We start from the raw sequence: 56,110 nt of genomic DNA on the forward strand, positions 1-56,110 counted from the left end.
CACGAGTCAAATGACTCGTGTTTTTTCGTGTTTTATTTTATAATCCATAGTAATAAAAAATGTGTTTAAAGTATTCATATTTTGTTTAAATACAAGGGAATGTGGCTAGGATAGTGAATAAGCAAAAGAGTTGCAAATTTTATTAATACGTATATAATTAAAGTCAAAGATAGTCAAAGTCAATAAAGGTGGCGGATAAATGAGAAATATATCTGATATCATTGAGCAATATCTAAAGCAAGTTATTGACTTAAGTAATAATAATGTGATTGAAATCAAGAGAAATGAGATTGCGGATCGATTCGAGTGCGTACCATCTCAAATCAATTATGTAATCAATACCCGTTTTACGTTAGAAAGAGGATTTGTAGTAGAAAGTAAACGTGGTGGAGGAGGTTACATTCGCATTATAAAAGTCAAACTGCATGATGATATAGACATTATTGATCAAATGCTTCATATGATTGATCATAGCGTTGCGCAAGGGAATGCAGAAAGTATGATTATACGTTTAATAGAAGAGGGAATCATAACAAATCGTGAAGCGAAACTGATGTTAAGTGTAATAGACCGTTCTGTATTATCAATGGATGTTCCTTCTCGAGATGAACTTAGGGCTCGAATATTATGCGCAATGTTAAGAACACTGAAATATAAATAAATATAACTTTTGTAAAAGATTGATAACTAAGATAAAGCAGTTAAATATTGTAGAAGTTTTGAAAAAGAACATGCACTTTTATTTAAATGGATTCAGGAAAGCGAACAATCTAGTAATGTATGAAAAGTATCATGAGATAGAGCGTTCCTGTTGTAAAGGTGGGGATAGTGATGACTTGTCAAAACTGTAACATAAGACCAGCAACTTTACATTATACAAAAGTAATTAACGAGAAGAAGGCGGAAGTTCATCTTTGTGAGCAATGTGCAGAGCAAAGTGGCTATACGTCTTTCTTTCAATCATCGCAGTCTAACTTTTCATTTCATGATTTATTTGCTGGTTTATTACACGGTGAATCAACAATGTTTGAAGAAGGAAAAAATGGATTTTCAAATGCAGATATAGTAAGGTGTCCAGATTGTAAGATGACATATGAACAATTTACAAAAGTCGGACGTTTTGGCTGTTCTTCTTGTTACGATACATTTAAGGAGCATTTAAAGCCATTATTAAAACGCCTTCACGGTGGGCATACAGAACATTGTGGAAAAATTCCGGAACGTATAGAAGGAAATATCCACTTAAAGAAAGAATTAGATGAACTAAAACTTATTCTGAAACAATACGTACAGAAAGAGGAATTTGAGAAAGCTGCAGAGGTAAGGGATAAAATCCGAGGTCTTGAAATACAGCTTAGTGAGCATAGGGAGGGGGAATAATTCTATGTCACTGGACAAAATTATGAACGAAGCAATTAGTCCATGGATGAAGGGGGATGGCCCTGATTCTGATATTGTTTTAAGTAGTCGAATTCGTTTGGCTCGTAATTTTAAACAATATCAATTTTCCACTATGCAAAACGAAGAAGAAGCTAAACAGATTCATGAATTATTCAAAAAGAAATTTATAAATAAAGCAGTAGGGTCCTTTGGGGAGTTTGGACTATTAAAGATGAATGAATTAACCCCTCTTCAAAGGAGAGTTTTAGTCGAAAAGCATTTAATTAGTCCAAATCTTGCAGGGACAGAATATGGAGCATGTCTACTATCAGAAAGTGAACATATTAGTGTTATGCTTAATGAAGAAGACCATATTCGGATTCAGTGCCTATTTTCAGGATTACAGTTATCAGAGGCGCTTCAAAGCGCCAATCAAATAGATAATTGGATTGAGAAAGAAGTTGAATACGCTTTTGATGAGTCACTTGGATATATTACAAGTTGTCCTACTAATGTTGGCACAGGGTTAAGAGCTTCTGTGATGATTCATTTACCGGGACTGGTTTTAACAAAAAGAATTAGCCGTATTATACAAGTAATTCAAAAATTAGGGTTAGTAGTAAGAGGAATATACGGTGAAGGTAGCGAAGCGTTAGGTAATATATTTCAAGTTTCAAATCAAATGACGCTAGGAAAGTCTGAAGAAGATATTATTGCAGATTTAAAGAGTGTCATTCAACAAATTATACAGCAAGAAAAAATAGCTAGAGAATTAATTGTACAAAATTCAAGTATTGAACTTGAAGATAAGGTTTATCGTTCTTACGGCATACTAGCAAACAGTCGTTTAATTCAATCTGCAGAAGCAGCCAATTGCTTATCGGATGTACGACTTGGTATTGATCTAGGATATATAAAAGGTATATCGAGAAATATTTTGACTGAGCTAATGGTTCTTACGCAACCAGGTATTTTACAACAATACGCAGGTGGACCTTTAGGGCCAGAAGAAAGAGATTATCGAAGAGCAACCTTAATCCGTGAGCGATTACGTATTGAAAAAAACTAAGCGCAAGTAGGAGGCGATTTCTATGATGTTTGGAAGATTTACAGAAAGAGCACAGAAAGTATTAGCTTTATCTCAAGAGGAAGCAATTCGTATTGGGCATAATAATATTGGAACAGAACATATTTTACTTGGGCTTGTACGCGAAGGTGAAGGAATTGCAGCAAAAGCATTAATTGCTCTTGGATTAAGTCCAGAGAAAGTTCAAAAAGAAGTAGAGGCGTTAATTGGGCGTGGAACAGAAGCTTCTCAAACTGTACATTATACACCTCGTGCTAAAAAGGTTATTGAATTATCTATGGATGAAGCGCGTAAGCTAGGCCATTCTTACGTTGGAACAGAACACATTTTACTCGGTTTAATCCGTGAAGGTGAAGGTGTAGCCGCACGTGTTTTAAATAATTTAGGTGTAAGTCTAAATAAAGCAAGACAACAAGTCTTACAACTTCTTGGAAGTAATGAAGCTAGTTCAGGTCATCAAGGTGGTTCAGCATCAAATGCAAATACACCGACACTTGATAGTTTAGCAAGGGACTTAACAGTTGTTGCGCGTGAAAATCGCTTAGACCCTGTTATTGGACGTGGTAAAGAAATTCAACGTGTAATTGAGGTATTAAGCCGTAGAACGAAAAACAACCCAGTATTAATTGGTGAGCCTGGTGTAGGTAAAACGGCAATTGCAGAAGGATTAGCACAGCAAATTGTAAATAATGAAGTTCCTGAAACTTTAAGAGATAAGCGTGTTATGACACTAGATATGGGTACAGTGGTAGCTGGAACGAAATATCGCGGTGAATTTGAAGATCGTTTAAAGAAAGTGATGGATGAAATTCGCCAAGCAGGCAATATTATTCTATTTATTGATGAGCTTCATACATTAATTGGTGCAGGTGGAGCAGAAGGTGCAATCGATGCATCGAATATTTTAAAACCATCTTTAGCACGAGGAGAGTTACAATGTATTGGGGCAACAACTTTAGATGAGTATCGTAAATATATTGAAAAAGACGCGGCTTTAGAAAGACGTTTTCAACCAATTCATGTTGATGAGCCAAGTTTAGAAGAATCGATTCAAATCTTGAAAGGTTTACGTGATCGTTATGAGGCGCATCACCGTGTATCTATTACAGATGACGCTATTGATGCAGCTGTAAAACTTTCAGATCGTTATATTACAGATCGCTTTTTACCAGATAAAGCAATTGATTTAATTGATGAAGCTGCTTCAAAAGTTCGCTTACGTTCTTATACAACACCACCAAACTTAAAAGAGCTTGAAGTGAAGCTTGAGGAGATTCGAAAAGAAAAAGATGCAGCTGTACAAAGTCAAGAATTTGAAAAGGCTGCATCCTTACGTGATATGGAGCAACGCTTACGTGAGAAGTTAGAAGATACAAAACGTCAATGGAAAGAGCAACAAGGAAAAGAAAATTCAGAGGTTACGGTAGAAGATATTGCAAATGTCGTTTCTACATGGACGCGTATCCCAGTTTCTAAACTTGCACAAACAGAGACTGATAAATTATTAAATTTAGAATCCATTCTCCATGATCGTTTGATTGGTCAAGATGAAGCAGTAGTAGCTGTAGCAAAAGCTGTTCGTCGTGCAAGAGCAGGATTAAAAGATCCGAAGCGCCCAATTGGTTCATTTATTTTCTTAGGGCCAACAGGTGTAGGTAAAACAGAACTTGCAAGAGCACTAGCAGAATCTATGTTCGGTGATGAAGATGCAATGATTCGCATCGATATGTCAGAATACATGGAGAAGCATTCTACTTCCCGTTTAGTTGGTTCTCCTCCAGGATATGTTGGATATGAAGAAGGTGGACAATTAACAGAGAAAGTTCGTCGCAAGCCATATTCAGTTGTCTTATTAGATGAGGTAGAGAAAGCTCATCCAGATGTGTTTAATATTTTACTACAAGTATTAGAAGATGGTCGTTTAACAGATTCTAAAGGACGTACAGTTGATTTCCGTAATACGATTGTTATTATGACGTCTAACGTTGGTGCCGAGGCGTTAAAACGTAACAAACATCTTGGATTTAATGTACAAGATGAAAGCCGTGATTATTCGGATATGAAAGGTAAAGTAATGGATGAGCTGAAAAAGGCATTTCGTCCAGAATTCTTAAACCGTATTGATGAAATTATCGTATTCCATATGCTTGAGAAAAAACATATTCAAGAGATTGTAACTCTTATGGTAAATCAGTTAGTTAATCGCTTAAAAGAACAAGAAATCGAATTGCACTTAACGGAAGGGGCAATTTCAGCTATTGCAGATAAAGGATTTGATCGTGAGTATGGCGCTCGTCCACTTCGCAGAGCAATTCAGAAACATGTAGAAGATAGACTATCAGAAGAACTTTTAAAAGGTGCTATTGAGAAAGGACAAAAAGTTATCTTTGATGTAGAAGGAGAATCATTTGTCATTCATAGTGCGGAAAAGGTAAAATAAGTATAGACAAACAAAGAGGGCTACGCGATAGCCCTCTTTCTTGTACGAGAAGGATAAACGTTTATAGACGAAAGTGAAGTGAACTATAAAAAGGTATGGCTAAAAAGAAAACGAAATTTATATGTCAAGAATGTGGTTATCAGTCACCAAAATATATGGGTAAATGTCCTGGATGTGGTCAATGGAATACACTTGTTGAAGAAATGGAGCCAGTTGTATCATCTAGGCGCCTTAATTACGCGAATGCAATTCAAACGGAAGTAACAAAACCAAGACGTCTTACCGAAGTAGAAACAAAGTCTGAGGCACGTATTGAAACGGAATTTCAAGAGTTTAATCGTGTGCTTGGTGGTGGAATTGTAGATGGGTCCTTAGTGCTTATTGGTGGAGACCCTGGGATTGGAAAATCAACATTACTATTACAGATTTCATCACAATTAGCAGATTCTTCATATGATGTATTATACATATCGGGTGAGGAGTCGGCAAAACAGATTAAACTTCGTGCAGATCGTTTGCATGTAAAGGGTAGCAATCTATTTGTTGTAGCAGAGACAGACCTGCAGCGTATTGCAGCACATATTGAAGAGATGAATCCAGCTTTTGTTGTTATTGATTCTATTCAAACGATACATTTACCTGAAGTGACGTCAGCACCAGGAAGTGTGGCACAAGTACGTGAATGTACAGCGGAATTAATGAAACTTGCAAAAACAAAAGGAATCCCTATTTTCATTGTCGGGCATGTGACAAAAGAAGGAGCAATTGCAGGACCTCGTATGTTAGAACATATGGTCGATGCAGTTCTTTATTTTGAAGGAGATCGACACCATACGTATCGTATTTTACGGGCTGTGAAGAACCGTTTTGGTTCCACGAATGAAATGGGTATCTTTGAAATGAAAGAGCTTGGTCTTGCGGAAGTTTTAAATCCTTCTGAAATCTTCCTTGAGGAAAGGCCGGTTGGTGTTGCAGGATCAACAGTAGTTGCTTCAATGGAAGGAACAAGACCGGTTTTAGTAGAAATACAAGCATTAATCTCCCCTACTAGTTTTGGAAATCCTCGAAGAATGGCGACGGGAATTGATCATAACCGTGTTTCGCTTATTATGGCAGTATTAGAAAAAAGAACAGGTTTACTATTGCAAAATCAAGATGCATATTTAAAAGTAGCTGGTGGTTTGAAATTAGACGAACCGGCAATTGATTTAGCAGTGGCTTTAAGTATAGCCTCAAGTTTTAGGGATAAATCTACGGCACCAACTGATGCAGTAATAGGAGAAGTAGGATTAACTGGAGAAATAAGAAGAGTATCAAGAATCGAACAACGTGTACAAGAAGCGGCTAAATTAGGATTTCAACGTGTTATTATTCCTAGAAAAAACTTAGGAGGATGGACAATTCCGGATGGGATTGAGGTTGTAGGTGTTTCTAATTTAGGAGAAGCGCTTCGTTTGACATTAGGAGGCTAGGCTATGGAAGAAAATAAGCAACGTGTCAAAAGTATGATTAATATTTTACAGCTCGTGGCCCCAGGAACACCACTGCGTGAAGGGATAGATAATGTACTTCGCGCACAAACAGGGGGGCTAATTGTTCTTGGATATAATGAGCAGATTAAAAGTATTGTGGATGGTGGTTTTCACATTAATTGTGCATTCTCTCCTGCTAGTTTATATGAATTAGCAAAAATGGACGGGGCACTTATTTTAAATGAAACGGGAAGTAAAATTTTAATAGCGAATGCACAGTTAGTTCCAGAGGCATCTATTGATTCTATTGAAACCGGTATGCGTCACCGAACAGCAGAACGTGTAGCGAAGCAGACGGGCAGCCTTGTTGTGGCCATTTCACAAAGACGTAACGTAATTACGCTATATCAAGGGAACTTACGTTATACACTAAAAGATATAGGGGTTATTTTAACAAAGGCAAACCAAGCTATTCAAACGTTAGAAAAATATAAGGCTGTATGGAATGATGGTATTACGAATTTGGGCATTCTAGAATTTGAAGAGGTCGTTACAATGTCTGAGGTAGTTCACGTTTTACATAGTGTTGAAATGGTACTGCGTATTAAAAATGAAATATTGAGCTATATTCATGAGCTAGGAACAGAAGGTAGGTTAATTCGTTTACAGCTTACAGAATTACTAGCTGATTTAGAAGCAGAGGCAGCATTGTTAATTAAAGATTACCATCAGGAGAAAACACAAGACCATCATCAAATTTTGAAAAAGTTACAGGACCTTGCAAATACACAACTTTTAGAGGATAGTGATTTAGTTAAATTACTTGGTTACCCAGGGCAAACCAGTTTAGAAGAAAGTGTGACGCCAAGGGGATATCGAATTACAAGCAAAATCTCTCGTGTTCCGCCACTTATCATTGAAAATTTAATTAATCGATTCAAAACGTTGCAAGGAGTTTGTCGCGCGACTATTCATGAATTGGATGATGTGGAAGGAATTGGGGAAGTAAGGGCGAAGAAAATACGAGAAGGCCTAAAAAGAATTCAAGAGCATCTATATATGAGTAGACACAATTAAGAATATTACATTGATTCCATAATATAACGACACTAGAACATTTTTGGTATATGATATGATATATTGGTAAATAAAACTATTTATAAAAAAACACGTCCGCTTTTGCATTCGGCGTTTTGATTAGCGAAACAATGGTTAATAATGAGTAGGAGGTGGTTGGATGTTAAAACGGATCGTACAGCTCTTCTTTCTAGTGATCGGGGGAGCGTTAGGGATTTACTTAATCCCAAAAGTTATTAATGTATTAGACATCGGTGCTGTTCCTTTATTGGAAGGATCGTATGTTCGTGCGATTATTGGTGCAATTATTTTATTTTTAACAACATTTTGGCTTGTAGATTATATTGTTCAACTTATTAAGCATATTGAAGAGGCTCTTGTAAAGGCGCCTGTAGCAGATGTTTTATTTGGTACATTAGGATTGATCTCTGGTCTTATTGTTGCATATTTAATTTTAATACCGATTCGTGAATTTACAATTCCGGTTATTAGTACGGTATTGCAAGTGTTCTTCACTCTTTTACTTGGATATTTAGGATTCCAAGTAGGATTTAAAAAGAGGAATGAATTGCTAGGATTATTTACATTACCCCAACGCGGAGGTAAGAAGAAAAATAATAGCGAGAACGAAGAGGCAGAAGCAGAAAAATCTACGACTCATTGGAAAATTCTCGATACGAGTGTAATTATCGATGGACGTATTGCTGACATTTGCCAAACGAAGTTTTTGGAAGGAACAATTGTGATTCCACAATTCGTATTAGAAGAGCTTCAGCATATTGCCGATTCTTCCGATGCTTTAAAGCGTAATCGTGGTCGCAGAGGACTAGACATTTTAAATCGTATTCAAAAAGAGATGCCGATTCCGGTAGAAATTTATGAAGGCGATTTCGAGGATATCCAAGAGGTGGATAGCAAACTTGTAAAGTTAGCAAAAATCACCGGTGGAACTGTAGTAACGAATGATTTTAACTTAAATAAAGTTTCTGAATTACAAGGAGTAACAGTGTTAAACATTAATGATTTAGCTAATGCAATTAAACCAGTTGTACTCCCTGGCGAAGAATTAAATGTTTATGTTGTGAAAGATGGTAAAGAGCAAAACCAAGGTGTTGCGTACTTAGATGATGGTACGATGATTGTAGTAGAAGATGGTAGAGAGTATGTAGGTTCGCAACTTAATGTACTGGTTACTAGCGTATTACAAACATCAGCTGGTCGTATGATTTTCGCAAAACGTAAATTATTAGAAAAAGCATTATAGGTAGAGGATTATTAATATGTATACATTAATTATTCCGGCAGCCGGCCAAGGAAAGCGGATGGGTGCTGGCAAAAATAAGTTGTTCTTACTTATAAATGAAGTACCGATTATCGTTCATACATTACGTGCTTTTGAAAGAGATAAAGCGTGCAAAAGTATTGTTATGGCAATTAACGAAGAGGAACGCCCGTATTTTGAAGAATTAATGCAGAAGTATCCGATTGAAAAACAGGTACAATTTATTCAGGGTGGAGCCGAAAGACAAGATAGTGTATATAACGCGATTCAGCATGCGAGTGGTGTTGAATACGTTCTTGTACATGACGGAGCGCGCCCATTCGTAACGAATAAAGTGATTCAAGATGTATTAACAGCAGCAGAAAAATATGGAGCTTCCATTTGTGCAGTGCCAGTAAAGGATACAGTTAAGAAGGTAGAGCAAGGTGTTGTTGTCGAAACGGTAGAACGATCTCAGCTTAAGGCTGTACAAACACCGCAAGGGTTCTCTGTTTCTCTTTTGCTAGAAGCTCATAGAAGTGCAAAACAGAGCTGTTTTCTTGGTACAGATGATGCAAGTCTCGTGGAACGTATTGGAAAGCAAGTAGGTGTAGTAGAAGGGAGTTACTATAATATTAAAGTGACGACTCCAGAGGATTTACTAATTGCTGAAAGTTTCCTTCATGTTCTGAAAAAATAGCCGTGATGGTGTATAACAAAGGAAAGCTCGGCAATGGCCGGGCTTTTCTTTGTAAGGATATCGATATAATATAGAGTCATAAAGCTCAGTGGTTTAGCTCAAGGAGGATGTAAAGAATGTTTCGAATTGGACAAGGTTTTGACGTGCATGAATTTGCAGAAGGTAGACCGTTAATTATTGGCGGAATTACAATTCCACACGAGAAAGGATTAATCGGCCATTCAGATGCAGATGTATTGTTACATACGATTGCTGATGCATGTTTAGGTGCCATTGCAGCAGGAGATATCGGAAAGCATTTTCCTGATACAGACCCAGCTTTTAAAGATGCAGATTCAGCTGTATTGTTGCAAAAAGTTTGGGAATTTGTGCGTGAACAAGGTTACGAGTTAGGGAATTTAGATTGTACAATTATTGCTCAAAAGCCAAAAATGGCACCGCATATTGAAAGTATGCGTAAACGTATTAGTGAACTGTTAGAAACGTCTATAGATAACATTAATGTAAAGGCAACTACAACAGAAAAATTAGGATTTACAGGTAGGGAAGAAGGAATTGCTTCTCAAGCAGTGGTATTATTACAGAAAAAATAATGGTTTTTAATTCGTAAGATGGATAATCACATTTTTTTGTTGTACAATTATAGAATGTGTAGACATTAAGAATGGAAGGTGTACCAATTATGGAAAAGCAAGTGAGAGTGCGCTATGCGCCAAGTCCAACAGGACACTTACATATCGGAAATGCGCGTACGGCATTATTTAATTATTTATTTGCTCGTCATTTAGATGGCAAGTTTATTATTCGTATTGAAGATACTGATGTAAAACGTAACGTGGCTGGTGGAGAAGAAAGCCAATTAAAATACTTAAAATGGCTCGGTATGGACTGGGATGAAGGTGTTGATGTTGGCGGTGAATTTGGACCATATCGTCAAACAGAGCGTTTAGATATTTATAAAAAATTATATCTAGATTTATTAGAGCGTGGTTTAGCTTACAAATGTTATATGACAGAAGAAGAGCTAGAAGCAGAGCGTGAAGGACAAATTTCTCGTGGTGAAACACCTCGTTATGCAGGTAACCACCGTGATTTAACTGAAGAACAAATGAAAGAATTTGAAGCTGAGGGACGTATTCCGAGTATTCGTTTCCGTGTACCAGCTAATCGTGATTACACATTCAAAGACATCGTAAAAGACGAAGTTGCATTCCATTCAAATGATTTTGGTGATTTTGTTATCGTGAAAAAAGATGGAATCCCAACTTATAACTTTGCGGTAGCAGTAGATGATCACTTAATGGAAATTACACATGTACTTCGTGGTGATGATCATATTTCAAACACGCCAAAACAAATGATGATTTATGAAGCTTTCGGTTGGGATATCCCACAATTCGGTCATATGACTTTAATTGTAAATGAAAGTCGTAAAAAATTAAGCAAGCGTGATGAATCTATTATTCAATTTATTGAGCAATATAAAGAGCTTGGATATCTTCCAGAAGCAATCTTTAACTTTATTGCGCTATTAGGTTGGTCACCAGTAGGTGAAGAAGAAATCTTCTCTAAAGATGAGTTTATCAAAATGTTTGATGCAGCTCGTTTATCAAAATCACCTGCATTATTTGATTCTCAAAAACTAAAATGGATGAACAACCAGTATATGAAAAAGCAAGATTTAGATACGGTTGTAGAGTTAAGTTTACCGCATTTAGTGAAAGCTGGACGTGTGGGAGAAACTTTAAGTGAACAAGACCAAGATTGGATCCGTGGTGTAATTGCTTTATACCATGAACAAATGAGTTTTGGAGCTGAAATTGTAGAGCTTTCTGAAATGTTCTTCAAAGATCATGTTGATTATGAAGAAGAAGGACAAGAAGTATTAAAAGGTGAACAAGTACCAGAAGTACTTCGTGCATTTGCTGGTCAAGTAGAAGCACTAGAAGCGATGGAACCAGCAGCAATTAAGGCGGCTATTAAAGCAGTTCAAAAGGAAACAGGTCATAAAGGTAAAAACTTATTTATGCCAATCCGTGTTGCAACTACTGGTCAAACACATGGTCCAGAGCTTCCGAATGCTATTGCACTTCTTGGAAAAGAAAAAGTTTTAAATCGTCTTCAAAAAGTAATTGGTTAACATTTTCTAGGTTTAGAAATATAATAAGTATACTTAAAACCTAATAAGGAAAAGCGACGAGAAGGAGAAGTAGAAAATCAGGCTTTTTACAGAGAGAACCACCTTTAGGCTGGAAGTGGTTTATAAGCGGATTTTTGAAATGCCCCTTCGAGTCTTCTGCTGAACAGTAAATTGTTTTGCGAAACGTCTTAGGGCGTAAAGTAAGCAGAAGCGGTGTACACCGTTATCAGAGATGAGTTTGAGGCTTTTTTAGCCTAAACAGAGTGGAACCGCGCTTATAAGGCGTCTCTGTCAATATGACAGAGGCGTCTTTTTTTATACCGTAAAACTGGGTATGAGTATAAATTTTATCTACGTGTATAAAGATTTAGGGAGATAAGTAGGGAGTTAGTTCATTCGAAAAAGCAGCCCATAAAGGGGAGGGAACGTCGATGTTTAAGAGGCTTCGGGAAGATATTGAAGTCGTTTTTGAACAGGATCCAGCGGCAAGAAGTTATTTCGAAGTCATTTTGACTTACTCTGGATTACATGCAGTTTGGGCCCATCGAATTGCACATGCTTTTTATAAAAAAAATTTCTTCTTTATTGCACGTTCGATCTCACAAGTTAGTCGTTTCTTTACTGGCATTGAGATTCATCCAGGAGCAACAATTGGTCGTCGTTTTTTCATAGACCATGGAATGGGGGTTGTAATTGGAGAAACGTGCGAAATTGGTGATAATGTAACGATCTATCAAGGGGTTACATTAGGTGGTACGGGTAAAGAAAAGGGAAAGAGGCACCCTACAATTCAGGATAATGTATTAATTGCAACAGGTGCTAAAGTACTAGGTTCTATTACAGTTGGAGAGAATTCTAAAATTGGAGCAGGTTCTGTCGTATTAAAAGAAGTCCCTGCACATTCTACAGTTGTAGGTATACCTGGCCGAGTCGTTATTCAAAATGGAGTAAAAATCGGTCAAGAATTAAATCATTCTGACCTTCCAGACCCAATTTTTGATAAGTTAAAGGTCATGGAAGTAGAACTTGATAAATTGAAAAAACAACTTGAAGTAAAGGTAGAAAGGAAGGATAAAAATGACTATTCACATTTATAATACGTTAACACGTCAAAAGGAAGAGTTTACTCCATTAGAAGAAAATAAGGTAAAGATGTATGTGTGTGGACCTACAGTTTATAACTATATTCACATTGGGAATGCAAGACCACCTATGGTATTTGATACGGTACGCCGTTATTTAGAATATAAAGGGTATGATGTGCAGTATGTGTCCAACTTTACTGACGTAGATGATAAATTAATTAAAGCAGCAAATGAATTAGGTGAAGATGTGCCGACAATTGCTGACCGTTTCGTTGAAGCGTACTTTGAGGATGTAACGGCACTAGGTTGCAAACACGCAACAGTTCATCCGCGTGTAACGGAAAATATGGATATTATTATTGAATTTATTCAAGAACTTGTGAATAAAGGATATGCATATGAATCAGAAGGTGATGTGTACTTTAGAACGAAGGAATTCGAAGGATACGGTAAATTATCGCATCAACCAATCGCAGACTTACGTCACGGTGCGCGTATTGAAGTAGGAGAAAAGAAACAAGACCCTCTTGATTTTGCTTTATGGAAAGATGCTAAAGAAGGAGAAATCTTCTGGGAAAGCCCTTGGGGGAAAGGTCGTCCAGGCTGGCATATTGAATGCTCGGCAATGGCACGTAAATACTTAGGAGATACAATCGATATTCATGCTGGTGGTCAAGACTTAGCATTTCCTCATCATGAGAATGAAATTGCGCAGTCTGAGGCGTTAACTGGAAAAACATTTGCACGTTACTGGATGCACAATGGATATATTAATATTAATAATGAGAAGATGTCTAAGTCATTGGGGAACTTTATTTTAGTTCACGATATCATTAAGCAATATAATCCGCAGTTAATTAGATTCTTTATGCTATCGGTACATTACCGTCATCCAATTAATTTCAGTGAAGAGTTATTACAAAGCACAAATAACGGACTGGAAAGAATTAAGACGGCTTACGGTAACTTAAAACACCGTATGGAAAGTAGTACTGATTTAACAGACCATAATGAGAAATGGTTAGCGGAACTGGAAAAATTCCAGACTGCATTTGAAGAAGCGATGAATGATGACTTCAACACTGCTAATGCAATCACTGAGTTATATAATGTGGCAAATCATGCGAATCAATATTTACTGGAAGAACATACGTCTACAGTGGTAATTGAAGCATACGTAAAACAACTTGAAACATTATTTGATATTTTAGGGTTAGAATTAGCGCAAGAAGAGTTGCTTGATGAAGAAATTGATGCACTTATTCAAAAACGCATTGAAGCTCGTAAAAATCGTGATTTTGCATTATCAGATCAAATTCGCGATGACTTAAAAGACCGTAATATTATTTTAGAAGATACCGCTCAAGGTACAAGATGGAAAAGAGGATAAGAATGATTGATGCAAAGCAATTAAACAGCTTAGCGTTAGCATACATGGGTGATGCGGTATATGAACAATATATCCGCTATCACCTACTTCAAAAAGGGAAAGTTCGCCCTAATCAATTACATCGATTAGGGACAAGCTTTGTTTCAGCAAAAGCACAGGCGAAAGTTGTTTATCATTTATTAGAGACGGCGTTTTTGACAGAGGAAGAAGAGGCGGTATTAAGAAGAGGACGTAATGCAAATTCAGGTACAGTTCCAAAAAATACGGATGTACAAACATATCGACATAGTACAGCCTTTGAAGCGCTAATTGGTTATCATCATTTATTAAATAACCGTGAAAGATTAGACGAAATTGTATATAAGGCTATTGCAGTTTTAGAAGAAAAGGAAGGGGGCACATCATCATGAGTAGTGAATATATTATCGGACGTAACCCTGTAATTGAGGCGTTACGATCAGGGAGAGATATAAATAAAATTTGGATCGCAGAAGGTGCTGCCAAAGGACAAGTACAGATTGTACTAGCGTTAGCGAAAGAAAATAAGGTTATTTTACAACATGCACCAAAGAAAAAGTTAGATCAATTAGTTGAGGGTAATCATCAAGGTGTAATTGCTCAAGTAGCTGCATATCAGTATGCGGAGTTAGAAGAGTTATTCAAAGTGGCAGAAAAACGTAATGAAGATCCATTCTTCTTAATTTTAGATGAGATTGAAGATCCGCATAACCTAGGTTCTATTATGCGTACTGCTGATGCGACAGGAGCTCATGGAATTATTATTCCAAAGAGAAGGGCTGTGGGGCTTACAGCGTCAGTTGCGAAAGCATCAACAGGAGCGATTGAATACATTCCTGTTGCGCGCGTAACGAACTTATCCCGTACAATTGATGAATTAAAAGAACGTGGACTTTGGATTGCTGGTACAGATGCCAAAGGGAAAACGGATTACCGTAATTTAGATGGTAAAATGCCAATTGGGTTAGTAATTGGTAGTGAAGGAAAAGGTATGAGTCGTATTATTGGTGAAAAGTGTGATTTCCTAATCACTCTACCGATGGTTGGTAAAGTTACATCCTTAAATGCTTCCGTAGCCGCAAGTTTGTTAATGTATGAGGTATATCGTAAACGTCACGAAATTGGTAAATAAAAGATGAACGATATTTTAATCGTTGACGGTTACAACATTATCGGAGCTTGGGGAGATTTGAAGAAACTGCGGGATGTAGATTTACAATCATCAAGAGATGCACTTATTGATAAGATGGCGGATTATCAAGGTTATACAGGTACAAAAGTGATGATAGTCTTTGATGCCTATACAGTACATGGTATTGAAAAAAAGATGAAACAATCTCGTGTGGAAGTAATATTCACACGAAAGAATCAAACTGCAGACGAAAAGATAGAGCAGCTTGCGATAGAGCTTAGAAATATAAATACACGAATATATGTTGCGACTTCTGATTACACGGAACAATGGGTTATATTTGCGCAAGGTGCCCTTCGGAAATCTGCGCGTGAATTAGAGTTGGAAGTACAGGCAATGGAGCAACAAGTAAGAAGGCGTACAAAAGACACGAAAGAACAGCAACCCGCCATGCGAAAGATATTTAGTAAAGATATTACAGAAAAATTAGAAAAATTAAGAAGAGGAGAGCGTTGAAGCATTGACGCTCTTTGTCTTTTTACTGTATAATATTGCTAAATAAATAGCGGTCGGAGGGATCAAGGTGGAAGCAGGCTTCGTAAGTGTAGGCGACGTTACATTTCGTGATTTAGAGGATGAGGCAATCGTTGAGTTAGTTCGAAAAGGTAATACTGACGCTCTAGAATATTTAATTCACAAATATAAGAACTTTGTTCGCGCGAAATCAAGATCTTACTTTTTAGTGGGTGCCGATCGAGAAGATATTGTTCAAGAAGGTATGATAGGATTGTTTAAAGCAATTCGTGATTATAAAGAGGACAAGCTGTCTTCATTCAAAGCATTTGCTGAACTGTGTATCACTCGACAAATTATTACCGCTATTAAAACGGCAACAAGGCAAAAACATATTCCCTTAAATTCGTATGTGTCTTTAGATAAGCCGATTTACGATGAGGAATCTGATCGAACATTATTGGATGTTATTTCTGAAGCGAAGGTAACTGATCCTGAAGAGATGATTATTAGCCAAGAAGAATATACAGACATAGAATCAAAAATATCAGAATTATTAAGCGATTTAGAAAGAAAAGTACTTTCTTTATATCTAGATGGGCGTTCTTATCAAGAGATTTCAGAACAGTTAAACAGACATGTGAAATCTATTGATAACGCTTTACAGCGGGTGAAGAGGAAATTGGAACGATATATGGAAATGCGAGAAAGTACAACTTTAAATTCATAACAAATAACAAGTGCAACAGGTGTAAAATAAATCACCTGTTTTCTTTTGTAGACAGTACAAAATGCATGTCATTGACATTGTCTTTTATTGTATGATACATTTTTAGGGACATAATGTTACAAGGTTGGTGTAACTAATGAGGAAAAAAGTTGTACTCTCATGTGAAGAGTGTAAAAATCGAAACTACTCTACTATGAAAGATACGAGCTCAATAGAGCGACTTGAAATAAAAAAGTTTTGTAAAACATGCAATCAGCATACAGTTCACAAGGAAACAAAATAAATAATTGAAATAATACACTGGAGGTCCCGCAGATGCGTTTAACGAACTTTTTCGGCGATGTAGGTCGCGAAATGAAAAAAGTAAGTTGGCCTAAAAAAGATGAATTACTCCGCTCAACAGCGACTGTTGTTGCTACAGTTGTGTTCTTTGCGATTTTCTTCGCAGTAGTTGATATGGGCATTTCTTCTTTAATTCGGTTAATTCTTGGTTAATTCTTGAATAAGAAGCACTTATCCATGATATAATGTTATTTATAAGAACTGTGTAAAAGCCCGGTGAACGGGTTTTTTCATTTGCGCAAAAAAATGTACGTCAGGGAGGGAAGGACGCTCGTCCTAAATGAATGGAAAAAAGTTGGTATGTTGTCCATACTTATTCTGGATATGAAAATAAAGTAAAAGCAAACCTAGAGAAGCGTGTAGAATCAATGGGTATGCAAGATAAAATTTTCCGTGTTGTTGTCCCGGAAGAAGTAGAAGTAGAAATGAAAAACGGAAAAGAAAAATTAATGAAAAGAAAAGTGTTCCCAGGTTATGTATTAGTAGAATTAATCATGACTGATGATTCTTGGTATGTTGTACGTAACACGCCGGGTGTAACTGGGTTCGTTGGTTCTTCTGGTTCTGGATCTAAACCATCACCTCTATTAGAAGAGGAAGTTGTTACCATTATGAAACATATGGGAATGGACAACGAAGTGGTTGATTTCGACTTTGAACTTCATGAGACAGTACGTGTAAATGAGGGGCCATTCGCAGATTATACAGGTGCTATTGAAGAAATTGATGTGGAGAAGAAAAAGGTTAGCGTACTTGTGGACATGTTTGGTCGCGAGACTCCAGTTGAACTTGACTTCCATCAAATTGAAAAATTATAAAATGAAACTTGAAATGAATTGTAAAAAGTGATAATATCTTTTAAGTCAGTACGTCTTCGTTATCGGAGACGTTTTTTGAAAGATTTTATCCTTACAGATAAAATATGACGTGGGAGGGCAAATCACTGTCCAATTGACCACATCACGGACTTAAGGAGGTGTGTCTCGTGGCTAAAAAGGTAATTAAAATGGTAAAGCTTCAAATTCCTGCAGGTAAAGCTAACCCAGCTCCACCAGTTGGTCCAGCATTAGGACAAGCAGGTGTTAACATCATGGGCTTCTGTAAAGAGTTTAACGCTCGTACAGCAGATCAAGCTGGTCTTATCATCCCTGTTGAAATTACGGTATTTGAGGACCGTTCATTCACTTTCATTACTAAAACTCCTCCTGCTGCTGTTCTTCTTAAGAAAGTAGCTGGTATTGAGTCTGGTTCTGGTGAACCAAACCGTAATAAAGTGGCAACTGTTAAGCGTGATAAAGTACGCGAAATCGCTGAAACTAAAATGCCTGACCTAAACGCTGCTAGCGTAGAAGCTGCAATGCGTATGGTTGAAGGTACTGCACGCAGTATGGGCATCGTTATCGAAGACTAATTCGATTTGTTTTTAAAAAAGGTTGCGGGTCTGGAATTCCAATTCGCAACCTTTATTATCGTAAATGATTATTGTTTTTAAATAAATGGATGGCGCTCATCCTCAGGTTATACCTGAAAACAGGCGTAAACGTGGGAGGTTATTCCGCTAAAACCACATTCGAGGAGGAAATAAAAATGGCTAAAAGAGGTAAAAAGTACGTAGAAGCTGCAAAGCTTGTTGATCGTGCATCTGCTTACTCTGCAACAGAAGCAGTAGAATTAGTAAAGAAAACAAACACAGCTAAATTTGATGCAACTGTAGAAGCTGCATTCCGTTTAGGTGTTGACCCTAAGAAAGCTGACCAACAAATCCGTGGTGCAGTTGTTCTTCCACACGGTACTGGTAAAGTACAACGTGTATTAGTGTTCGCTAAAGGTGAAAAAGCTAAAGAAGCTGAAGCTGCTGGCGCTGACTTCGTAGGCGATACTGATTACATCGGTAAAATCCAACAAGGTTGGTTCGATTTCGATGTAGTAGTAGCAACTCCTGACATGATGGGTGAAGTTGGTAAACTTGGTCGCGTATTAGGACCTAAAGGTTTAATGCCAAACCCTAAAACTGGAACAGTTACTTTCGATGTAACTAAAGCTGTTAACGAAATCAAAGCTGGTAAAGTTGAATACCGCGTTGATAAAGCTGGTAACATCCATGTTCCAATCGGTAAAGTATCTTTCGAAGATGCTAAATTAGTAGAAAACTTCAAAACAATCGCTGACACTTTATTAAAAGTTAAGCCATCTGCTGCAAAAGGTACTTACATGAAGAACGTAACAGTTGCTTCTACAATGGGACCTGGCGTACGCGTAGACGTTTCTACATTAGCGTAAAAATTGGAAGTTGACTTCATAAAGAAGATTTAATATAATCATTTATGTTGTGAATTTAAATAGTGTACCGTAGACAGTAGGTGTCAATAGACTTAATTTCCTACCTAGGTGTTAATATACGAAACGGAATTTTTTTTCTGTGACTATATGCCTCCATGTCTACAAGTTGGGCATGGAGGTTTTTAGTGCACTTTCGGTACATCTTCTATATAATCTACAGGAGGTGTAATAACATGAGCAAAGTAATCGAAACTAAACAACAAGTTGTAACTGAAATCGCGGACAAACTTCGTGCTAGTAAATCTACAATTGTTGTTGACTACCGTGGTTTAACAGTTTCTGAAGCAACAGAATTACGTAAGCAATTACGTGAAGCTGGCGTTGAGTTCAAAGTTTACAAAAACTCTCTAACTCGTCGTGCTGCAGAATCTGCTGAAATGGCTGAGTTAAACGAATTCTTAACAGGACCAAACGCAATCGCGTTCAGTAACGAGGATGTAGTTGCTCCTGCGAAAGTATTAAACGACTTCGCTACAAAACATGAAGCTTTAGAAATTAAAGCGGGCGTAATCGAAGGTAAACTTGTAACACTTGATGAGGTTAAAGCAATCGCTACTCTTCCATCACGTGAAGGCTTACTTTCTATGCTTCTTAGCGTTCTTCAAGCTCCAATCCGTAACCTTGCACTTGCTACTAAAGCAGTTGCAGAACAAAAGGAAGAGCAAGGCGCTTAATTTTTTAAAAGATAATTACTTGTTATCTATAAAACAATACAAACCTATTTAAGGGAGGATATTTACAATGACTAAAGAACAAATCATTGAAGCAGTTAAATCTATGACTGTATTAGAACTTAACGACTTAGTAAAAGCTATCGAGGAAGAATTCGGCGTAACTGCTGCTGCTCCTGTAGCTGTAGCTGGTGGCGCTGGTGAAGCTGCTGCTGAAAAAACTGAGTTTGACGTAGTACTTGCAAGTGCTGGCGCTCAAAAAATCAAAGTTATCAAAGCTGTACGTGAAATCACTGGTCTTGGCTTAAAAGAAGCTAAAGAATTAGTTGACAACACTCCAAAAGCAATCAAAGAAGGCGTTTCTAAAGAGGAAGCTGAAGAAATGAAAGCTAAACTTGAAGAAGTTGGCGCTGCTGTAGAAGTTAAGTAATTAACTTTTGATGCTTTAAAAAAAGCTCGCTCTCATGCGAGCTTTTTTTTTAACTGTAAAGAAAAGAGGTGGCCATATGGCAGACCATTATTTTTCTAACGACCCTTCTAGTAAAAGTGATCGTAAACGATGGGAATTTCCACTTCGTGGATCTCAATTTACTTTTTTATCTGACCATGGGGTGTTTTCGAAAAACGAGGTGGACTTTGGTTCTCGTCTTTTAATTGAAGCGTTTCAAATGCCGGATATTAAAGGTGATATATTAGACGTAGGTTGTGGATACGGTCCTATTGGTTTGTCGTTAGCGAAAGAGTTTCAAGGTTGTGAAGTTCACATGGTGGATGTGAATGAAAGGGCGCTTGGGCTTGCGAAAGAAAATGCCGCTAATAACAGAATCGAGAATATACGTATTTTTCAAAGTAGCGTCTATGAAAATGTAGATGGCGAGTATGCTGCTATTCTATCTAACCCTCCAATTCGTGCGGGTAAGGATATCGTACATGAGATTTTAGAAAAAGCTGTGGAGTATTTAGTTCCAGGTGGAGAACTTTGGATTGTTATTCAAAAGAAGCAAGGTGCACCATCTGCGCTGAAAAAACTAGAAGAAGTATTTTCTGAAGTTGAGATTGTAGAAAAGAAAAAAGGATATTATATCATAAAATCAAAAAAACGTTGACGGTTATTTTTGGCTATGTTAACATTATACAATGCCAATATATGATTTTCTGCGTTGAGAAAGATGTATATTTTTGTTTCTCTTGGAAAAGATAGTAAAATCAGCAGATTATGAAACAGAATGATGGTTTTCTTATAGAAGCCATTTTTCTTTTTTGAGCAGGTAGAAAGACTCAACGTATTTATCTTTAAGAGAAAAAGACTACGCTAATAGCAGTAGTTGTATTTATTTGTGATTTTGCACAAATTTTTTTGTGCATTTATAATACTCATGATTTGAGGGGTGAAGCAGTTGACAGGTCAACTAGTTCAATACGGACGCCACCGCCAACGAAGAAGTTATGCCCGTATTAGTGAAGTATTAGAGTTACCAAATCTTATCGAAATTCAAACCTCTTCTTATCAGTGGTTTCTTGATGAGGGTTTGCGAGAAATGTTCCAAGACATTTCTCCGATTGAAGACTTTACGGGAAATCTATCGCTTGAATTTATCGACTACAGCTTAGGTGAACCTAAATACTCTGTAGACGAATGCAAAGAGCGTGATGTGACGTATGCAGCACCACTTCGTGTAAAAGTGCGTCTAATCAACAAGGAAACTGGTGAAGTAAAAGAACAAGATGTGTTCATGGGAGATTTCCCACTCATGACAGAGACTGGAACATTCGTAATTAACGGTGCAGAACGTGTTATCGTTTCCCAGTTAGTTCGCTCTCCAAGCGTATACTATAGTGGCAAAGTGGATAAAAACGGAAAACGTGGTTTTACTGCTACTGTAATTCCAAACCGCGGAGCTTGGTTAGAGTATGAGACAGATGCTAAGGATGTTGTATATGTGCGTATTGACCGTACGCGTAAACTTCCTGTAACTGTTTTGTTACGCGCATTAGGGTTTGGCTCTGATCAAGAAATCACCGAGCTTTTAGGTGATAACGAATACTTAAGCAACACATTAGAAAAAGACAACACAGATAGTACAGAAAAAGCATTGCTTGAAATTTATGAGCGTCTACGTCCTGGTGAACCACCAACAGTAGAAAATGCTAAGAGCTTACTTGTGTCTCGTTTCTTCGATCCAAAGCGCTACGATTTAGCAAATGTAGGTCGCTATAAGATCAACAAGAAGTTACACATTAAAAACAGATTGTTTAATCAACGTTTAGCTGAAACATTAGTGGATCCAGAAACTGGTGAAATTTTAGCGGCAGAAGGAACAATCTTAGATCGTCGTACACTTGATCGCATTTTACCTTACTTAGAGAAAAACATTGGATTCAAAACAGCGAAACCAATGGGTGGAGTGGTAGAAGGCGATGTTGAGCTGCAATCTATTAAGATTTATGCTCCTGAGTCGGAAGGCGAACGTGTAATTAATGTAATTGGTAATGCAAATATTACTCGTGATGTGAAACACATCACACCAGGTGATATCCTTGCTTCTATCAGTTACTTCTTCAACCTACTATACAAAGTAGGGGATACAGATGATATTGACCATTTAGGAAACCGTCGTCTGCGTTCTGTTGGAGAACTATTACAAAATCAATTCCGTATCGGTCTTTCTCGTATGGAACGTGTTGTTCGTGAGAGAATGTCGATCCAAGATACAAATGCAATTACACCACAGGCGCTAATTAATATTCGTCCTGTTATTGCATCTATTAAAGAGTTCTTCGGAAGTTCTCAGTTATCTCAGTTCATGGACCAAACAAATCCATTAGCAGAGTTAACTCACAAACGAAGACTATCTGCATTAGGACCTGGTGGTTTAACGCGTGAGCGCGCAGGCTTTGAAGTACGTGACGTTCATTACTCCCACTACGGTCGTATGTGTCCGATTGAAACACCAGAGGGACCAAACATCGGTTTGATTAACTCATTATCTTCGTTCGCGAAAGTAAATGAGTTTGGTTTCATTGAAACACCATATCGTCGTGTTGACCCAGAAACTGGTCTTGTAACAGGGCATGTTGATTATTTAACAGCAGATGAAGAAGATAACTATGTTGTAGCCCAAGCGAATATGAAATTATCTGATGAAGGTGAATTCCTAAGTGAAGATATCGTAGCTCGTTTCCGTGGTGAAAACATTGTCACAAATAGAGAACGCATCGACTACATGGATGTATCTCCAAAACAAGTAGTGTCGGCAGCGACAGCTTGTATTCCGTTCTTAGAAAACGATGACTCTAACCGCGCACTTATGGGAGCGAACATGCAACGTCAGGCAGTTCCGTTAATGAATCCGGAATCTCCGATTGTAGGTACAGGTATGGAGTACGTATCAGCAAAAGACTCAGGTGCTGCAGTAATCTGTAAACATCCTGGTGTTGTTGAGCGCGTAGAAGCACGTGAAGTTTGGGTACGTCGCTATGTAGAAGTTGACGGTCAAACAGTAAAAGGCGACTTAGATCGCTACAAAATGCAAAAATTCATTCGTTCTAACCAAGGAACTTGTTACAACCAACGTCCAATCGTAAGTGTTGGAAATGAAGTTGTAAAAGGTGAAATCCTTGCGGATGGTCCTTCTATGGAATTAGGTGAACTAGCACTTGGACGTAACGTGCTTGTTGGCTTCATGACTTGGGACGGTTATAACTACGAGGATGCGATCATCATGAGTGAGCGCCTTGTAAAAGATGATGTGTACACTTCTATTCATATTGAAGAATATGAATCAGAAGCTCGTGATACGAAGCTTGGACCAGAAGAAATTACACGTGACATTCCAAATGTTGGGGAAGACGCATTACGTAACCTTGACGAGCGCGGTATCATTCGCGTTGGTGCTGAAGTAAAAGATGGAGATTTACTTGTTGGTAAAGTAACACCTAAAGGTGTAACAGAATTAACAGCTGAAGAACGTCTATTACATGCTATCTTTGGAGAAAAAGCGCGTGAAGTACGTGATACATCACTACGTGTACCACACGGTGGTGGCGGTATTATCTTAGACGTAAAAGTATTCAACCGTGAAGATGGCGATGAATTGCCACCAGGCGTGAATCAACTTGTACGTGCATATATCGTTCAAAAACGTAAAATTTCTGAAGGTGACAAGATGGCCGGACGTCACGGTAACAAAGGTGTTATTTCTCGTATTTTACCAGAAGAAGATATGCCTTACTTACCAGACGGTACGCCAATCGATATCATGTTAAACCCATTAGGGGTACCATCTCGTATGAATATCGGTCAGGTATTAGAGCTTCATCTTGGTATGGCAGCAAGATACCTGGGCATTCACATTGCAACACCAGTATTCGATGGTGCTCGTGAGGAAGATGTTTGGGGCACAATTGAAGAAGCTGGTATGGCAAATGACGCGAAAACAATCCTGTATGACGGACGTACTGGTGAACCATTCGATAACCGCGTATCTGTTGGTGTCATGTATATGATCAAACTTGCGCACATGGTTGACGATAAACTTCATGCTCGTTCTACTGGACCATACTCACTTGTAACGCAGCAACCTCTTGGAGGTAAAGCTCAGTTCGGTGGACAGCGTTTCGGTGAGATGGAGGTTTGGGCACTTGAAGCTTACGGTGCTGCTTATACTCTTCAAGAAATCTTAACAGTGAAGTCTGATGATGTTGTTGGACGTGTTAAGACTTATGAAGCAATTGTTAAAGGCGAAAATGTTCCAGAACCAGGCGTTCCTGAATCATTCAAAGTATTGATTAAAGAGCTGCAAAGTTTAGGTATGGACGTTAAAATGATGTCTAGCGACGATACAGAAATTGAAATGCGTGATACAGAAGATGACGATGATCATCAATCAGCAGATAAATTGAATGTCGAAGTTGAGACAACTAAGGAATAATTGGGATAACCTGTAGACTAAAAGGGAGGTAGGCCCCTTGATAGATGTAAATAACTTTGAATATATGAAGATTGGACTTGCTTCACCTGACAAGATTCGTTCTTGGTCATACGGTGAAGTTAAGAAACCAGAAACTATTAACTATCGTACGTTAAAGCCTGAAAAAGATGGCTTGTTCTGTGAGCGTATTTTCGGACCACAAAAGGACTGGGAATGTCATTGCGGAAAATACAAACGTGTACGTTATAAAGGTGTAGTTTGTGATCGATGTGGCGTTGAAGTAACGCGTGCAAAAGTACGTCGTGAACGTATGGGTCATATTGAATTAGCTGCTCCTGTATCTCATATTTGGTATTTCAAAGGTATCCCGAGCCGCATGGGACTTGTCTTAGACATGTCCCCTCGCGCGCTTGAAGAAGTAATTTATTTCGCTTCTTATGTTGTAACAGAAAGTGGAGATACACCACTTGATAAGAAGCAATTACTTTCTGAAAAAGAATACCGTGCATATCGTGATCGATATGGTAGCACATTCCAAGCTGCTATGGGTGCAGAAGCGATTAAAAAGCTACTACAAGACATTGATTTAGATAAAGAAGTAGACTTCTTAAAAGAAGAATTAAAAACAGCACAAGGACAACGCCGTACTCGTGCTATTAAACGTCTAGAAGTATTAGAAGCATTCCGTAACTCTGGAAATGAACCATCTTGGATGATCTTAGATGTTCTACCAGTTATCCCACCAGAACTACGCCCAATGGTACAGTTAGATGGTGGACGTTTTGCTACTTCTGACTTAAACGACTTATATCGTCGTGTAATTAACCGTAACAACCGTTTAAAACGTCTATTGGACCTAGGTGCTCCAAGCATCATCGTTCAAAACGAAAAACGTATGTTACAAGAAGCTGTAGATGCATTAATTGATAATGGTCGTCGTGGCCGTCCAGTAACTGGACCAGGTAACCGTCCATTAAAATCACTATCTCACATGCTTAAAGGTAAACAAGGACGTTTCCGTCAAAACTTATTAGGTAAACGTGTTGACTACTCTGGTCGTTCTGTAATCGTTGTAGGACCGAACTTAAAGATGTACCAATGTGGATTACCGAAAGAAATGGCGCTTGAACTGTTCAAACCTTTTGTTATGAAAGAATTAGTTGGAAAAGGGTTAGCACACAACATTAAGAGTGCGAAACGTAAAATTGAGCGTGTACACCCTGAAGTTTGGGACGTTTTAGAATCTGTGATTAAAGAACATCCAGTACTTCTAAACCGCGCACCAACACTTCACCGTCTTGGTATCCAGGCGTTTGAACCTACATTAGTAGAAGGTCGCGCAATTCGTCTTCACCCACTTGTATGTACTGCATACAACGCGGACTTTGACGGTGACCAAATGGCGGTTCACGTTCCGTTATCATCAGAGGCACAAGCAGAAGCTCGTATTCTTATGTTAGCGGCACAAAACATCTTGAATCCAAAAGACGGAAAACCAGTTGTTACTCCATCTCAGGATATGGTATTAGGTAACTACTACTTAACACTTGAGCGTGAAGGCGCAATCGGTGAAGGTATGGTCTTCAAAGATGCAAACGAAGCAATACTTGCATATCAAAATGGATATGTACATCTGCACACACGTGTTGCAGTTGCTGCAAGTTCAGTAAATAACGTAACGTTTACTGAAGAGCAAAAAGGTAAGCTTCTATTAACAACAGTTGGTAAATTAATATTTAACGAAATCTTACCAGAGTCGTTCCCTTATATTAATGAACCGACAAACTCAAACCTTGAAAAAGAAACACCAGCGGAATATTTCGTTGAAAAAGGTGCGAACATTAAAGAAATTATTGCTAGTCGCGAAGAAGTGGCGCCATTTAGCAAGAAGATCCTTGGTAACATCATTGCGGAAGTGTTCAAACGTTTCCAAATTACAGAAACGTCTCGCATGCTTGACCGTATGAAAAACTTAGGGTTCAAGTACTCTACAAAAGCTGGTATTACAGTTGGGGTATCTGACATTCTTGTATTAGGCGAAAAAGATGAAATTCTCCACGAAGCACAAGCAAAAGTAGATAATGTAATTAAACAATTCCGTCGCGGTTTAATCACGGAAGAAGAACGTTACGATCGCGTTATCTCTATTTGGAGTAATGCAAAAGATGTTATCCAAGGAAAACTGATGAAATCCTTGAATAAACGCAATCCAATCTTCATGATGAGTGACTCAGGTGCCCGTGGTAACGCATCTAACTTTACTCAGCTTGCTGGTATGCGTGGTCTGATGGCCAATCCATCTGGTCGTATCATCGAACTTCCAATCAAATCGAGTTTCCGTGAAGGTTTAACAGTACTTGAGTACTTCATCTCTACGCATGGTGCGCGTAAAGGTCTTGCCGATACAGCACTTAAAACTGCCGATTCTGGTTACTTAACACGTCGTCTTGTAGACGTTGCACAAGATGTAATTGTCCGTGAAGATGATTGTGGAACAGATCGTGGTCTATTAATTGGTGCGATTAAAGAGGGTAATGAAGTAATTGAGTCATTATATGATCGTCTTGTTGGACGTTTTGCAAGAAAAACTGTAAAACATCCTGAAACAGGTGAAGTATTAGTTAGTGAAAACCAATTAATTACTGAAGATATCGCTCATATCGTTGAAAATTCGGGTGTTGAAACTGTAAATATTCGTTCAGCGTTTACGTGTAACACTCGCCATGGTGTATGTAAGAAGTGTTACGGTCGTAACTTAGCAACTGGTACAGACGTAGAAGTAGGAGAAGCGGTAGGTATTATCGCAGCTCAATCTATCGGTGAGCCAGGTACACAGTTAACGATGCGTACATTCCATACAGGTGGGGTTGCCGGAGATGATATCACTCAAGGTTTACCTCGTATCCAAGAGATCTTCGAAGCTCGTAATCCGAAAGGTCAGGCAGTTATCAGTGAAATCGACGGTGTTATCGCAGCGATCAACGATGTTAAAGATCGCCAAGAAGTAGTTGTACAGGGTGAAGTTGAAGCTCGTACGTATGCTATTCCTTACGGTGCTCGTCTGAAAGTAACTCCAGGACAGCCAATTAGCCACGGTAAAGAGTTAACAGAAGGTTCTATTGATCCGAAAGAATTACTAAAAGTAACGGACATTACAGCAGTTCAAGAATACTTATTACGTGAAGTTCAAAAAGTATACCGTATGCAAGGGGTAGAAATTGGTGACAAACACGTAGAGGTAATGGTACGTCAAATGCTACGTAAAGTTCGTGTAAGTGATGCAGGTGAAACAGACGTATTACCAGGAACATTACTAGATATCCATCAGTTTACTGATGCGAATGCGAAGGTGTTACTGAAAGGTAAACAACCAGCGACAGCTAGACCTGTTCTACTTGGTATTACAAAAGCTTCACTTGAAACTGATTCATTCTTATCTGCAGCATCATTCCAAGAAACAACTCGTGTCTTAACTGATGCAGCAATTAAAGGTAAACGTGATGAGCTTCTAGGATTGAAAGAGAACGTTATTATCGGTAAACTTGTTCCTGCTGGAACAGGTATGAATCGTTATCGCAAAGTGGATCTTGTAAAAACAACACAAGATAACATGAATGTAGAAAACGATGAGATTTATGTGGAACAGTAAAATTTTCCGTCGTAAATTTTGTATAAAAACATCTAATCCTAGTTGACATTGTATGAGTCAAAATGTTACTATAATCAAGGTTGCTCCTGAACGATGCTTTGGAGGATATTTATATGTCTTATCAAAAAGTGTCAAATGCTGAAAATGTAGTCGTTGGTCATAAACGCACATTGGAAGCAATCAAAAATGGTATAGTTAAAGAAGTTGTTATTGCAGAAGATGCTGATGTGCGGTTAACCCATGTTATCATTCGCACTGCTTTGCAACATAACATACCCATAACAAAGGTTGAATCAGTTCGTAAGCTTGGAAAAGTTTCGGGGATTCAAGTGGGAGCTTCAGCAATAGGAATAATAAGTTAAAACTGTTTTTGTGAGGAGAGAGCATTTGCTCTTCCTTGCAAAAACTTTGTTTTCAACTAATAATGAACCACCTGGATATGTGGTCATACAAACATGCGAAGGGAGGATAATCAAATGCCTACTATTAACCAATTAGTGAGAAATGGTCGTACTGATAAAGTATGGAAATCTAAATCACCTGCGTTAAACAAAGGATTTAACTCTTTAAAGAAAAAATCAACTGATATCTCTGCACCTCAAAAACGTGGTGTATGTACTCGTGTTGGTACAATGACTCCAAAGAAACCTAACTCAGCGTTACGTAAATACGCTCGTGTACGTTTAACAAACGGTATTGAAGTTACAGCTTACATCCCAGGTATCGGTCATAACTTACAAGAGCATAGCGTAGTATTAATTCGCGGTGGTCGAGTAAAGGATTTACCAGGGGTACGTTACCACATCGTTCGTGGAGCGCTTGATACAGCTGGTGTTGACAAACGTATGCAAGGACGTTCTAAATATGGTACTAAGCGACCAAAACCTGCTAAAAAATAATAAACTTATAATGAAAGGAGGAACTCAATATGCCTCGTAAAGGACCTGTTGCGAAACGTGACGTGTTACCAGATCCAATGTACAATTCTAAGCTAGTAACACGCCTTATCAACAAAATGATGGTTGACGGTAAAAAAGGTAAATCTCAAACAATTCTTTATAACGCTTTCGATATCGTTCGTGAACGTTCAGATAAAGAACCAATGGAAGTATTCGAGCAAGCTCTTAAGAACATCATGCCTGTTCTTGAAGTACGCGCTCGTCGTGTTGGTGGTGCTAACTACCAAGTTCCAGTTGAGGTTCGTCCAGAACGCCGTACAACTTTAGGTCTTCGCTGGTTAGTAAACTATGCTCGTCTTCGTGGTGAAAAAACTATGGAAGAGCGTCTAGCTTACGAAATCTTAGATGCAGCTAACAACGCTGGTGCATCTGTTAAGAAACGTGAAGACACTCATAAAATGGCAGAAGCTAACAAAGCATTTGCTCATTACCGTTGGTAGGATTCAACGTAAAATAAATGTATGCATAAACCGCTTTATTTGTCGCTTATGGAAGTGTGGAGAGGGAGAATGCCTCTCCCTTTCGTTGGGCGCTCGTTTTACATAATGAGGGTACTGGACACTGGCATATGTAACAATATAAAGTGGCTTTTTTGCTACTTAAAATAAAAAATCCAATCCATATATGGAAGGAGCAAGACACCAAATGACAAGAGAGTTCTCTTTAGAAAACACTCGTAATATTGGTATCATGGCTCACATCGATGCTGGTAAAACAACAGCAACTGAGCGTATTCTGTATTACACAGGACGTATTCATAAAATCGGTGAAACTCATGAAGGTGCATCTCAGATGGACTGGATGGAGCAAGAGCAAGAGCGTGGTATCACAATTACTTCTGCTGCAACTACAGCTCAATGGAAAGGTCACCGTGTAAACATCATTGATACTCCAGGACACGTAGACTTCACAGTAGAAGTAGAACGTTCTTTACGCGTACTTGATGGTGCGGTAGCAGTACTTGATGCACAATCTGGTGTAGAACCACAAACAGAAACTGTTTGGCGTCAGGCTACTACTTACGGTGTACCTCGTATCGTATTCGTTAACAAAATGGATAAGATCGGTGCAGATTTCTTATACTCTGTAGGAACAATCCACGATCGTTTACAAGCAAACGCACATCCAATTCAGTTACCAATCGGTGCTGAAGATGAGTTCAATGGTATCATTGACCTTGTTGAAGAGTGTGCTTACATGTACGGTAACGATTTAGGAACAGACATCGAGCGTGTCGAAATTCCTGAAGAGCACAAAGAACTAGCTGAAGAATACCGTGGAAAGCTTATTGAAGCGGTAGCTGAGCTTGATGAAGAAATGATGATGAAGTACCTAGAAGGTGAAGAAATCACTGTAGAAGAGCTTAAAGCTGGTATCCGTAAGGCTACAACTTCTGTAGAATTCTTCCCAGTAATCTGTGGTTCTGCATTCAAAAACAAAGGTGTTCAAATTCTGTTAGACGCAGTTATCGACTACCTACCATCTCCATTAGATGTACCTGCTATTAAAGGTACTCTTCCGGATACAGATGAAGAAGTAGAACGTAAGTCTAGCGATGAAGAACCATTCGCAGCTTTAGCATTCAAAATCATGACTGACCCTTATGTTGGTAAGTTAACGTTCTTCCGTGTGTACTCTGGTGTGTTAAACTCTGGATCATACGTGAAAAACTCAACTAAAGGTAAGCGTGAGCGTGTAGGACGTATCCTACAAATGCACGCTAACAGCCGTGAAGAGATTTCAACAGTTTACGCTGGTGATATCGCTGCTGCTGTAGGTTTAAAAGATACTACTACTGGTGATACTCTTTGTGACGAGAAGAGCCTTGTTATCCTTGAGTCTATGGAATTCCCAGAGCCAGTTATCTCTGTAGCTATCGAACCAAAATCTAAAGCTGACCAAGATAAAATGGGTACAGCATTATCTAAGCTTTCTGAAGAAGATCCAACATTCCGTGCTCACACTGACCAAGAAACTGGCCAAACTATCATCGCTGGTATGGGTGAACTTCACCTTGATATCATCGTTGACCGTATGCGCCGTGAATTCAAAGTCGAAGCAAACGTTGGTGCTCCTCAGGTAGCATACCGTGAAACTTTCCGCGCTGCTGCAAAAGTTGAAGGTAAGTTTGCTCGTCAATCTGGTGGACGTGGACAATTCGGTCACGTTTGGATTGAGTTTGCACCTAACGAAGAAGGTAAAGGATTTGAATTCGAAAACAAAATCGTCGGCGGTGTAGTTCCACGTGAATACATCCCAGCTGTTGGAGCGGGTCTTGAAGACTCACTTAAAAATGGTGTACTAGCTGGTTACCCACTAGTTGACATTAAAGCAGCATTAGTTGACGGTTCTTACCATGATGTCGATTCATCTGAGATGGCGTTCAAAATCGCTGCATCTATGGCACTTAAAGCTGCGGTTTCTAAATGTAACCCAGTAATTCTTGAGCCAATGATGAAAGTTGAAGTTGTAATTCCTGAAGAGTACATGGGAGACATCATGGGTGACGTAACATCTCGTCGTGGACGTGTAGAAGGTATGGAAGCTCGCGGTAACGCACAAGTTGTTCGCGCTATGGTTCCACTTTCTGAAATGTTCGGTTATGCGACAGCATTACGTTCTAACACTCAAGGACGCGGAACATTCTCAATGACATTTGATCATTATGAAGAAGTACCGAAGTCTGTTTCAGAAGAAATTATTAAAAAAAATAAAGGCGAATAATTGATTTTTATCAATTGTTCGAGTATAACTACTTATGTAAGCTTAGAAAGTGGGACGTAAGTTTCGCTTTCTAGTCTAAATATAAAATAACCTATATAAACTAAGGAGGAATTTAGAATGGCTAAAGCTAAATTCGAACGTTCTAAACCCCATGTTAACATCGGTACAATCGGCCACGTTGACCATGGTAAAACTACATTAACTGCTGCGATCACTACAGTTCTTGCAAAAGCTGGTGGTGCTGAAGCACGCGGATACGATCAAATCGACGCTGCTCCAGAAGAAAGAGAGCGCGGAATCACAATCTCAACTGCACACGTTGAGTACGAAACTGAAACTCGTCACTATGCACACGTTGACTGCCCAGGTCACGCTGACTATGTTAAAAACATGATCACTGGTGCTGCTCAAATGGACGGCGGTATCTTAGTAGTATCTGCTGCTGATGGCCCAATGCCTCAAACACGTGAGCACATCCTTCTTTCTCGTCAAGTAGGTGTTCCTTACATCGTTGTATTCTTAAACAAATGCGACATGGTAGACGACGAAGAATTATTAGAATTAGTAGAAATGGAAGTTCGTGACCTATTATCTGAATACGGATTCCCAGGCGACGACATTCCTGTAATCAAAGGTTCTGCTCTTAAAGCTCTTCAAGGAGAAGCTGATTGGGAAGCAAAAATCATTGAATTAATGACTGAAGTTGATGCTTACATCCCAACTCCAGAACGTGAAACTGACAAACCATTCTTAATGCCTATCGAGGATGTATTCTCTATCACAGGTCGTGGTACAGTTGCAACTGGTCGTGTAGAGCGCGGAATCGTTAAAGTTGGTGACGTAGTAGAAATCATCGGTCTTGCTGAAGAGAATGCTTCTACAACTGTAACTGGTGTAGAAATGTTCCGTAAACTTCTTGACCAAGCTCAAGCTGGAGACAACATCGGTGCTCTTCTTCGTGGGGTTGCTCGTGAAGACATCCAACGTGGACAAGTTCTTGCTAAAACTGGCTCTGTAAAAGCACACGCTAAATTCAAAGCTGAAGTTTTCGTATTATCTAAAGAAGAAGGTGGACGTCACACTCCATTCTTCGCTAACTACCGTCCTCAGTTCTACTTCCGTACAACTGACGTAACTGGTATCATCCAATTACCAGAAGGTACTGAAATGGTAATGCCTGGTGACAACATCGAAATGACTATCGAACTTATCGCTCCAATCGCTATCGAAGAGGGAACTAAATTCTCTATTCGTGAAGGTGGACGTACAGTAGGTTACGGTGTAGTTGCTACTATCGTTGAGTAATCTTAGCTGATATAAAAAAACCTAAGGGATTTTCCCTTAGGTTTTTTGTTTGCGTTTATATAAAGAAGAAGAGTGTGTTTTTTTGTTTTGACGAGTTTCTTCTATAGTAATATAAAAACAACAAAAGATAATCCAGAAACTGTAAAACGAATTCTGTTAGATGAAAACTTGAAATTCTTTAAAGTGCCATGTATAATAGCAAAAGTAGAGAAAAGCAGATGCAAACAAAAAGATGCTTGCATCTAGACGAATAACATTGTATAATAGACAATGTTGGTCTTTGACTGCGATGAAGTGGAAGGTTGCTGACACACCCGGCCGCTTTGCCATGGCATGGTGTGGGGAAATTTCCATGGAGAAGGTCTATTTTAGAAATAGGCGAACGAAGGAGGGAAAATAATGGCAAAAGAAAAAATTCGTATCCGTTTAAAAGCTTATGATCACCGTATTCTTGATCAATCAGCTGAGAAAATTGTAGAAACAGCTAAGCGTTCTGGGGCAACAGTTTCTGGTCCGATCCCATTACCAACTGAGAAGACTATTTACACAATTCTTCGTGCTGTTCATAAGTACAAAGATTCTCGTGAGCAATTCGAAATGCGCACACACAAACGTTTAATCGATATCGTGAGTCCTACTCCACAAACAGTAGATTCATTAATGCGTTTAGACTTACCGTCTGGTGTAGATATCGAAATCAAACTATAAATTATATAACTTAAAAATGTAGGAGGTGTAACTCATGACCAAAGGAATCTTAGGAAGAAAGATCGGTATGACTCAAGTATTTGCTGAGAACGGTGAGTTAATCCCAGTAACAGTTATCGCTGCTAATCCAAACGTTGTTCTTCAAAAGAAAACAACTGAAACTGATGGCTACAATGCAATCCAGTTAGGATTTGAAGATAAACGTGAAAAGTTAACTAACAAACCTGAACAAGGCCACACTGCTAAAGCATCTACAACTCCTAAGCGCTTCATTCGCGAAATCCGCGATGCAGACGTGGACGGATTAGAGGTTGGTCAAGAGGTAAAAGTTGAAGTTTTCGCTGCAGGTGAAATCGTTGACGTAACAGGAATTTCTAAAGGTAAAGGTTTCCAAGGTGTTATCAAACGCCACGGACAATCTCGCGGACCTATGTCTCATGGTTCTCGCTATCACCGTCGTCCAGGTTCAATGGGCCCAGTTGCTCCGAACCGTGTATTCAAAGGCAAAAAACTTGCTGGACGTATGGGTGGAGACCAAGTTACTATCCAAAACTTAGAAATCGTTCAAGTTGACACTGAGCGCAACTTATTACTAGTAAAAGGTAACGTTCCAGGTGCTAAGAAATCTCTTGTAGTTGTTCAAGGCGCTGTGAAGGTTAGCAAATAATTCACAATAGGAAGGAGGAATTCCAATGCCAAAAGTTACTGTATATAACCAAACTGGTTCACAGGTTGGTGAAATCGAATTAGCTGAAGCTATTTTCGGTATCGAACCAAATGAAGCTGTACTTTTCGAAGCTGTAATGATGCAACGTGCATCTTTACGTCAAGGTACACACAAAGTAAAAACTCGCTCTGAAGTTCGCGGTGGTGGTCGTAAACCATGGCGTCAAAAAGGAACTGGACGTGCTCGTCAAGGGTCTATCCGCTCTCCTCAATGGCGTGGTGGTGGTACGGTATTCGGACCTACACCAAGAAGCTATGCGTACAAACTTCCTAAGAAAGTTCGTCGTTTAGCAATCAAATCTGCATTAGCTACTAAAGTAGTTGAGAACAACATTGTAGTTCTTGAAGACCTAGTGTTAAATGCACCAAAAACAAAAGACATGCTAGCAGTACTTAAAGGATTAACTGTTGAGAAGAAAGCTCTTATCGTAACTGCTGATGCAAACGAATCTGTAGAGTTATCTGCTCGCAATATCCCTGGAGTAACAGTAATCACTGCTGATGGCGTAAACGTTTTAGACGTGCTTCATCATGATAAGCTAATCATGACAAAAGCGGCAGTGGAAAAAGTAGAGGAGGTGCTTGCATAATGAGAGATCCTCGTGATATCATTAAGCGCCCAGTTATCACTGAACGTTCTATGGAAATGATGGCTGAAAAAAAATACACGTTCGATGTGGACGTTAAATCTAATAAAACAGAAGTTAAAGATGCTCTTGAAGCGATCTTTGGTGTTAAAGTAGAAAAAGTGAACATCATGAACTACAAGCCGAAAGCAAAACGCGTTGGTCGTCACGCTGGTTTTACTAGCCGTCGTCGTAAAGCAATCGTTAAGCTAACTGCTGACAGCAAAGAAATCGAAATCTTCCAAGGCGTTTAATTCTTACTAAAGAAGGAGGGAAATTGAGATGGGAATTAAAAAGTATAATCCAACTACTAACGGTCGTCGTAATATGACTACGAATGATTTCGCTGAAATCACGACTGACAGACCCGAAAAGTCATTACTTGCTCCTTTAAGCAAGAAGGCTGGTCGTAATAACCAAGGTAAAATTACTGTACGTCATCAAGGTGGCGGACATAAGCGTCAATACCGTATCATCGACTTTAAGCGTAACAAAGATGGAATTCCAGGACGCGTTGCTACGATCGAATACGATCCAAACCGCTCTGCGAATATCGCATTAATTAACTACGTTGACGGTGAAAAACGTTACATTCTTGCTCCTAAATCTTTAGAAGTAGGTATGGAAGTTATGTCTGGCCCAGAAGCTGACATCAAAATCGGTAACGCATTACCATTAATCAACATTCCAGTAGGTACTGTTGTTCATAACATCGAGCTTAAGCCTGGTCGTGGCGGACAATTAGTTCGTTCTGCTGGTACATCTGCTCAAGTACTTGGTAAAGAAGGTAAATACGTACTTGTACGTTTAACTTCTGGTGAAGTACGTCTTGTATTATCTGCTTGTCGCGCTTCAATCGGTCAAGTAGGTAACGAACAACACGAACTTATCAAAATCGGTAAAGCAGGTCGCTCTCGCTGGTTAGGTAAACGCCCAACAGTTCGTGGTTCTGTAATGAACCCGGTTGATCACCCACACGGTGGTGGTGAAGGACGTTCTCCAATCGGACGTAAGTCTCCAATGTCTCCATGGGGTAAACCAACTCTTGGATTCAAGACTCGTAAGAAAAACAAAGCGTCTGACAAATTCATCGTTCGTCGTCGTAAAAAATAATGGGATTGTAGTACGGTTCATTTCTAGAACCGTACGCCAATCACGAAGGGAGGCACCAAAATGGCTCGTAGCTTAAAAAAAGGACCATTTGTCGATGATCACTTAATGAGCAAAATGGAAAAATTAGTTGCATCTGAGCAAAAACAAGTTGTTAAAACTTGGTCTCGCCGTTCAACAATCTTCCCTCAGTTCATCGGACACACAATCGCTGTATATGATGGTCGTAAACACGTACCTGTGTACATCACTGAGGATATGGTTGGCCATAAGTTAGGTGAATTCGCACCAACTCGTACGTATAAAGGTCACCTTGCTGACGATAAGAAAACTAGAAGATAATGAGAGGAGGCACTTCAATGCAAGCTAAAGCAGTAGCGAGAACAGTTCGTATTGCTCCTCGTAAAGTTCGTTTAGTAGTAGACTTAATCCGAGGTAAGCAAGTGGGTGAAGCGATTGCTATCCTTAACCACACACCAAAAACTGCTTCTCCAGTTGTAGAAAAAGTTTTAAAATCTGCAATCGCAAATGCAGAGCACAATTATGAGATGGACATTAACAACCTAGTTGTTGAAAAAGTCTTCGTTGACGAAGGTCCAACGTTGAAACGTTTCCGTCCACGTGCAATGGGTCGTGCAAGCCAAATTAACAAACGCACAAGCCACATTACAGTTGTGGTATCAGAAAAGAAGGAGGGATAATCGATGGGTCAAAAGGTTAATCCAATTGGTCTTCGTGTCGGTGTTATCCGTGACTGGGAATCTCGTTGGTTCGCTGAGAAAGATTACGCTACATTATTACATGAAGACATCAAAATCCGTGAGTACATTAATGTACGCTTAAAAGATTCTGCTGTTGCTAAAGTAGAAATCGAACGTGCAGCAAATCGTGTAAATGTTACAATTCACACTGCAAAACCTGGTATGGTAATTGGTAAAGGTGGTACTGAAGTTGAAGCACTTCGTAAAGCTCTTAACCAATTAACAGGCAAGCGTGTACACATCAACATTTTAGAAGTTAAGAGAGCTGATCTTAACGCTAAATTAGTAGGCGAAAACATCGCTCGTCAATTAGAAAACCGTGTATCATTCCGTCGTGCACAAAAGCAAGTTATTCAACGTGCTATGCGTGCAGGTGCTAAAGGTATTAAAACACAGGTTTCTGGTCGTCTTGGCGGAGCTGATATCGCTCGTGCAGAATCTTACAGTGAAGGAACTGTTCCACTTCATACACTTCGCGCTGATATTGACTATGCAGCAGTTGAAGCTGATACAACATACGGTAAATTAGGCGTAAAAGTATGGATCTACCGTGGAGAAGTCCTTCCTACAAAAAAGAAAGCTTCTGAGGAAGGAGGAAAATAATATGTTAATGCCAAAACGCGTAAAATATCGTAGAGAGCATCGTGGTAAAATGCGTGGTCGTGCTAAAGGTGGAACTGAAGTTGCTTTCGGTGAATTCGGTTTACAAGCACAAGCTGCTTCATGGATTACAAACCGTCAAATCGAAGCTGCTCGTCGTGCAATGACTCGTTACATGAAACGTGGCGGTAAAGTATGGATTAAAATTTTCCCTTCTAAACCTTACACTGCAAAACCTCTAGAAGTACGTATGGGTTCCGGTAAAGGGGCACCAGAAGGCTGGGTAGCAGTAGTAAAACCTGGGAAAATTATGTTCGAAATCGCGGGTGTATCTGAAGAGGTAGCACGCGAAGCATTACGTCTTGCAGCTCACAAGTTACCTGTGAAATGTAAATTCGTAAAACGTGAAGAAAATGGTGGTGAATCTAATGAAAACTAATGATATTCGTGAATTAACCACTGCCGAAATCGAAACAAAAGTTAAAGCTTTAAAGGAAGAGTTGTTTAATCTTCGCTTCCAACTTGCTACAGGACAATTAGAGAATCCAACTCGCATTCGTGAAGTGCGTAAAGCAATTGCTCGTATGAAAACTGTAGTTCGTGAAAGAGAGATCGGAATTAATCGATAAATTGAGGGGAGGTTTGCATAGTGAGCGAACGTAACCAACGCAAAGTTTATACTGGTCGTGTAGTGTCTGACAAAATGGACAAAACGATTACAGTTTTAGTTGAAACTTACAAAACTCATTCCTTGTACGGAAAACGTGTTAAGTATTCTAAGAAGTACAAAGCCCATGATGAGCAAAACCAAGCGAAACTTGGCGATATCGTTAAAATCATGGAAACTCGCCCGCTTTCTGCTACTAAGCGTTTCCGTTTAGTTGAAATCGTTGAAGAAGCGGTTATTATCTAAATAGACGAATCGGAATTTTTAGTCCGAAGGGAGGTTTCATAACATGATCCAACAAGAATCTCGTTTGAAAGTTGCTGACAACTCTGGTGCACGTGAACTTTTAACAATTAAAGTATTAGGCGGCTCTGGTCGTAAATATGCTAACATTGGTGACATTATCGTTGCTACGGTAAAACAAGCAACACCAGGTGGCGTTGTTAAAAAAGGTGACGTTGTTAAAGCAGTAGTAGTACGTACGAAGAGCGGAGCTCGTCGTCCGGACGGTTCTTACATCAAATTTGATGAAAACGCAGCGGTTATCATTAAAGACGATAAGAGCCCACGTGGTACTCGTATCTTCGGACCAGTAGCTCGTGAATTACGTGATAGCAACTTCATGAAGATCGTTTCTTTAGCTCCAGAAGTTCTATAATTTAAGGTATTGCCTTGCTAAGGAGGTGCAGAATTAAGATGCATGTAAAAAAAGGTGATAAAGTACAGGTAATCACTGGTAAAGACAAAGGAAAACAAGGCGTTATCCTTGTGGCTTTCCCAAAGCAAAACCGTGTTATCGTTGAGGGTGTTAACATCGTTAAAAAACACTCTAAGCCATCTCAATTAAATCCACAAGGTGGAATTATTACTAAAGAAGCACCTATTCACGTTTCTAACGTTATGATTTTAGATCCGAAAACAGGTGAACCTACTCGCGTAGGCTTCAAAGTAGAAGATGGTAAAAAAGTTCGTATTGCAAAAAAATCTGGTGAATTATTAGATAAATAATTTTCTTAAGAAAGGAGGTCACTTCATTGAATCGCCTTAAAGAGAAGTTCCAAAAGGAAATTACTCCTGCTCTAGTGAGCAAGTTTAACTATAAATCTGTGATGGAAGTACCGAAAATCGAAAAGATCGTAATCAACACTGGTGTTGGTGACGCGGTATCTAACTCAAAAGCTTTAGACAATGCAGTAGAAGAATTAACACAAATCGCAGGTCAAAAACCTGTTGTAACTCGTGCTAAAAAATCAATCGCTGGTTTCCGTCTTCGTGAAGGTATGCCAATCGGTGCGAAAGTAACTTTACGCGGCGAGCAAATGTATGAGTTCTTCGACAAATTAGTATCGGTTTCTTTACCACGTGTACGTGATTTCCGTGGTGTTTCTAAGAAATCATTCGATGGTCGTGGGAACTACACATTAGGTGTTAAAGAGCAACTTATCTTCCCTGAGATTGATTATGATAAAGTAAGCAAAGTACGCGGTATGGACATCGTAATCGTTACTACAGCGAAAACTGATGAAGAAGCTCGTGAACTTTTAACACAATTCGGTATGCCATTCCAAAAATAATGGAAGCCAACGCTAAGTAGAGGAGGCGAAAACGTGGCTAAAAAATCTATGATAGCGAAACAAAAGCGTACTCCTAAGTTTAAAGTACAAGAGTATACACGTTGCGAACGCTGCGGTCGTCCGCATTCTGTATACCGCAAATTTAAACTTTGCCGTATTTGTTTCCGTGAACTTGCATATAAAGGTCAAATTCCTGGTGTTAAAAAAGCTAGTTGGTAAAACCCACAAATGGGAAGGAGGTAAAACACATGGTGATGACAGATCCAATTGCAGACATGCTTACTCGCATCCGTAATGCGAACATGGTACGTCATGAGAAATTAGAGGTTCCTGCTTCTAAAATCAAAAAAGAGATCGCTGAACTTTTAAAACGTGAAGGTTTCATTCGTGATGTAGAATACATCGAGGATAACAAACAAGGTATCCTTCGTATTTTCCTGAAATATGGTGCAAACAATGAACGTGTAATCACTGGATTAAAACGTATCAGTAAACCTGGCTTACGCGTTTACGCTAAAGCTGACGAAGTACCACGTGTACTTAACGGATTAGGTATCGCTCTTGTTTCTACATCTAAGGGAGTAATGACAGACAAAGACGCTCGTCAATTACAAACTGGTGGAGAAGTAGTAGCATACGTTTGGTAATATATATTTAAAACGAACGGAGGTGTGACCACATGTCTCGTATTGGTAAAAAGATTCTTGAAATCCCTGCAGGTGTTACTATTACAATTGCAGAAGACAATACTGTAACAGTAAAAGGCCCTAAAGGTGAATTAACTCGTAAATTCAATGCTGATATGTCTATCAAAATTGAAGAAAATACACTAACAGTTGAGCGTCCATCTGAACAGAAGGAACACCGTGCATTACACGGTACAACTCGTGCTTTAATCGGAAACATGGTTGAAGGTGTAACTGCAGGTTTCGCACGCGGACTTGAATTAGTCGGTGTTGGTTACCGTGCTCAAAAACAAGGAGATAAACTTGTTTTAAGCGTAGGTTATTCTCATCCAGTAGAAATGACTCCGGAAGCAGGTCTTGAAGTTGAAGTACCTGCACCAACTAAAATCGTAATTAAAGGTATCGACAAGCAACGTGTTGGCGAATTTGCTGCTAACATCCGTGCTGTACGTGCTCCTGAGCCTTACAAAGGTAAAGGTATTCGTTACGAAGGCGAAGTTGTTCGTCGTAAAGAAGGTAAAACTGCTAAGTAAACCCGTTAGGTGAGAGAAAGGAGTGACAAGAAAATGATCACTAAAGCTGATAAAAATGCGACTCGTAAGAAAAGACATGCACGTGTACGTGCTAAACTTACTGGTACTGCAGAGCGTCCACGTTTAAACGTGTTCCGTTCTAACCAACATATTTACGCTCAAGTTATTGATGATGTGAATGGTGTAACGTTAGTAAGTGCATCTACTCTTGATAAAGACCTTGCTCTTAACGGTACTAGCAATACTGAAGCTGCTACGAAAGTTGGAGAATCAGTTGCTAAGCGTGCTGTAGAGAAAGGCGTTAAAGAAGTAGTATTTGATCGCGGTGGTTACTTATACCATGGCCGTGTTAAAGCTCTAGCTGAAGCTGCTCGTGAGGCTGGATTACAATTTTAATGGTCAAAGGAGGGAAAATTGATGCATCGCATTGACCCAAGTAAATTAGAACTTGAAGAACGTGTAGTTACGATAAATCGTGTCGCGAAAGTTGTTAAGGGTGGTCGTCGTTTCCGCTTTGCTGCACTAGTTGTAGTTGGCGATAAAAACGGTCATGTTGGATTCGGTACTGGTAAAGCACAAGAGGTACCAGACGCAATCCGCAAAGCTATCGAAGACGCTAAGAAAAACTTAATCGCTGTACCATTAGTTGGTACAACAATTCCACACACAATCAACGGTCACTTTGGAGCTGGTGAAGTATTCTTAAAACCTGCTGCTGAAGGTACTGGTGTTATTGCTGGTGGACCTGTTCGTGCGGTACTTGAATTAGCTGGTGTACAAGATATTCTTTCGAAATCTCTTGGTTCTAACACACCAATCAACATGATTCGCGCTACTGTGAACGGATTAAGCGAACTTAAGCGCGCTGAAGATGTTGCAAAATTACGCGGTAAATCTGTAGAAGAGCTACTAGGTTAAGGAGGGAAAACAAATGGCGAAAAAGTTAGAAATTACCCTCACTCGTAGTGTAATTGGTCGTCCACAAGATCAACGTGCGACGGTAGAAGCTTTAGGTCTTAAAAAGTTGAATTCAACTGTAGTTAAGGAAGAAACTCCTGCTATTCTTGGTATGATCAACAAAGTTTCTCACCTTTTAACTGTAAAAGAAGCTTAAGGATAACTCATTAATATAAGGAGGTGCCTGGGAATGAAACTTCATGAATTAAAACCTGCAGAAGGTTCTCGTAAAGTACGTAACCGTGTCGGTCGTGGTATCGGTTCTGGTAACGGTAAAACTGCTGGTAAAGGTCATAAAGGACAAAACGCACGTTCTGGTGGCGGTGTTCGTCTTGGCTTCGAAGGTGGTCAAACTCCATTATTCCGTCGTTTACCAAAACGCGGCTTCACAAACATTAACCGTAAAGAGTTTACTATTGTAAACTTATCAACGTTAAATCGTTTTGAAGATGGTACAGAAGTAACACCTGAATTATTGCTGGAAACTGGCGTTATCAGCAAGTTAAACGACGGTGTTAAAATTCTTGCAAGCGGAGCAGTAGAGAAAAAACTAACTGTTAAAGCGCACAAGTTCTCTTCAAGTGCTAAAGAAGCAATTGAAGCAGCTGGCGGATCAGTTGAGGTGATCTAATGTTTCGTACAATCTCCAACTTTATGCGCGTTGCTGAGATAAGACGTAAAATATTATTCACTTTAGCGATGTTAATCGTATTCAGGATTGGCACGTTTATCCCAGTGCCATTTACAAATGGAGACGTACTGAAAGCACAAGACCAATTAAATGCTTTAGGTATTCTAAATACATTTGGCGGTGGCGCCTTGAAAAACTTCTCCATCTTTGCGATGGGAATCATGCCGTATATTACAGCATCCATCATCGTGCAATTATTGCAGATGGATGTTGTTCCTAAATTTTCGGAATGGTCGAAGCAAGGTGAAATGGGCCGTCGTAAACTAACGCAATTCACGCGTTACTTTACAATTGTTCTTGCGTTTATTCAGGGGTTTGGTATGTCAATCGGTTTTAACGGTATGGTAGGTGGGCAATTAATTTTGAATCCTGGTTGGAGCACTTATTTATACATTGCTACGGTACTGACTGCTGGTACTGCATTTTTAATGTGGTTAGGCGAACAGATTACAGCTAAAGGTGTGGGTAATGGTATTTCCATCCTTATCTTTGGCGGTATTGCTGCAGCGATCCCAAGTGTTATATCTCAAGTGTATCAACAACAGTTTCAAAATATCGGAGATCAATTGTTCATGAGTATCGTTAAAGTTGCATTGATTTTACTAGCTGTGCTAGCAGTTATTGTTGGTGTTATTTTCATTCAACAAGCTGTTAGAAAGATCCCAATTCAATACGCGAAGCGTGTAACAGGAGGGAATGGGAATCATGCTGGAGCACAAAACACACATTTACCGCTTAAGGTAAATAGTGCGGGTGTTATTCCAGTCATTTTTGCTGTTTCATTCTTAATTACGCCTCCAACTATTGCACAGTTCTTCCCGAAACATGATGTATCGCAGTGGATTATTGCAAACTTTAACTATTCTCACCCAGTGGGAATGATCATATATGTTGCGCTCATTGTAGCCTTCACATATTTCTATGCGTTTGTTCAGGTTAATCCAGAGCAAATGTCAGAGAATCTAAACAAGCAAGGTGGATATGTTCCAGGTATTCGTCCGGGTAAGAATACAGAACAATATCTAACAAAAATCTTGTATCGTTTGACCTTTGTAGGATCAATTTTCCTAGCAGCGATTGCAATCTTACCAGTTATCTTTACGAAATTGGGAAATCTTCCTCCATCTGCACAGATTGGTGGAACGAGTATGTTAATCGTTGTCGGCGTTGCTTTAGAAACAATGAAGCAGCTAGAAAGCCAACTGGTAAAACGCCATTACAAAGGGTTTATCAAGCAGTGAGTAAGTGGGAAGAACCATCTTCCCTACATGCTCATGTACTGAGGGGGAACAAGGATGAACTTAATTTTAATGGGGCTTCCTGGTGCTGGTAAAGGTACACAAGCCGAACAGATTGTAGCCAAGTATAACATCCCTCACATTTCAACAGGAGATATGTTCCGTGCAGCTATGAAGGCTGAAACTGAAATGGGTCTACAAGCAAAATCTTTTATTGATAAAGGTGCACTTGTTCCAGATGAAGTTACAATCGGAATTGTTCGTGAACGTTTAAGTCAAGAAGACTGCGTAAGAGGTTTCTTACTAGACGGTTTCCCACGAACTGTTGCACAAGCATCAGCTCTTGAAGAGATTATGAAAGATCTTGGCAAAAAAATCGACTATGTTTTAAACATTAATGTGGATTCAGGGTTGTTATTAAAACGCCTTACAGGCCGTCGCATTTGTAAAGAGTGCGGTGCGACTTACCACTTAGAATTCAATCCACCAGCAACAGCTGATGTGTGCGATAAATGTGGTGGCGAATTATACCAACGCTCTGATGACAATGAAGAAACTGTAGCAAATCGTTTAGATGTGAATATTAAGCAAACAAAACCTTTGCTTGATTTCTACGACGAGCTTGGTTACTTAAAAAGCATTAATGGTGAGCAAGATATCAATAAAGTATTTGCTGATATCGATGTTCTCATCGGAGGCTTAGCGTAATGATCATCTGCAAAACTCCTCGCGAGATAGAAATCATGCGAGAAGCTGGCAGAATCGTTGCTTTAACTCATCAAGAGTTGAAACAGCACATTACTCCAGGAATTACAACGAAAGAGCTCGATCAAATAGCGGAAAAGACGATTCAAAAATATGGTGCTACGCCATCTTTTAAAGGATACAACGGATTTCCGGGGAGCATATGTGCTTCTGTAAATGAAGAGCTTGTACACGGAATTCCAGGAAAGCGCAAGCTCAAAGAGGGCGATATCATCAGTATCGATATTGGTGCGAAATACAATGGGTACCATGGAGATTCTGCATGGACGTATCCAGTTGGAAACATTTCTGAATCTGTTCAAAAGCTACTTGATGTCACAGAAAAATCGTTGTATCTTGGTCTAGAACAAGTAAAACCAGGCGAGAGATTATCAAATATCTCACATGCGGTTCAAACCCATGCTGAAGAGAATGGATTCTCGATCGTTAGGGAGTATGTTGGTCACGGAATCGGGCAAGACTTACATGAGGACCCTCAAATCCCGCACTATGGTCCACCAAATAGAGGCCCTAGATTAAAGCCGGGAATGGTCATCTGTGTTGAGCCGATGGTGAATCAAGGAAGACGATATGTAAAAACACTATCTGATGACTGGACAGTGGTAACGGTAGATGGTAAATGGTGTGCCCATTTTGAGCACACGATTGCTCTTACAGAAGCAGGATACGAAATCCTTACCACTTTATAAGTAGCTGGCTCTCCGGGATTTCAGAGCAGTGTAAAATGTTACTGATTTGAAGAAGGGAGAACTATTGAATGGCTAAAGATGATGTAATTGAAGTCGAAGGTACCGTTCTTGAAACGTTGCCAAATGCTATGTTCAAAGTAGAATTAGAGAATGGGCATGTCGTATTGGCTCACGTTTCTGGTAAAATCCGTATGAACTTCATTCGTATTTTACCAGGAGACAAAGTTACGGTAGAATTATCTCCGTACGATTTAAATCGTGGTCGTATTACGTACCGTTTTAAATAATATAGCACTCCGTAATCTTTAAGGAGGTTCGAGACATGAAAGTAAGACCGTCAGTTAAACCAATCTGCGAAAAATGTAAAGTTATTCGTAGACGTGGAAAAGTAATGGTTATTTGTGAAAACCCTAAACATAAACAAAAACAAGGTTAATCAGAAGGAGGTGCATTCAGAATGGCACGTATCGCAGGTGTAGATATTCCTCGAGACAAACGCGTTGTTATTTCTTTAACTTACGTATTCGGCATTGGTCGCACAACTGCTGAAAAAATTCTTACTGAAGCTGGTATTTCTTCAGAAACACGAGTTCGTGATTTAACGGAAGACGAATTAGGACGTATCCGTGATGTTATCGATCGTATTAAAGTTGAGGGAGACCTTCGTCGTGAAGTATCTCTTAACATTAAACGTCTAATGGAGATCGGTTCTTACCGTGGTCTTCGTCACCGTCGTGGTTTACCAGTTCGTGGTCAAAATTCTAAAAACAATGCTCGTACACGTAAAGGTCCACGTCGTACAGTAGCAAATAAAAAGAAATAATAAGTAAAGGAGGTTGAACTAACAATGGCACGTAAAACAAACACTCGTAAAAAACGTGTGAAAAAGAATATCGAAGCTGGTATAGCTCATATTCGTTCTACTTTCAACAACACAATCGTAACACTTACAGATACTCACGGTAACGCGCTTTCTTGGTCTAGTGCTGGTGCACTTGGTTTCCGTGGATCTCGTAAATCTACTCCATTCGCTGCGCAAATGGCTGCTGAAGCTGCTGCTAAAGTTGCAATGGAGCACGGTTTAAAAACTTTAGAGGTTACTGTTAAAGGTCCTGGTGCTGGTCGTGAAGCTGCAATTCGTGCTCTTCAAGCTGCAGGTCTAGAAGTAACAGCAATTAGAGATGTTACTCCAGTTCCTCATAATGGATGTCGTCCGCCAAAACGTCGTCGTGTGTAATTTTTCTGTATAGAATTTTCCCTTTTGTCTATAATGGATATGATGCATTATCGAGAAATTTCGTACAGAAACATCGCTTGTTGTGCACAATCGGGAACTGCCTAAGGGGGACTTTCGGTTAGACAGGGGTTATACCTTTGTTTAACCGGGGTTTCGACGTTTTGAAGGAGGGTTTAGTTAATGATTGAAATCGAAAAGCCGAAAATCGAAACGGTTGAACTTAACGAAGATGCTAAATATGGTAAATTCGTAATTGAACCGCTTGAGCGTGGATATGGTACTACTTTGGGTAACTCCTTACGTCGTATTCTTTTATCCTCACTCCCTGGTGCCGCTGTTACTGCTATCCAAATCGATGGCGTATTACATGAATTTTCAACAGTTGAGGGCGTAGTAGAAGACGTTACGACGATCATCTTAAACTTGAAAAAGTTAGCTCTTAAAATCTACTCTGAAGAAGAGAAGACGTTGGAAATTGATGTGCAGGGCGAAGGTATTGTCACAGCTGCTGATATTACTCACGATAGTGATGTAGAAATCTTAAATCCAGATTTACACATTGCAACGTTAGCAAAAGATGCGCATTTCCGCGTGCGTTTAACTGCAAAGCGTGGCCGTGGGTATACGCCAGCTGATGCAAATAAAAGCGAAGATCAACCAATAGGAGTAATTCCTATTGATTCTATTTATACTCCAGTATCACGTGTGACTTACCAAGTGGAAAAGACACGTGTCGGACAAGTGGCTAATTATGATAAGCTTACGCTTGATGTATGGACGGATGGAAGCATCGGGCCAAAAGAAGCTATCTCTTTAGGTGCCAAAATCTTAACTGAGCATTTAAATATCTTTGTTGGTTTAACTGATGAAGCACAAAATGCTGAGATTATGGTCGAGAAGGAAGAAGATCAAAAAGAGAAAGTTCTTGAGATGACTATCGAAGAACTAGACCTTTCTGTTCGTTCTTATAATTGCCTAAAACGTGCAGGAATTAATACTGTACAAGAGCTTGCGAACAAAACAGAAGAAGATATGATGAAAGTTCGTAACTTAGGACGTAAATCCTTAGAAGAAGTTAAACATAAACTTGAGGAATTAGGTTTAGGTTTACGTAAAGACGACTGAGGATTTAAACCCATGAACAAAGGAGGGAACTACGAATGGCATACAGAAAATTAGGCCGTACAAGTGCGCAACGTAAAGCTATGTTACGTGACTTAGCTACTGATTTAATTATCAACGAGCGCATCCAAACGACAGAAACTCGTGCAAAAGAACTTCGTTCTGTAGTGGAAAAAATGATCACTTTAGGTAAACGCGGAGATCTTCATGCTCGTCGTCAAGCAGCAGCTTTCATTCGCAATGAAGTAGCTAACGCTGAGACTGGTCAAGATGCACTTCAAAAATTATTCGCTGATGTAGCTCCACGCTATGCTGAGCGCCAAGGCGGATACACTCGTATTGCAAAAATTGGTCCACGTCGCGGAGACGCAGCACCAATGGTAATTATCGAGTTAGTATAATGATAATTAAAAGGGCAGGACAGTTCTTTTCAAGAAACTGGTCATGGCCCTTTTTTTTAAATATAAAAATAGGCGAGCTTGGCGAAGGAAAGGGTGCCTTCTATTGAAAAAAGAGAAACTTCGGATAGGAAATATATCATTTCAATATCCTGGGGCAGCCACGTATGCATTAAAAGATGTTTCATTTTCCTTATATGAGGGAGAATGGGTATCTATTATTGGACAAAACGGTTCAGGAAAGTCTACACTTGCAAAATTATTGAATGGTTTGTTTTTGCCGGAAGCAGGGACTATTACAGTAAATGATTCAATGGTTTTATCAGAGGAAACGGTATGGGATGTTCGAAAACAAATTGGAATGGTATTTCAAAATCCAGATAATCAATTTGTTGGAACAACAGTGCAAGATGATGTTGTATTTGGCTTAGAGAATATCGGAATGCCCAGAGAACAAATGATTGAAAGATTAGAACAGGCCTTACGACTTGTCCGTATGGAAGATTTTCTTAATGATGAGCCTCATTCCTTATCTGGTGGGCAAAAGCAGCGAGTGGCAATAGCGGGCGTTTTAGCACTTCAGCCATCTATTTTAATATTAGATGAAGCAACGTCAATGTTAGATCCTCAAGGAAGACGTGAAGTAGTAGAAACGGTTAGACAACTTGTTAATCAAAAAGGTATTACTGTGCTATCAATTACGCACGATTTAGAAGAAGCGGCACAGTCAGATCGTGTCATTATTTTAAATAAGGGAGAAATATTAGAGGAAGGGACTCCAGAGAAAATTTTCAAGTCCTCTCATATGCTCCAAGAAATTGGCTTAGATGTACCGTTTTCGGTGAAAATAGCAGAATTATTAAAAAGAAATGAAATTATTTTGCAAAATACGCATCTTACAATGGAAAGCTTGGTGAACGAACTTTGGAGATTACATTCCAAAAAGTAGAACATCGTTATCAATATAAAACTCCATTTGAAAGACGCGCACTTTATGATGTAGACGTGTCGTTTCCAAGTGGGGGCTATTATGCCATTATCGGTCATACTGGTTCAGGTAAGTCGACGATGATTCAACATTTAAATGGTTTATTGCAGCCGACAAATGGTACAGTTCAAATTGGTGAACATTTGATTTCGGCAGGAAAGAAAGAAAAAAAGCTAAAGCCACTACGTAAAAAAGTAGGGGTTGTCTTTCAATTCCCAGAACATCAGTTGTTTGAAGAGACTGTGGAGAAAGATATTTGTTTCGGCCCTACTAATTTTGGGGTATCTGTAGAAGAAGCGAAGCAAAAGGCAAGAGAGGCAATTGAACTTGTAGGGTTAGAGCCAGAACTGTTAACACGTTCACCGTTTGAGTTAAGTGGCGGGCAAATGAGGCGTGTTGCGATAGCGGGTGTATTGGCGATGGAACCTGAAGTGCTTGTATTAGATGAACCTACAGCAGGTCTAGATCCAAAAGGGCAGAACGAACTTATGCAGATGTTTTATAAGTTGCATAAGGAGAAGGGGCTTACAGTTATCCTTGTAACGCATAATATGGAGGATGCCGCTCAGTATGCGGAGCAGATTGTAGTTATGCATAAAGGAACGGTCTTTTTGCAAGGAAGTGCAGAGGAAGTATTTTCACATGCTGATGAACTAGAGAAAATTGGTGTGGATCTTCCTATGTCATTAAAGTATAAACGTGCAATTGAAGAGAAGTTTGGTATTTCAATTCCAAAGGCTACCTTATCTTTAGAGGATCTTACTCATGAAGTTGTGCAGGTGTTACGAAAAGGTGGTCATGAATCATGCAGCAGTTGATTATTGGGAGATATATCCCGGGGAATTCACTTATTCATCAACTTGATCCACGTACGAAGCTGCTGATTGTCTTTTTATATGTATTTGTTGTTTTCTTAGCAAATAATGCGATTTCATATGGATTTTTATTTTTATATGCACTCATTGCTTTATTTTTTGCAAAAGTGCCGATTCGTTATGTACTTTCGGGCTTAAAACCAATTTTATGGATTTTTCTTTTTACATTTTTCCTGCATATTTTTACAAATAAAGAGGGGGATGTACTACTCCAGCTTGGTTGGTTTTCGATACATGAAAAAGGATTAGAGCAAGGGATATACATTTCTGTACGATTCTTCGTTATTATTTTAATGACGACATTATTAACGTTAACGACGACACCTATTGAAATTACAGATGGTTTGGAGACGTTATTAAAGCCGTTGAAGCGTATAAAGGTTCCTGTTCATGAAATCGCATTAATGATGTCAATTTCTCTTCGTTTTATTCCGACATTAATGGATGAAACGAGTAAAATAATGAAAGCACAAGCATCACGTGGTATTGATTTCGCTGGGGGACCGATAAAAGATAGAATGAAAGCTATTATCTCACTGCTTGTTCCTCTGTTTATCAGTGCTTTTAAGCGTGCAGAGGACTTAGCTATTGCGATGGAAGCTCGTGGATATCAAAGTGGTGAAGGACGTACTAAATTTAGGCAACTACGCTGGAAAACAAGCGATACAGTAACGATTGTAAGCTTATTTTGTTTAGCTTGTATTTTGGCATGGGTGCGATCGTAATGGAGAATAGAGAAATGGATAGAATAAAATGTACGGTTGCATATGATGGCATGCATTTTTGTGGTTATCAAATTCAGCCGAAGCATCGTACTGTTCAACAGGAGATAGAAAAAGCATTACAGAAATTGCATAAAGGAGAACTTGTTCGTGTTCAGGCATCTGGTAGAACAGATTCTACGGTTCATGCAAAAGGACAAGTCATACACTTTGATACTCCTTTGTCTCTTGAAGAGTGGCAATGGAGTAACGCTTTAAATACAATGTTGCCAGATGATATTGTTATTAGGCAAGTAGAGAAAAAAACAGAAGAATTTCATGCACGTTACGGTGTTGAGAAAAAAGAATATCGTTATCGTGTATTCTTATCGAAGACTGCGGATGTATTCCGTAGAAATTACGTATATCAATATCCATATCCGCTCGAAATCAAAAAAATAAGAAAAGCAATTCCGTATTTTATTGGAACGCATGATTTCACTTCTTTTTGTTCGGCAAAAACTGACAAAAAAGATAAAGTGCGAACAATTTATGAAATCGAGTTAATTGAGCAAGACGATGAATTAATTTTTCGTTTTGTAGGTAATGGATTTTTATATAATATGGTCAGAATTATTGTTGGTACGTTACTTAACGTAGGGCAAGGAAAGCTTGATCCTGATAGCATTCCAGAGATTTTAGCGAAACAAAATCGTCAGTTTGCTGGAAAGATGGCTCCAGGTCATGGGCTTTACCTATGGGAGGTAAACTATAACAACTAATCCTGGTGTAACATTTGCTTGACATTAGAAACTCAAAAGTATATCATAACATATGGTATTGTTTCTAAAACCACGATTAGCCCCGGAAGGAAATCGTGTTTAAGATAAACAATAGATTTTTTCTATGGAAAAGATAACGAGGAGGGAAACACATGCGTACGACTTTTATGGCAAAAGCTAACGAAGTTGAGCGTAAATGGTATGTGGTTGATGCTGAAGGTCAAACTTTAGGTCGCCTATCTACTGAAGTAGCATCCATTTTACGTGGTAAAAACAAACCTACATTTACACCACACGTTGACACGGGTGATCATGTAATTATTATTAACGCTGAGAAAATTCATTTAACAGGTAATAAATTAAACGATAAAATTTACTACCGTCACACTAACCACCCAGGTGGACTTAAGCAAAGAACAGCTCTTGAAATGCGTACAAACTACCCTGTACAAATGTTAGAGCTTGCAATTAAAGGCATGCTTCCAAAAGGACGCTTAGGCCGTCAAGTTTCTAAGAAACTTAACGTGTATGCTGGAGCAGAGCATCCACACCAAGCACAAAAACCAGAAGTTTACGAACTTCGCGGATAATTAATTAAAGGAGGGCTTACTTTGGCACAGGTTCAATACTATGGCACTGGACGTCGTAAGAGTTCAGTAGCGCGCGTACGCCTAGTTCCAGGCGAAGGACGCGTTATCATTAACGGTCGTGATTTTGAAAACTATATCCCATTTGCTGCATTACGTGAAGTAGTGAAACAACCTCTAGTTGCAACAGAAACTTTAGGTAACTACGATGTACTTGTAAACGTAAATGGTGGTGGATACACTGGTCAAGCTGGTGCTATTCGTCACGGTATTTCTCGCGCTTTATTAAAAGCTGATCCAGAATACCGTCTAACACTAAAACGTGCAGGTCTATTAACTCGTGACGCACGTATGAAAGAGCGTAAAAAATACGGTCTTAAAGGCGCACGTCGTGCACCTCAGTTCTCAAAACGTTAATTTTTGCGAACTACAAACCCCAACCATTTTGGTTGGGGTTTTTTTATGTTTCATTCCTCTTTTGTAATTTTTATAGCTTGGAATATTTTAGTGCTACCACCGCGCGTATGCTTCTTCTTTAGAAGTTTAGACTAATACGTATTAGGGAGGTTTATAAGTACTATGAATGTCATTGTCAGCTTACAAGAAAAACAAAAAGAAAAGCAGTTAAAATACGAGCGGAAGATGTTGCGGGAATTATCATTAAAAACATTACGTTCAAATATTCGTGATGCCTTTCAAATGCAAGAGCTTCATCGTCAGTATGAAGATTACTGTATTGAATTAGGGATAGAATCTTATTTATTAGGAGCGAGATATAGTAAATTTGGTTATTATGGTGAATCGTTTTTTGATGTGAAATATAGAGCTTTAGAAGAAGAACAACAATTAACTGAAACGCTATTTCAATTTTTAACGAGTATGACTATGCGAGAAATAAAGTTGAAAGATGAGGAATTACTTTTTGAATCTTGTCAGCAGTTTATAGGATTGTGGTGGCAAGAAGGGTATGAAAAAGGTGAAAGAAGATATCGATTAAAGCTTCATTAAGACAAGCATAAACTTTCCTCTTGTCCCATATAAGTAATTAGAGGGACTAGCTGGAGGAGGAAAGGTATGAAGAGAATTCGAATTATCTCTTTTGCACTCGCTGCGGTTGTATTGTTTTTTTTAGTCAAACAAGAATTTCAAATTACAAAATCGTGGCGAGCTTGGAATTTACCCTTATCAGGGAAAGTAATTGTATTAGATGCTGGTCATGGTGGACCAGATGGAGGGGCTGTTGGAGGAAAGGATATTATAGAAAAGGATATTACGCTTGAAATTACAAAAAAGGTACAAGACTATTTACAAGAACAAGGTGCACTAGTTATTTTAACGCGTGAGGGAGATTATGATTTAGCTAACAAAGATACAAAGTCATATAGTAGACGTAAAGCAGAGGATTTAAAAAAACGTGTAGAAATCATCAATAAACCTGATGTAGACTTTTTTGCAAGTATTCATTTAAATGCTTTAACTAGTAGTGGATCGAAAGGCGCACAAACGTTCTATTACCGCTCTTCAATTGAAAATGAACGTGCTGCAAAATTTATACAGGCTGAATTGAGAACAAGTTTAGAGAACACGAATCGTTCTGCTAAGACAATTTCGCATGTGTATTTATTAAAGTATTCTAAAACACCAGGTGCTTTAATTGAAGCCGGCTTTTTATCGAATGTGAACGAAAGGTATATGTTAAATTCGGAGAAATATCAGCAAAAGGTAGCGGCTGCAATATACCGGGGTATATTACGCTATTTCACGGAAAAAGGAAATCCTCCAGAATAAGGAGGATTTTTTTGAGTTTCTCTCGTTAACGAAGTTTTCGGAAAATATGTTATACTGGAAATGTAAACGCATTTATTTCAAGAATAAGCAGAGATAAATTCAATTAACATTACGTTATTTTTCATACAGGGGGCTGGGCTAATTATGGTAACGAAAGAACAAGTGGTTGAAGCGTTAGAAGGGATTGTAGATCCGTTTTTACATAAAACATTAAAAGAAACAAGTGCAATTAAAGAGGTAACAGTCAAGCCTGAGAAGGAACATGTGAGTGTCAAAATTGCAATCGTAAAAACTGGTACAGCGGAACAAATGCAGTTGCAGTCTGGAATTGTAAAGTTATTAAAAGAGCTTGGAGCAGCAACAGTTGGACTTCGTTTTGCAGAATTTACAGAAGAGGAATTAGCTCAGTTTGCACCAGAACAAGAAGCAGAGCAAAGTGAATCTTTATTGTCACCAAATTCAAAAACGACATTCTTAGCAGTAGCGAGTGGAAAAGGTGGCGTGGGAAAATCAACCGTTTCCGTTAACCTTGCAGTTGCTTTAGCTCGTTTAGGAAAAAAAGTTGGTATTATTGATGCGGACATTTACGGTTTTAGTGTGCCAGACATGATGGGGATAGAAAAACGTCCCATCGTGAGAGGTGATAAGATAATTCCGGTGGAACGTTTAGGTGTAAAGGTAATCTCAATGGGCTTCTTTGTAGAGGATAATGCACCAGTTATTTGGAGAGGACCTATGCTTGGGAAAATGTTAAACCACTTCTTCACAGAAGTAGAATGGGGCGATTTAGATTATTTAGTATTAGATTTGCCACCAGGCACAGGTGATATTGCGTTAGATGTGCACTCAATGTTGCCATCTTGCAAAGAGATTATTGTAACGACGCCGCATCCAACAGCTGCGTTTGTAGCAGCGCGTGCTGGAGCGATGGCATTACGCACTGAACATAGTATTCTCGGTGTTGTTGAGAACATGGCATATTTTGAAAGTAAGGTAACTGGTGAGAAAGAATATGTATTTGGAAGAGGCGGGGGAGATAAGTTAGCTACCGAACTACAAACGAATGTTCTTGGGCGTATTCCGCTGCAACAACCCGATTGGAATAAAGAAGACTTTGCTCCTTCAGTATATGAGGATACACATACAACCGGCATTATTTATAGTAAAATAGCTGAAACAGTAATTGATAAAACAGCTGTTACACAAAAATAAAGCGAAACTTTAATCAGTGGGGTTCATCTGTTACTGGCAACAACTAGTAAACCTTTCGCTTAACTAGAGGGCCATTTTGTCTGTTAATAGCAAGATAAAGTAATAACGAGTGGACAATTTATACATTGTCCACTCGTTATTATAGTTATTATTTTCACTGTTCTTCCTTCTTCTCGCCTTGAGAACCGCCGTCACCGCCTGCTTCTTTCTTATCAGATCCACCTTTTTCAGCCTTTTGTACACCTTTACTAATGATATCAATCATCTTGGCTTGGAAGAGTGGACTTTCAGCAGTTTCTGTTAGTACTTGTTGTAGATATTGACGGTATTCTTTACTCTTCATTGTTTGTAACATCATTTTTTCTACTTCAGGATTTTTCATAATTTCTATAACGCCTGCTTGGTATTCAGGGTCTTTTAATAAGGTTTTCATTAATTGGGTTTGTTCTTTCCCCATACTTTTAGCAAACTTTGATGAGAACTCAGGATCTTTAAAGAGCTTTTCCCAGAATTGTTGCCCTTTATCGGATACCATGGCATCTTCAATCGTTTTCTTTACTACTGTTTCATCTAGTATGAGTGCTTGTTTCATTTTTTCATCAGTTAATACATCTTGAATAGCTTTCTTACCTTGATCTGTTTTTAAAATATCAACAATCATTTTCTTTGTTTGATCGTAATCTAGTTCGGATTTCGTTTCTTTTCCTTGTGCGCATGCTACAAGTGCGATAAGTAGAAAAGAA

General features: G+C 39.0%; 71 protein-coding genes and 2 other annotated features (1 of these 73 cut by a window edge). Of the genes, 70 read left to right on the top strand and 1 reads right to left on the bottom strand.

The genetic code is table 11. From position 1 onward, the window contains the following. Window positions 1-199: 199 nt before the first annotated feature. From ctsR to OXT04_RS27795, 70 genes are all read left to right on the top strand, one after another. On the top strand, window positions 200-661 hold the full coding sequence (gene ctsR / locus OXT04_RS27450; RefSeq protein ID WP_001244560.1) for a transcriptional regulator CtsR: 462 nt from the start codon (window positions 200-202) through the stop codon (window positions 659-661). Between the two features lie 170 nt (window positions 662-831). Further along, window positions 832-1,380: a protein-arginine kinase activator protein McsA gene (gene mcsA / locus OXT04_RS27455; protein WP_000128385.1), complete on the top strand. Its 549-nt coding sequence runs from the start codon at window positions 832-834 to the stop codon at window positions 1,378-1,380. A gap of 4 nt (window positions 1,381-1,384) precedes the next feature. Beyond that, on the top strand, window positions 1,385-2,449 hold the full coding sequence (gene mcsB, locus OXT04_RS27460; protein WP_000050836.1) for a protein-arginine kinase McsB: 1,065 nt from the start codon (window positions 1,385-1,387) through the stop codon (window positions 2,447-2,449). Window positions 2,450-2,471: 22 nt separating this feature from the next. Beyond that, a complete protein-coding gene (gene clpC, locus OXT04_RS27465) occupies window positions 2,472-4,907 on the top strand; it encodes an ATP-dependent protease ATP-binding subunit ClpC (protein ID WP_000971170.1) in 2,436 nt (811 codons plus the stop codon). Between the two features lie 95 nt (window positions 4,908-5,002). Next, window positions 5,003-6,379, top strand: coding sequence for a DNA repair protein RadA (gene radA / locus OXT04_RS27470; protein ID WP_001085199.1), 1,377 nt, complete (start codon window positions 5,003-5,005; stop codon window positions 6,377-6,379). Between the two features lie 3 nt (window positions 6,380-6,382). After that, window positions 6,383-7,456, top strand: coding sequence for a DNA integrity scanning diadenylate cyclase DisA (gene disA / locus OXT04_RS27475; RefSeq protein ID WP_000392164.1), 1,074 nt, complete (start codon window positions 6,383-6,385; stop codon window positions 7,454-7,456). Between the two features lie 160 nt (window positions 7,457-7,616). Then, complete coding sequence (locus tag OXT04_RS27480) at window positions 7,617-8,720, top strand: PIN/TRAM domain-containing protein (RefSeq protein WP_053565451.1); 1,104 nt, start codon at window positions 7,617-7,619, stop codon at window positions 8,718-8,720. A 16-nt stretch (window positions 8,721-8,736) separates the two neighbouring features. After that, window positions 8,737-9,417, top strand: a complete 681-nt coding sequence (gene ispD / locus OXT04_RS27485) for a 2-C-methyl-D-erythritol 4-phosphate cytidylyltransferase (protein ID WP_053565450.1) — start codon at window positions 8,737-8,739, stop codon at window positions 9,415-9,417. A 116-nt stretch (window positions 9,418-9,533) separates the two neighbouring features. Next, entirely contained in the window at window positions 9,534-10,010 is a 477-nt protein-coding gene (gene ispF / locus OXT04_RS27490) for a 2-C-methyl-D-erythritol 2,4-cyclodiphosphate synthase (RefSeq protein WP_000488386.1), read from the top strand. An 89-nt stretch (window positions 10,011-10,099) separates the two neighbouring features. Beyond that, a complete protein-coding gene (gltX, locus tag OXT04_RS27495) occupies window positions 10,100-11,557 on the top strand; it encodes a glutamate--tRNA ligase (protein WP_000415150.1) in 1,458 nt (485 codons plus the stop codon). A gap of 47 nt (window positions 11,558-11,604) precedes the next feature. Continuing rightward, window positions 11,605-11,850: a binding site (T-box leader), on the top strand. A 138-nt stretch (window positions 11,851-11,988) separates the two neighbouring features. Continuing rightward, window positions 11,989-12,654, top strand: a complete 666-nt coding sequence (gene cysE, locus OXT04_RS27500) for a serine O-acetyltransferase (RefSeq protein ID WP_090978618.1) — start codon at window positions 11,989-11,991, stop codon at window positions 12,652-12,654. After that, a complete protein-coding gene (gene cysS / locus OXT04_RS27505; RefSeq protein ID WP_000152272.1) occupies window positions 12,635-14,032 on the top strand; it encodes a cysteine--tRNA ligase in 1,398 nt (465 codons plus the stop codon). Before cysE ends, cysS begins: the two co-directional genes overlap by 20 nt. 2 nt (window positions 14,033-14,034) lie before the next feature. After that, window positions 14,035-14,442: a Mini-ribonuclease 3 gene (locus tag OXT04_RS27510; RefSeq protein ID WP_000564261.1), complete on the top strand. Its 408-nt coding sequence runs from the start codon at window positions 14,035-14,037 to the stop codon at window positions 14,440-14,442. Beyond that, complete coding sequence (rlmB, locus tag OXT04_RS27515) at window positions 14,439-15,182, top strand: 23S rRNA (guanosine(2251)-2'-O)-methyltransferase RlmB (protein WP_000093765.1); 744 nt, start codon at window positions 14,439-14,441, stop codon at window positions 15,180-15,182. Before OXT04_RS27510 ends, rlmB begins: the two co-directional genes overlap by 4 nt. A gap of 3 nt (window positions 15,183-15,185) precedes the next feature. After that, entirely contained in the window at window positions 15,186-15,698 is a 513-nt protein-coding gene (locus tag OXT04_RS27520) for an NYN domain-containing protein (protein WP_000997887.1), read from the top strand. 67 nt (window positions 15,699-15,765) lie between these two features. After that, entirely contained in the window at window positions 15,766-16,425 is a 660-nt protein-coding gene (locus OXT04_RS27525; RefSeq protein ID WP_000387198.1) for an RNA polymerase factor sigma-70, read from the top strand. Between the two features lie 136 nt (window positions 16,426-16,561). Next, a complete protein-coding gene (gene rpmG, locus OXT04_RS27530) occupies window positions 16,562-16,708 on the top strand; it encodes a 50S ribosomal protein L33 (RefSeq protein WP_014481927.1) in 147 nt (48 codons plus the stop codon). A 32-nt stretch (window positions 16,709-16,740) separates the two neighbouring features. Then, window positions 16,741-16,920: a preprotein translocase subunit SecE gene (gene secE, locus OXT04_RS27535; RefSeq protein WP_001241323.1), complete on the top strand. Its 180-nt coding sequence runs from the start codon at window positions 16,741-16,743 to the stop codon at window positions 16,918-16,920. Between the two features lie 131 nt (window positions 16,921-17,051). After that, window positions 17,052-17,585: a transcription termination/antitermination protein NusG gene (gene nusG, locus OXT04_RS27540; RefSeq protein WP_000415794.1), complete on the top strand. Its 534-nt coding sequence runs from the start codon at window positions 17,052-17,054 to the stop codon at window positions 17,583-17,585. A gap of 167 nt (window positions 17,586-17,752) precedes the next feature. After that, complete coding sequence (rplK, locus tag OXT04_RS27545) at window positions 17,753-18,178, top strand: 50S ribosomal protein L11 (RefSeq protein WP_001085872.1); 426 nt, start codon at window positions 17,753-17,755, stop codon at window positions 18,176-18,178. Window positions 18,179-18,354: 176 nt separating this feature from the next. Further along, window positions 18,355-19,047, top strand: coding sequence for a 50S ribosomal protein L1 (gene rplA / locus OXT04_RS27550; RefSeq protein WP_002094239.1), 693 nt, complete (start codon window positions 18,355-18,357; stop codon window positions 19,045-19,047). Between the two features lie 49 nt (window positions 19,048-19,096). Further along, window positions 19,097-19,241 (top strand) — a sequence feature (ribosomal protein L10 leader region). 39 nt (window positions 19,242-19,280) lie between these two features. Next, window positions 19,281-19,781: a 50S ribosomal protein L10 gene (rplJ, locus tag OXT04_RS27555; RefSeq protein ID WP_000048718.1), complete on the top strand. Its 501-nt coding sequence runs from the start codon at window positions 19,281-19,283 to the stop codon at window positions 19,779-19,781. 67 nt (window positions 19,782-19,848) lie between these two features. Beyond that, complete coding sequence (gene rplL / locus OXT04_RS27560) at window positions 19,849-20,208, top strand: 50S ribosomal protein L7/L12 (RefSeq protein ID WP_000159737.1); 360 nt, start codon at window positions 19,849-19,851, stop codon at window positions 20,206-20,208. A gap of 76 nt (window positions 20,209-20,284) precedes the next feature. Further along, window positions 20,285-20,884, top strand: coding sequence for a class I SAM-dependent methyltransferase (locus OXT04_RS27565; RefSeq protein WP_000763269.1), 600 nt, complete (start codon window positions 20,285-20,287; stop codon window positions 20,882-20,884). Window positions 20,885-21,175: 291 nt separating this feature from the next. Further along, on the top strand, window positions 21,176-24,709 hold the full coding sequence (gene rpoB, locus OXT04_RS27570) for a DNA-directed RNA polymerase subunit beta (RefSeq protein ID WP_000147553.1): 3,534 nt from the start codon (window positions 21,176-21,178) through the stop codon (window positions 24,707-24,709). 37 nt (window positions 24,710-24,746) lie between these two features. Continuing rightward, window positions 24,747-28,358, top strand: coding sequence for a DNA-directed RNA polymerase subunit beta' (rpoC, locus tag OXT04_RS27575; RefSeq protein WP_000567943.1), 3,612 nt, complete (start codon window positions 24,747-24,749; stop codon window positions 28,356-28,358). 113 nt (window positions 28,359-28,471) lie between these two features. Continuing rightward, window positions 28,472-28,720 (top strand): 50S ribosomal protein L7ae-like protein, encoded by a 249-nt coding sequence (locus OXT04_RS27580; protein ID WP_000121833.1) that lies wholly within the window; start codon window positions 28,472-28,474, stop codon window positions 28,718-28,720. A gap of 114 nt (window positions 28,721-28,834) precedes the next feature. Further along, window positions 28,835-29,257 carry a 30S ribosomal protein S12 gene (rpsL, locus tag OXT04_RS27585; protein ID WP_001142341.1) on the top strand — a complete coding sequence of 141 codons (423 nt, stop codon included), beginning with the start codon at window positions 28,835-28,837 and terminating at the stop codon, window positions 29,255-29,257. A gap of 29 nt (window positions 29,258-29,286) precedes the next feature. Continuing rightward, complete coding sequence (gene rpsG / locus OXT04_RS27590) at window positions 29,287-29,757, top strand: 30S ribosomal protein S7 (protein ID WP_001137492.1); 471 nt, start codon at window positions 29,287-29,289, stop codon at window positions 29,755-29,757. A 205-nt stretch (window positions 29,758-29,962) separates the two neighbouring features. Then, window positions 29,963-32,041 carry an elongation factor G gene (gene fusA, locus OXT04_RS27595; protein WP_000196384.1) on the top strand — a complete coding sequence of 693 codons (2,079 nt, stop codon included), beginning with the start codon at window positions 29,963-29,965 and terminating at the stop codon, window positions 32,039-32,041. Between the two features lie 117 nt (window positions 32,042-32,158). Further along, a complete protein-coding gene (tuf, locus tag OXT04_RS27600) occupies window positions 32,159-33,346 on the top strand; it encodes an elongation factor Tu (protein ID WP_001029617.1) in 1,188 nt (395 codons plus the stop codon). A 399-nt stretch (window positions 33,347-33,745) separates the two neighbouring features. Then, entirely contained in the window at window positions 33,746-34,054 is a 309-nt protein-coding gene (gene rpsJ, locus OXT04_RS27605; RefSeq protein WP_001040595.1) for a 30S ribosomal protein S10, read from the top strand. Between the two features lie 34 nt (window positions 34,055-34,088). Then, entirely contained in the window at window positions 34,089-34,721 is a 633-nt protein-coding gene (rplC, locus tag OXT04_RS27610; protein ID WP_000160209.1) for a 50S ribosomal protein L3, read from the top strand. 25 nt (window positions 34,722-34,746) lie between these two features. Then, window positions 34,747-35,370 (top strand): 50S ribosomal protein L4, encoded by a 624-nt coding sequence (rplD, locus tag OXT04_RS27615; protein ID WP_001127258.1) that lies wholly within the window; start codon window positions 34,747-34,749, stop codon window positions 35,368-35,370. Continuing rightward, window positions 35,370-35,660: a 50S ribosomal protein L23 gene (gene rplW / locus OXT04_RS27620; protein WP_001205558.1), complete on the top strand. Its 291-nt coding sequence runs from the start codon at window positions 35,370-35,372 to the stop codon at window positions 35,658-35,660. The genes rplD and rplW overlap by 1 nt, the downstream gene beginning before the upstream one ends. A gap of 28 nt (window positions 35,661-35,688) precedes the next feature. Next, window positions 35,689-36,519, top strand: a complete 831-nt coding sequence (gene rplB, locus OXT04_RS27625; RefSeq protein WP_000511583.1) for a 50S ribosomal protein L2 — start codon at window positions 35,689-35,691, stop codon at window positions 36,517-36,519. A 60-nt stretch (window positions 36,520-36,579) separates the two neighbouring features. Continuing rightward, window positions 36,580-36,858 carry a 30S ribosomal protein S19 gene (gene rpsS / locus OXT04_RS27630; protein WP_000124454.1) on the top strand — a complete coding sequence of 93 codons (279 nt, stop codon included), beginning with the start codon at window positions 36,580-36,582 and terminating at the stop codon, window positions 36,856-36,858. A gap of 17 nt (window positions 36,859-36,875) precedes the next feature. Beyond that, on the top strand, window positions 36,876-37,217 hold the full coding sequence (gene rplV, locus OXT04_RS27635) for a 50S ribosomal protein L22 (protein ID WP_001148024.1): 342 nt from the start codon (window positions 36,876-36,878) through the stop codon (window positions 37,215-37,217). A gap of 3 nt (window positions 37,218-37,220) precedes the next feature. Beyond that, window positions 37,221-37,880, top strand: coding sequence for a 30S ribosomal protein S3 (rpsC, locus tag OXT04_RS27640; RefSeq protein ID WP_000529956.1), 660 nt, complete (start codon window positions 37,221-37,223; stop codon window positions 37,878-37,880). Window position 37,881: 1 nt separating this feature from the next. Next, the gene (gene rplP, locus OXT04_RS27645; RefSeq protein ID WP_000928971.1) at window positions 37,882-38,316 is read left to right on the top strand and encodes a 50S ribosomal protein L16; all 435 of its coding nucleotides are present in this window, start codon (window positions 37,882-37,884) and stop codon (window positions 38,314-38,316) included. Continuing rightward, a complete protein-coding gene (gene rpmC / locus OXT04_RS27650; protein ID WP_000855718.1) occupies window positions 38,306-38,506 on the top strand; it encodes a 50S ribosomal protein L29 in 201 nt (66 codons plus the stop codon). The genes rplP and rpmC overlap by 11 nt, the downstream gene beginning before the upstream one ends. Before the next feature lie 20 nt (window positions 38,507-38,526). Further along, on the top strand, window positions 38,527-38,790 hold the full coding sequence (rpsQ, locus tag OXT04_RS27655) for a 30S ribosomal protein S17 (protein WP_000004106.1): 264 nt from the start codon (window positions 38,527-38,529) through the stop codon (window positions 38,788-38,790). A 43-nt stretch (window positions 38,791-38,833) separates the two neighbouring features. Then, window positions 38,834-39,202: a 50S ribosomal protein L14 gene (rplN, locus tag OXT04_RS27660; protein WP_000615912.1), complete on the top strand. Its 369-nt coding sequence runs from the start codon at window positions 38,834-38,836 to the stop codon at window positions 39,200-39,202. A 38-nt stretch (window positions 39,203-39,240) separates the two neighbouring features. Next, the gene (gene rplX / locus OXT04_RS27665) at window positions 39,241-39,552 is read left to right on the top strand and encodes a 50S ribosomal protein L24 (RefSeq protein WP_000558200.1); all 312 of its coding nucleotides are present in this window, start codon (window positions 39,241-39,243) and stop codon (window positions 39,550-39,552) included. Between the two features lie 26 nt (window positions 39,553-39,578). Next, window positions 39,579-40,118, top strand: coding sequence for a 50S ribosomal protein L5 (rplE, locus tag OXT04_RS27670; RefSeq protein ID WP_001080829.1), 540 nt, complete (start codon window positions 39,579-39,581; stop codon window positions 40,116-40,118). 33 nt (window positions 40,119-40,151) lie between these two features. Continuing rightward, window positions 40,152-40,337 carry a 30S ribosomal protein S14 gene (rpsN, locus tag OXT04_RS27675; protein WP_001085700.1) on the top strand — a complete coding sequence of 62 codons (186 nt, stop codon included), beginning with the start codon at window positions 40,152-40,154 and terminating at the stop codon, window positions 40,335-40,337. Between the two features lie 29 nt (window positions 40,338-40,366). Beyond that, the gene (rpsH, locus tag OXT04_RS27680; RefSeq protein WP_000245511.1) at window positions 40,367-40,765 is read left to right on the top strand and encodes a 30S ribosomal protein S8; all 399 of its coding nucleotides are present in this window, start codon (window positions 40,367-40,369) and stop codon (window positions 40,763-40,765) included. A 32-nt stretch (window positions 40,766-40,797) separates the two neighbouring features. Then, window positions 40,798-41,337: a 50S ribosomal protein L6 gene (gene rplF, locus OXT04_RS27685; protein WP_000086551.1), complete on the top strand. Its 540-nt coding sequence runs from the start codon at window positions 40,798-40,800 to the stop codon at window positions 41,335-41,337. Between the two features lie 33 nt (window positions 41,338-41,370). After that, window positions 41,371-41,733, top strand: a complete 363-nt coding sequence (gene rplR, locus OXT04_RS27690; RefSeq protein WP_000628818.1) for a 50S ribosomal protein L18 — start codon at window positions 41,371-41,373, stop codon at window positions 41,731-41,733. Between the two features lie 21 nt (window positions 41,734-41,754). Next, a complete protein-coding gene (gene rpsE / locus OXT04_RS27695; protein ID WP_000554646.1) occupies window positions 41,755-42,255 on the top strand; it encodes a 30S ribosomal protein S5 in 501 nt (166 codons plus the stop codon). Window positions 42,256-42,268: 13 nt separating this feature from the next. Further along, window positions 42,269-42,451, top strand: a complete 183-nt coding sequence (gene rpmD, locus OXT04_RS27700) for a 50S ribosomal protein L30 (protein WP_001085233.1) — start codon at window positions 42,269-42,271, stop codon at window positions 42,449-42,451. A 33-nt stretch (window positions 42,452-42,484) separates the two neighbouring features. Then, window positions 42,485-42,925 (top strand): 50S ribosomal protein L15, encoded by a 441-nt coding sequence (gene rplO, locus OXT04_RS27705; protein ID WP_000766083.1) that lies wholly within the window; start codon window positions 42,485-42,487, stop codon window positions 42,923-42,925. Next, complete coding sequence (secY, locus tag OXT04_RS27710) at window positions 42,925-44,226, top strand: preprotein translocase subunit SecY (protein WP_000490118.1); 1,302 nt, start codon at window positions 42,925-42,927, stop codon at window positions 44,224-44,226. The genes rplO and secY overlap by 1 nt, the downstream gene beginning before the upstream one ends. 54 nt (window positions 44,227-44,280) lie before the next feature. Next, window positions 44,281-44,931 (top strand): adenylate kinase, encoded by a 651-nt coding sequence (locus OXT04_RS27715; protein WP_001048997.1) that lies wholly within the window; start codon window positions 44,281-44,283, stop codon window positions 44,929-44,931. Continuing rightward, window positions 44,931-45,677: a type I methionyl aminopeptidase gene (gene map / locus OXT04_RS27720; RefSeq protein WP_000582539.1), complete on the top strand. Its 747-nt coding sequence runs from the start codon at window positions 44,931-44,933 to the stop codon at window positions 45,675-45,677. The genes OXT04_RS27715 and map overlap by 1 nt, the downstream gene beginning before the upstream one ends. 68 nt (window positions 45,678-45,745) lie before the next feature. Continuing rightward, the gene (gene infA, locus OXT04_RS27725; RefSeq protein ID WP_001029884.1) at window positions 45,746-45,964 is read left to right on the top strand and encodes a translation initiation factor IF-1; all 219 of its coding nucleotides are present in this window, start codon (window positions 45,746-45,748) and stop codon (window positions 45,962-45,964) included. 35 nt (window positions 45,965-45,999) lie between these two features. Continuing rightward, window positions 46,000-46,113, top strand: coding sequence for a 50S ribosomal protein L36 (gene rpmJ / locus OXT04_RS27730; protein ID WP_000868344.1), 114 nt, complete (start codon window positions 46,000-46,002; stop codon window positions 46,111-46,113). A gap of 21 nt (window positions 46,114-46,134) precedes the next feature. Then, window positions 46,135-46,500, top strand: a complete 366-nt coding sequence (rpsM, locus tag OXT04_RS27735) for a 30S ribosomal protein S13 (RefSeq protein WP_000090792.1) — start codon at window positions 46,135-46,137, stop codon at window positions 46,498-46,500. Window positions 46,501-46,524: 24 nt separating this feature from the next. Continuing rightward, window positions 46,525-46,914, top strand: a complete 390-nt coding sequence (gene rpsK, locus OXT04_RS27740) for a 30S ribosomal protein S11 (RefSeq protein WP_000101797.1) — start codon at window positions 46,525-46,527, stop codon at window positions 46,912-46,914. A 180-nt stretch (window positions 46,915-47,094) separates the two neighbouring features. Next, window positions 47,095-48,039, top strand: a complete 945-nt coding sequence (locus tag OXT04_RS27745; protein ID WP_000569643.1) for a DNA-directed RNA polymerase subunit alpha — start codon at window positions 47,095-47,097, stop codon at window positions 48,037-48,039. A 35-nt stretch (window positions 48,040-48,074) separates the two neighbouring features. Next, entirely contained in the window at window positions 48,075-48,437 is a 363-nt protein-coding gene (gene rplQ / locus OXT04_RS27750) for a 50S ribosomal protein L17 (protein WP_000331490.1), read from the top strand. A gap of 103 nt (window positions 48,438-48,540) precedes the next feature. Beyond that, window positions 48,541-49,383, top strand: coding sequence for an energy-coupling factor ABC transporter ATP-binding protein (locus OXT04_RS27755; protein ID WP_000711762.1), 843 nt, complete (start codon window positions 48,541-48,543; stop codon window positions 49,381-49,383). Continuing rightward, window positions 49,359-50,240 (top strand): energy-coupling factor ABC transporter ATP-binding protein, encoded by an 882-nt coding sequence (locus tag OXT04_RS27760; protein ID WP_000406539.1) that lies wholly within the window; start codon window positions 49,359-49,361, stop codon window positions 50,238-50,240. The genes OXT04_RS27755 and OXT04_RS27760 overlap by 25 nt, the downstream gene beginning before the upstream one ends. Continuing rightward, on the top strand, window positions 50,228-51,022 hold the full coding sequence (locus tag OXT04_RS27765; RefSeq protein WP_001186530.1) for an energy-coupling factor transporter transmembrane component T family protein: 795 nt from the start codon (window positions 50,228-50,230) through the stop codon (window positions 51,020-51,022). The genes OXT04_RS27760 and OXT04_RS27765 overlap by 13 nt, the downstream gene beginning before the upstream one ends. Window positions 51,023-51,036: 14 nt before the next feature. Continuing rightward, window positions 51,037-51,780: a tRNA pseudouridine(38-40) synthase TruA gene (gene truA / locus OXT04_RS27770; protein ID WP_064531903.1), complete on the top strand. Its 744-nt coding sequence runs from the start codon at window positions 51,037-51,039 to the stop codon at window positions 51,778-51,780. A 152-nt stretch (window positions 51,781-51,932) separates the two neighbouring features. Next, a complete protein-coding gene (gene rplM / locus OXT04_RS27775) occupies window positions 51,933-52,370 on the top strand; it encodes a 50S ribosomal protein L13 (protein ID WP_001260795.1) in 438 nt (145 codons plus the stop codon). A gap of 21 nt (window positions 52,371-52,391) precedes the next feature. Then, a complete protein-coding gene (gene rpsI, locus OXT04_RS27780) occupies window positions 52,392-52,784 on the top strand; it encodes a 30S ribosomal protein S9 (protein ID WP_000079986.1) in 393 nt (130 codons plus the stop codon). 162 nt (window positions 52,785-52,946) lie between these two features. Beyond that, window positions 52,947-53,375 carry a DUF2521 family protein gene (locus OXT04_RS27785; RefSeq protein ID WP_001101005.1) on the top strand — a complete coding sequence of 143 codons (429 nt, stop codon included), beginning with the start codon at window positions 52,947-52,949 and terminating at the stop codon, window positions 53,373-53,375. A 66-nt stretch (window positions 53,376-53,441) separates the two neighbouring features. Further along, the gene (gene cwlD, locus OXT04_RS27790; RefSeq protein WP_000822439.1) at window positions 53,442-54,155 is read left to right on the top strand and encodes an N-acetylmuramoyl-L-alanine amidase CwlD; all 714 of its coding nucleotides are present in this window, start codon (window positions 53,442-53,444) and stop codon (window positions 54,153-54,155) included. 144 nt (window positions 54,156-54,299) lie between these two features. Further along, window positions 54,300-55,367: an Mrp/NBP35 family ATP-binding protein gene (locus OXT04_RS27795; protein ID WP_000256623.1), complete on the top strand. Its 1,068-nt coding sequence runs from the start codon at window positions 54,300-54,302 to the stop codon at window positions 55,365-55,367. 154 nt (window positions 55,368-55,521) lie between these two features. Here the strand turns inward: OXT04_RS27795 and gerD are convergent, their stop codons facing one another. Continuing rightward, a protein-coding gene (gerD, locus tag OXT04_RS27800; RefSeq protein WP_050842394.1) for a spore germination lipoprotein GerD crosses the window boundary here: on the bottom strand, window positions 55,522-56,110 show its 3' portion. 29 nt of this gene lie beyond the right edge of the window; the window shows 589 of its 618 coding nt (coding positions 30-618); the start codon falls outside the window, past its right edge; it ends in the stop codon at window positions 55,522-55,524.

Source organism: Bacillus sp. GC_Bacil_1, assembly GCF_026540675.1.
GTDB classification, from domain to species: Bacteria; Bacillota; Bacilli; order Bacillales; family Bacillaceae_G; genus Bacillus_A; species Bacillus_A cereus.

Excerpts from the sequence above, each read along its gene's own strand:
- ctsR (WP_001244560.1), top strand. The coding sequence starts at position 200 with ATGAGAAATATATCTGATATCATTGAGCAATATCTAAAGCAAGTTATT.
- mcsA (WP_000128385.1), top strand. The coding sequence starts at position 832 with ATGACTTGTCAAAACTGTAACATAAGACCAGCAACTTTACATTATACA.
- mcsB (WP_000050836.1), top strand. The coding sequence starts at position 1,385 with ATGTCACTGGACAAAATTATGAACGAAGCAATTAGTCCATGGATGAAG.
- clpC (WP_000971170.1), top strand. The coding sequence starts at position 2,472 with ATGATGTTTGGAAGATTTACAGAAAGAGCACAGAAAGTATTAGCTTTA.
- radA (WP_001085199.1), top strand. The coding sequence starts at position 5,003 with ATGGCTAAAAAGAAAACGAAATTTATATGTCAAGAATGTGGTTATCAG.
- disA (WP_000392164.1), top strand. The coding sequence starts at position 6,383 with ATGGAAGAAAATAAGCAACGTGTCAAAAGTATGATTAATATTTTACAG.
- OXT04_RS27480 (WP_053565451.1), top strand. The coding sequence starts at position 7,617 with ATGTTAAAACGGATCGTACAGCTCTTCTTTCTAGTGATCGGGGGAGCG.
- ispD (WP_053565450.1), top strand. The coding sequence starts at position 8,737 with ATGTATACATTAATTATTCCGGCAGCCGGCCAAGGAAAGCGGATGGGT.
- ispF (WP_000488386.1), top strand. The coding sequence starts at position 9,534 with ATGTTTCGAATTGGACAAGGTTTTGACGTGCATGAATTTGCAGAAGGT.
- gltX (WP_000415150.1), top strand. The coding sequence starts at position 10,100 with ATGGAAAAGCAAGTGAGAGTGCGCTATGCGCCAAGTCCAACAGGACAC.
- cysE (WP_090978618.1), top strand. The coding sequence starts at position 11,989 with ATGTTTAAGAGGCTTCGGGAAGATATTGAAGTCGTTTTTGAACAGGAT.
- cysS (WP_000152272.1), top strand. The coding sequence starts at position 12,635 with ATGACTATTCACATTTATAATACGTTAACACGTCAAAAGGAAGAGTTT.
- OXT04_RS27510 (WP_000564261.1), top strand. The coding sequence starts at position 14,035 with ATGATTGATGCAAAGCAATTAAACAGCTTAGCGTTAGCATACATGGGT.
- rlmB (WP_000093765.1), top strand. The coding sequence starts at position 14,439 with ATGAGTAGTGAATATATTATCGGACGTAACCCTGTAATTGAGGCGTTA.
- OXT04_RS27520 (WP_000997887.1), top strand. The coding sequence starts at position 15,186 with ATGAACGATATTTTAATCGTTGACGGTTACAACATTATCGGAGCTTGG.
- rpmG (WP_014481927.1), top strand. The coding sequence starts at position 16,562 with ATGAGGAAAAAAGTTGTACTCTCATGTGAAGAGTGTAAAAATCGAAAC.
- secE (WP_001241323.1), top strand. The coding sequence starts at position 16,741 with ATGCGTTTAACGAACTTTTTCGGCGATGTAGGTCGCGAAATGAAAAAA.
- nusG (WP_000415794.1), top strand. The coding sequence starts at position 17,052 with ATGGAAAAAAGTTGGTATGTTGTCCATACTTATTCTGGATATGAAAAT.
- rplA (WP_002094239.1), top strand. The coding sequence starts at position 18,355 with ATGGCTAAAAGAGGTAAAAAGTACGTAGAAGCTGCAAAGCTTGTTGAT.
- rplJ (WP_000048718.1), top strand. The coding sequence starts at position 19,281 with ATGAGCAAAGTAATCGAAACTAAACAACAAGTTGTAACTGAAATCGCG.
- rplL (WP_000159737.1), top strand. The coding sequence starts at position 19,849 with ATGACTAAAGAACAAATCATTGAAGCAGTTAAATCTATGACTGTATTA.
- OXT04_RS27565 (WP_000763269.1), top strand. The coding sequence starts at position 20,285 with ATGGCAGACCATTATTTTTCTAACGACCCTTCTAGTAAAAGTGATCGT.
- OXT04_RS27580 (WP_000121833.1), top strand. The coding sequence starts at position 28,472 with ATGTCTTATCAAAAAGTGTCAAATGCTGAAAATGTAGTCGTTGGTCAT.
- rpsL (WP_001142341.1), top strand. The coding sequence starts at position 28,835 with ATGCCTACTATTAACCAATTAGTGAGAAATGGTCGTACTGATAAAGTA.
- rpsG (WP_001137492.1), top strand. The coding sequence starts at position 29,287 with ATGCCTCGTAAAGGACCTGTTGCGAAACGTGACGTGTTACCAGATCCA.
- fusA (WP_000196384.1), top strand. The coding sequence starts at position 29,963 with ATGACAAGAGAGTTCTCTTTAGAAAACACTCGTAATATTGGTATCATG.
- tuf (WP_001029617.1), top strand. The coding sequence starts at position 32,159 with ATGGCTAAAGCTAAATTCGAACGTTCTAAACCCCATGTTAACATCGGT.
- rpsJ (WP_001040595.1), top strand. The coding sequence starts at position 33,746 with ATGGCAAAAGAAAAAATTCGTATCCGTTTAAAAGCTTATGATCACCGT.
- rplC (WP_000160209.1), top strand. The coding sequence starts at position 34,089 with ATGACCAAAGGAATCTTAGGAAGAAAGATCGGTATGACTCAAGTATTT.
- rplD (WP_001127258.1), top strand. The coding sequence starts at position 34,747 with ATGCCAAAAGTTACTGTATATAACCAAACTGGTTCACAGGTTGGTGAA.
- rplW (WP_001205558.1), top strand. The coding sequence starts at position 35,370 with ATGAGAGATCCTCGTGATATCATTAAGCGCCCAGTTATCACTGAACGT.
- rplB (WP_000511583.1), top strand. The coding sequence starts at position 35,689 with ATGGGAATTAAAAAGTATAATCCAACTACTAACGGTCGTCGTAATATG.
- rpsS (WP_000124454.1), top strand. The coding sequence starts at position 36,580 with ATGGCTCGTAGCTTAAAAAAAGGACCATTTGTCGATGATCACTTAATG.
- rplV (WP_001148024.1), top strand. The coding sequence starts at position 36,876 with ATGCAAGCTAAAGCAGTAGCGAGAACAGTTCGTATTGCTCCTCGTAAA.
- rpsC (WP_000529956.1), top strand. The coding sequence starts at position 37,221 with ATGGGTCAAAAGGTTAATCCAATTGGTCTTCGTGTCGGTGTTATCCGT.
- rplP (WP_000928971.1), top strand. The coding sequence starts at position 37,882 with ATGTTAATGCCAAAACGCGTAAAATATCGTAGAGAGCATCGTGGTAAA.
- rpmC (WP_000855718.1), top strand. The coding sequence starts at position 38,306 with ATGAAAACTAATGATATTCGTGAATTAACCACTGCCGAAATCGAAACA.
- rplN (WP_000615912.1), top strand. The coding sequence starts at position 38,834 with ATGATCCAACAAGAATCTCGTTTGAAAGTTGCTGACAACTCTGGTGCA.
- rplX (WP_000558200.1), top strand. The coding sequence starts at position 39,241 with ATGCATGTAAAAAAAGGTGATAAAGTACAGGTAATCACTGGTAAAGAC.
- rpsH (WP_000245511.1), top strand. The coding sequence starts at position 40,367 with ATGGTGATGACAGATCCAATTGCAGACATGCTTACTCGCATCCGTAAT.
- rplF (WP_000086551.1), top strand. The coding sequence starts at position 40,798 with ATGTCTCGTATTGGTAAAAAGATTCTTGAAATCCCTGCAGGTGTTACT.
- rplR (WP_000628818.1), top strand. The coding sequence starts at position 41,371 with ATGATCACTAAAGCTGATAAAAATGCGACTCGTAAGAAAAGACATGCA.
- rpsE (WP_000554646.1), top strand. The coding sequence starts at position 41,755 with ATGCATCGCATTGACCCAAGTAAATTAGAACTTGAAGAACGTGTAGTT.
- rpmD (WP_001085233.1), top strand. The coding sequence starts at position 42,269 with ATGGCGAAAAAGTTAGAAATTACCCTCACTCGTAGTGTAATTGGTCGT.
- rplO (WP_000766083.1), top strand. The coding sequence starts at position 42,485 with ATGAAACTTCATGAATTAAAACCTGCAGAAGGTTCTCGTAAAGTACGT.
- secY (WP_000490118.1), top strand. The coding sequence starts at position 42,925 with ATGTTTCGTACAATCTCCAACTTTATGCGCGTTGCTGAGATAAGACGT.
- OXT04_RS27715 (WP_001048997.1), top strand. The coding sequence starts at position 44,281 with ATGAACTTAATTTTAATGGGGCTTCCTGGTGCTGGTAAAGGTACACAA.
- map (WP_000582539.1), top strand. The coding sequence starts at position 44,931 with ATGATCATCTGCAAAACTCCTCGCGAGATAGAAATCATGCGAGAAGCT.
- infA (WP_001029884.1), top strand. The coding sequence starts at position 45,746 with ATGGCTAAAGATGATGTAATTGAAGTCGAAGGTACCGTTCTTGAAACG.
- rpmJ (WP_000868344.1), top strand. The coding sequence starts at position 46,000 with ATGAAAGTAAGACCGTCAGTTAAACCAATCTGCGAAAAATGTAAAGTT.
- rpsM (WP_000090792.1), top strand. The coding sequence starts at position 46,135 with ATGGCACGTATCGCAGGTGTAGATATTCCTCGAGACAAACGCGTTGTT.
- rpsK (WP_000101797.1), top strand. The coding sequence starts at position 46,525 with ATGGCACGTAAAACAAACACTCGTAAAAAACGTGTGAAAAAGAATATC.
- OXT04_RS27745 (WP_000569643.1), top strand. The coding sequence starts at position 47,095 with ATGATTGAAATCGAAAAGCCGAAAATCGAAACGGTTGAACTTAACGAA.
- rplQ (WP_000331490.1), top strand. The coding sequence starts at position 48,075 with ATGGCATACAGAAAATTAGGCCGTACAAGTGCGCAACGTAAAGCTATG.
- OXT04_RS27765 (WP_001186530.1), top strand. The coding sequence starts at position 50,228 with ATGCAGCAGTTGATTATTGGGAGATATATCCCGGGGAATTCACTTATT.
- truA (WP_064531903.1), top strand. The coding sequence starts at position 51,037 with ATGGATAGAATAAAATGTACGGTTGCATATGATGGCATGCATTTTTGT.
- rplM (WP_001260795.1), top strand. The coding sequence starts at position 51,933 with ATGCGTACGACTTTTATGGCAAAAGCTAACGAAGTTGAGCGTAAATGG.
- OXT04_RS27785 (WP_001101005.1), top strand. The coding sequence starts at position 52,947 with ATGAATGTCATTGTCAGCTTACAAGAAAAACAAAAAGAAAAGCAGTTA.
- cwlD (WP_000822439.1), top strand. The coding sequence starts at position 53,442 with ATGAAGAGAATTCGAATTATCTCTTTTGCACTCGCTGCGGTTGTATTG.
- OXT04_RS27795 (WP_000256623.1), top strand. The coding sequence starts at position 54,300 with ATGGTAACGAAAGAACAAGTGGTTGAAGCGTTAGAAGGGATTGTAGAT.